Source organism: Streptomyces swartbergensis (assembly GCF_002148965.1).
Classification (GTDB): Bacteria; Actinomycetota; Actinomycetes; order Streptomycetales; family Streptomycetaceae; genus Streptomyces; species Streptomyces swartbergensis.
This window is the reverse complement of sequence record NZ_NGFN01000025.1, coordinates 1-44422: the sequence shown is the minus strand read 5'-3', so window position 1 is coordinate 44422 and position 44422 is coordinate 1. Positions and strand designations below refer to the sequence as shown.

The following is a 44422-nucleotide window of genomic DNA, read 5'->3' as shown; positions in this document are numbered from 1 at the left end:
GCTGAGCAGGCGGCTTCGCTCGGCGTGTGCGCTTGGGTTGCGCTCCGCGTTCGGCAGCGATGCGGGTGAGAAGCGTCGCGGCGGGCTCATCGGCCTCGCTCTGCGGAACAAGATCCCCTTGGAAAGCTTTGCGCAGTAGAGCGTTCCGCAGCTTCGCGCCTTGCCGCAGAACACGTTCGGTGACCGACCTGGCGTGCCCGAGCTGGATTAGGCGTTCCTCGATCTGCTGCGCAATGCGCCGTTGCTCAGCCTGCGGCGGCACAGGGACCGGCAAATTCTTGATCTTACTCAGGCTGATGGAGGCAAGGTTGGTGCTCTGCTTGCCATTTTCCTCGAACCATTTCGCCGCGCCATTCGCGTACCAGGACAGGAGCTCCGGGATCAGCATGTCGTCCCGGATGCGGGCCCTGAAGACGTGATTCTGGTGAATGGCATTCGGGATTTCCCCCCGCCAGACCCATCCCCTGCCGAGTTTGTCCCGGTCGCCGCCCTCATTCATCAGAACGTCGCCCTCTTGAAGTTGCAGCTGATCGGCTTTCTTCTGCGGGACTCGAATGTGCGCGACATTGTCAAGATTGAGGTGACCACGCTGAACGTTGGCCACCCGTAGGTACGGCACTTCAGGTAGGTCCGGGTCCGATTGCTTCTTCTTGTCCTTGGTCACACCGCCGACCACATCAGCCAGGTCACCGAGACGAATCCATCGCCAATCTGCCGGAACGCGTGGCAACTGTCCATCGATCGAACCAGCAGCCTCGGGAAGTGGTGCAACAAAATCGCCAGTCTCCATTGCGATGCCCGAGGTGAATTCGGTGACCCTTGCGAACAGGGCCTCGGCTCTCCGCATTACATTGCGGACGTTCGCCTCTGCCGCATCGAGCCGCGACAGCTGCTCTTCGAGCGTCTCGACGATCCGGTGCTGCTCAGCGATCGGCGGCACCGCGATCGGCCATGACTTCAGTACTGCCTGGCTGATATTTGGCTGCGCCCCTCCCTTACCCGCCCCGATCAAAGCGTCACGCTGGCCATACAGGTACCAGAAAAGATACTTCCTGGACATGACTTCACTGTAGGGAACGGCGTGAGCAATAGCTTGATTGGTAGTGACGGGCTTGGTCGTGACAGCCAGCTTACCGATTGATGCTCCATACATCGCCACGAGCACGGACCCTGCTGGGACCCACCGCGCTGAACTGTTTGCAAGCCCATCCTCAGTGATGGTCTGAACGGTTCGGTAAAGCGCTGAGTCCCTCAGGTCACCAATCACGGCCCAAGGAATTTCACCACCGTAGTAAGCAGGCTCTTTTGTATTAGGGGTTCCGCCGCTCCCCCAATGAGCAACCTCCTGCAACGTAGCCCAAGCCCACCCCGCCGGAAGCTTCCTCTCCCCGTCCACGCCGCCGCTCTCGCTCAAGCCAGTTCCTGATTCAGCTCATCCAACAGTTCCAACGCCCGGCCCTTGTCCCCGAACGCTCGCATAAAGCCCCGGCCGCCTCCACGCTCCGAGAAGGGCGCGTGGCCGAAGTCACCCGGCTCTATGCCGATGTCGACGGCAATGGCGTTCTTGATCCGCTCCAGCCACCACAGCTGTTCCTCGGTGAACTCCACACCCGCCTGCCGTTGCCGCAGCAGCCAGCCCTCGAAGCGCTCCTCGACCACCGTACGGTACGGCCTTAGCTCGTCGTCCGCGCCCAGCTCGTACCGGATCAGCCTGACCAGGTCGCCGAGGCCGGCCTCCTTGCCGGGACCGGCCGCCGCCTTGCCGACCTGCTCGTAGTAGTCCCACAGGACCGCCGTCGTCCACGAACGCTTCGTCGCCTTGATGCGGCCGGCGAGTTCCTTCAGCGCTGCCCGTGCCTCACCCGGAGCGAGCCGCGCCCCGCTGCCCAGCGCGACCCGTATCGCCGCGTTTTCGTCCCGCTGCTCCTTCTCCAGCAGCGCATTCCACTCGGTCAGCTCCTTCCGCGCGCGCTCCTCCATCGGAATCTCGCGGACCTCGGTGACCTTGACCTCGGTCGTCTCGTCGTAGGTAAGGTCCTGCTGGTGGCGAATCTCCAGAATCAGCTTGCGCAGCTCGGGGCGGGCGGTGAGCGGGGCCACCGCGTCCTGGACCAGCTTCTGTGCCAGCTCGGAGCCGCCCTCGTGCCGGGCACGGTCCTGCGTGTCGACGTCCACCGCGTCCGTGATGCGGCGGGCCAGGTCGGCCAGACTCACGCCGTCGGAGGTCTGGGTGATCAGGTCCCTCTCCTCCTTCCCGAGCTGGCGGTCGATGCGCGCCAGTCGGCGGGCCAGGGTTTCCGCCTCGTCGGCTGTCAGAGACCGCGTGCCCGCCTTGTCGAGCAGCTTGGCCAGCGGGATGCCGCGCTGCGCGCCCGCCGGGATCAGCGGCCGGGCGTCGACGAGCGGGGAATCGGTGACACCGACCGCGTCAACCAGGACGAAGCGGTCCTTTTTCAGGTCGGGCGCCGCCTCCGGGGTGACCGCCTTCAGTTCGTCCGCGTCGATGGAACGGGCGCCCCGCCCCTTCATCTGCTCGAACATCACCGGGCTCTTCACCGGCCGCAGGAAGATCACGCACTCCAGCGGCTTCACGTCGGTGCCCGTGGCGATCATGTCGACGGTGACGGCGACCCGCAGCCGGGGCGAGTTACGCAGATCGTTGATGAGGGCCTCGGGGTCGTCGCCGTTGTCACGCGACTTGTAGGTGATCTTCTTGGCGAAGTCGTCGCCGCGGCCGAAGACCTGCTTGACCTGCTTGAGCACCTCGTCGGCGTGATCGTCGTACGGACCCGCGAAGATCAGGGTCTTGGGAAGATCGGCCCGGCCGGGGAACCACCGCTGCCAGTTGTCCCGGTAGGTCGTCAGCACGGCACGGACCTCGTCCTCCGTGATGACGGTGCGGCCGATCTGAGGGGCCGAGTAGGTGAAGTCCTCGTCCAGTTCCTCGTAGCGCTGGCTGCGGGTCTGCCGGTCGCGGATCCGTACCGTCGTCCCCGCCTCGATCCTCGCGACGACGCCCTCCTCCCGCAGGTCGGTCACGATGCGCGCGATGTCGAAGTCGACGTTGACGCCGTCGGCGACCGCCTGTTCGTAGGTGTAGCGGGAGACCTCGTTGTGGTCGAAGAAGCCCTTGGTCTGACGCGTGGGCGTGGCGGTGAGACCCACGAGGTGGGCGTCGAAGTACTCCAGGACGCCGCGCCACAGACCGTAGATGGAGCGGTGGCACTCGTCGATGACGATCACGTCGAAGGACTCGATCGGAACGTCGGGGTTGTATTCGACGGTGATCGGCTCGTCCGTCACGTAGGAATCGTCCAGGGGCGACGCTGCCTCGTCCTCGCGGTCCTCAGTCTCCGCCCCCTCGGCCAACTGCTCTCCCTTGAGGAGCGAGTACATCCGCTGGATCGTCGAGATGACGACCGACGACGTCTCCTGGAGACCGCCGCGGCCCAGCATGTCGACGTTGTAGAGGTCGGTGAGCTTCCGGTTCTCGTCCGGGGTGCGGTACTTGTCGAACTCGGCGCGGGCCTGGCGGCCCAGGTTGTTGCGGTCGACGAGGAAGAGAATCCGGCGGGCGCCGGCGTACCGGAGCAGCCGGTAGACCTCGGTGACGGCCGTGAACGTCTTGCCGGCTCCGGTGGCCATCTGGATCAGCGCGCGCGGCTGGTCGGCGGCCAGGGAGGCCTCCAGGCGCGTGATCGCCTCGACCTGTGCCATGCGCAGGCCGTGGGTCTCCAGCAGCGGCATGCTTGTGCGCAGGGCCGCCCGGAAGGTGGGCGCGTCCGGGTGCTCGTCGGCGTACTGCATCCAGGCGGCGAGGGTCGCGGGGCGGTGGAAGGCGAAGACCTCGCGGGAGCGGGCGTCCGGGTCGACGCGGTTTAGGAAGTACGTCTCGGTGCCCGTGGTGGCGTAGCGGAAGGCAAAGGGTTCGTCGCGGCGCCACACCGCCATCGCGTGTTCCTTGAGCACGCCCGCCGCGTACCGCTCGTTCTGGGCGAGGGCGCCGGCCAGGGGGGTTCCCTCGCGCTTGGCCTCGATGACGCCGACGATCTTCCCGTCGACGTAGAGGACGTAGTCGGCTCGGCCGGTGGCGAGGCTGAACTCGCGGATCGCGACGCCCGTGTCCGCCAGCGGGTTGGCATCCGCCTTGTCCTGGATGATCCAGCCCGCCCGGGACAGCATGGCGTCGATCTTCTTCCGCGCCTGCACCTCGTTGAGCGGAGCGGGACGCTGGGCGCGCTCCACGATGGCGTCGCGGGCGGCGGAGGCCACCGGGCGCGGCTTGAGCCGCTCGACGTCGTACCGCTGCTGATGTGCCGTCCGCAGCTCGGCGATCTGTGCCTGCAACTCTTCGATCTGCGCGGTGTACGTGGCCTTCGCCTGTTCCGCGCTAACGATGATCTTCTCCGCCTCGGCGCGGGCCCGGCGCTCGGCTTCCAAGCGGTCCCCGACCTCCGACAGCTTCACGCGGGACTCGGCGAGCGTGCGCCGGTGCCCTTCCAGCGCCTCACGCAGCTCCGCGATCTCCTGGGTATCGGTCTCCGGCATCCCCTCGGGCAGAGTGGGCGGAACGAACGCGGTCACCGCGCGGGTGCCGCCCATGGCCCGGTCGAAGAGGTCGCCCAGCTGCCAGCACAGCTTCAGGGCTTCCAGGGCCTTGGTGGTGTCGAAGAGGTGGTTGTGCGCAGCGTCGTTGCGGCCCCGGCGCAGCTTGTGGAAGGCGTCCCGGCTCCAGCCGACGAGGACGCCGGCCCGGGTGAGGGCGTTGATGCGATCGACCTGGTTCGCCCCCTCGACACGCGTGCCCGTGCGCGTGACGAACTCCTCGGCCAGCACCTCACCGAACTGGCCGGCGCTGACGTAGGCGGCGTTCGGGTTGGTCAGGACGGTGAGTTCTGCCTGCGAGCCGTAGATGGCGAGGAGCGGTTGATACCCGTACAAGCGTCCGAAGTTGGGGGACGCCTTCGCCAGCTCCCGAAGTCGCCTGTCCACGCTCTCGTCGTCCACGCGCCGCCCCCTTGCCCATCGTTCGTGCCCGGCCCGCCAAGCTTACGGAACCGGACTCGGCGAAGCCGGACATCGGGACGGACCAGGCACGGACTCCGGCCAGGGCCGGGGCTTCCCTCAGTCCCCGGCCGGAAGACCGGCGGTCAGAACTTGATGCTGCCGATCATGCCCGCGATGTTGGTCGTCAGCTCGTTGATCGTGGGAGCCACGGTCGAGGAGGCGAGGTAGAAGCCCAGCAGCATGCAGACGATCGCATGCCCGGCCTTCAGCCCTGACTTCTTGATGAGCAGGAAGACGATGATCGCCAGCAGCACCACCGCCGAAATCGAGAGTGCCACGGCGGCTCACCTCCAAAGATCCACGAGGGCGCGGGGGGTCGGACTATGGGGGCATCAAATCAGTACAGCAGCCAGCAGGTTCATACCCACTATGCGACATTGATCATAACTATCCGTCCGTGCGCATCGATCGGCGCACGGCCGCACAAGGGGGCGCATGGCCAATATGGTCAGGGCATGACGACCGAGCCTGACTCCTTCCCCCGACGGCACGCCCGTACCCAGCGCTTCACGCTCGGCGCGCCGCGTTCGTTCACCGTGGCGCCCGACGGTTCGCGTGTCGTGTTCCTGCGCTCCGGTTCCGGTACGGACCGGGCGAACTCGCTGTGGGTCCTCGACACGGAGGGCGGGGAGCGCGTGGCCGCCGACCCGCGCGCCCTGCTGGGCGGCGCCTCGGAGGATCTCTCGCCCGAGGAGCGCGCCCGGCGTGAACGCAGCCGGGAGGGCGGCGCCGGCATCGTCGGGTACGCCACCGACACGGCCGTCGAGTTGGCCTCTTTCGCCTTGTCAGGGCGGCTCTTCACGGCCGAGCTGCGGGCCGGTACGGCGCGTGGACTGACCACGCCCGGGCCGGTGATCGACCCGCGTCCGTCGCCCGACGGGCGGCATGTCGCCTACGTCGCGCAGGGTGCGCTGCGGGTCGTGGGCGCCGAGGGGGAGGACGACCGGGCGCTCGCCGAGCCGGAGTCGGAGAATGTCTCATATGGACTGGCCGAGTTCATCGCGGCCGAGGAGATGGGGCGGTCGCGCGGCTTCTGGTGGGCTCCGGAATCGGACCGGCTGCTCGTGGCACGCGCGGACGACACGCCGGTGGAGCGGTGGTGGATCTCCGACCCGGCCCATCCGCAGCGCGAGCCGCAGCGGGTGGCGTATCCGGCGGCGGGCACGGGCAACGCGGACGTACGGCTGTTCGTGATCGGCCTGGACGGCGCGCGCACGGAGGTCGCCTGGGACCGGGCGCGGTACCCGTATCTGGCGCGTGTGCACTGGTCAGCGGCGGGCGCGCCGCTGCTGCTCGTACAGGCGCGCGACCAGCGCAGCCAGCTGATTCTCGCGGTGGATCCGGAGTCGGGCGCGACCCGGATGGTGCACGCCGATGAAGATCGAACATGGCTTGATCTTTTCCCTGGGGTGCCGTGCTGGAGTCCGGCCGGGCAGCTGGTGCGGATCGCGGACGAGGGCGGTGCGCGGGTGCTGGCGGTCGGGGACCGGCCGCTCACGGGAGCGCAGTTGCACGTGCGGGCCGTGCTGGACGTCTCCGACGATGACGTGCTGGTCTCCGCGTCGGCGGGCGAGGAGGCCGCCGAGGCGGAGACGGGCCAGGTGCATGTGTACCGGCTGAACGAGCTGGGCGTGGAGCGGATGTCGCAGGAGCCGGGCGTGCACTCGGCGGTGCGGGCCGGGGACGTGACGGTTCTGGTCTCGGCGACGCTGGACCGGCCGGGTGCGCGGGTGCAGGTCCTGCGCGCCGGGAAACCGACGGCTGTCGTCCCTTCGTACGCCGAAGATCCTGGTATGTCCCCCCGCGTGACGCTCACCGAGGGGGGCGCACGCCGCATCCCGTGCGCCGTGCTTATGCCTCGGGACTACGCCGGTGACACCCCTCTGCCGGTACTCATGGACCCGTACGGCGGGCCGCACGGGCAGCGGGTCTTCGCCGCCCACAACCCGCATCTCACCTCGCAGTGGTTCGCGGACCAGGGGTTCGCGGTGGTCGTCGCGGACGGCCGGGGCACCCCGGGCCGCTCGCCCGCCTGGGAGAAGGGCATCCACCACGACTTCACGCTGTCGCTGGACGACCAGGTGGAGGCTCTGGAGGACCTCGCGAAGAGGTTTCCGCTGGATCTGTCCCGGGTGGCGATCCGCGGCTGGTCCTTCGGCGGCTGGCTGGCCGGCCTCGCGGTGCTGCGCCGGCCGGACGTCTTCCACGCGGGGATCGCGGGCGCGCCGGTGACGGACTGGCGCCTGTACGACACGCACTACACGGAGCGCTACCTGGGGAACCCGGCCGAGTCCCCGGACGCGTACGCCAGGAGCTCCCTCGTCACGGCGGACGGCCTGTCCTCCCCCGCCGAGCCGCACCGCCCGCTGATGATCGTGCACGGCCTCGCCGACGACAACGTGGTCGTCGCCCACGCCCTGCGCCTGTCCTCGGCCCTCCTGGCCGCCGGCCGCCCGCACGAGGTGCTGCCGCTGTCCGGGGTCACCCACATCACCCCGCAGGAACAGGTCGCGGAGAACCTGCTGCTGCTCCAGGTCGACTTCCTGAAGCGGTCCCTGGGGATCACCGGCGCCTGAACATGCAACGGGCCAGGGCGACATGGCGCGCCCCGGCCCGTTTACGGCACCCGCACGGCCGTACGCTGTTCAGCCTGACGCGTCCGTATATCGGGATCGGGTCGGCGAAGTTGCCTGCGTGTTAACGCAGTTCGCGGGGGTTTGTGGGCACTTCGGCAGCCACCAGCTCGACCTCGAACCCGTCCGTGCAGGCGAGGTGGGCGGCGTAGTGCCCGGGGCCTCCGGCGTGGGGGATAGCGGTCGGGGAAGAGGGGCTCCCAGCCGTGTGCCGGGGCTTCGTGAGCCAGCTCGTCGACGTCGGCCGGTATCCCGGCATGGAACGCCAGGTGGCTGAGGCCGGCCCTCATGGGGTCGTGCTCGGCGGCACGCATCGCCGGTGACTGCTCGACGACGAGATACGTCGGACCGAGCCGCCGGCCAAGGCCGCGCTCCCACTCCTGATACGGGTCGTAGCCGAGGCGGCCCAGGAGCCGGCCTCATGCGCGGGTCGCCCGGGGAAGGTCGGGGACCCGGAGTTCGATGTGATGCGGCAATCCAGATCCTCGAACACCGGTTCCCGGCGCCTTCGACAAGAAGGGCCGGGAACCGGAAGGGATGCCGTACAGGGCCGTCAGGCCGCGTGGATGACGTCCTTCTCCTCGGCGAAGTGGCACGCCGACTCGTGGGCCGCCGGGGTGTCCTCGCCCTGGAAGCGCTCGGGGACCGCGAGCAGCGGGACCTCCTGGGCGCACTTGTCCTGGGCCTTCCAGCAGCGGGTGCGGAAGCGGCAGCCCGAGGGCGGGTTGGCCGGGGACGGGACGTCGCCGGTGAGGATGATCCGCTCGCGCCCCTCGCGGGCCTCCGGGTCGGGGACCGGGACCGCCGACAGCAGCGCCTGGGTGTACGGGTGTGTCGGGTGCTCGTAGATCTGCTCGTCGGTGCCGATCTCGGCCATCTTGCCGAGGTACATCACACCGACCCGGTCCGAGATGTGCCGGACGATCGACAGGTCGTGGGCGATGAAGAGGTAGGAGAGGTTGAACTCGTCCTGCAGGCGCTCCATCAGGTTGATGACCTGGGCCTGGACGGACACGTCCAGGGCCGACACCGGCTCGTCGCAGATGATGATCTCGGGGTTCAGGGCCAGGCCGCGGGCGATGCCGATGCGCTGGCGCTGACCGCCGGAGAACTGGTGCGGATAGCGGTTGATGTACTCCGGGTTCAGGCCGACGACGTCCAGGAGCTCCTGCACCTTGCGGCGCCGGTCGCCCTTCGGGGCCACCTCGGGGTGGATGTCGAAGGGCTCCCCGATGATGTCGCCCACCGTCATACGGGGGTTGAGCGAGGTGTACGGGTCCTGGAACACCATCTGGATGTTGCGGCGGACCGCCTTCAGCGCGCGCCCGGACAGCCTGGTGATGTCCTGGCCCTTGTAGAAGACCTCGCCGGCCGTCGCCCGCTCCAGGGTCATCAGGAGCTTGGCGACGGTGGACTTGCCGCAACCCGACTCGCCCACGATGCCCAGCGTCTCGCCCTGGTACAGGTCGAAGGAGACGCCGTCGACGGCCTTGACCGCGCCGACCTGCCGCTTGAAGAGGATGCCCTGGGTGAGCGGGAAGTGCTTGACCAGGTTGCGCACCTGCAGGATCGGCTCGCCCCGCTCGACCGGCGCCTCGATCGCGGCGACCGCCTCCGACTCGGAGTTCGCGTCGACGACCTCGACCTCGGAGACGTTCGGCGTGGCGTCCTGCGGCTCGTCGGTCTTGCTGAGCTCAGCCATGGATCGTCTCCTTCCAGAAGTGGCACGCGCTGCTGCGGCCGACCAGCTCGCCGCCGTCCCGCTCGGTGACGGGGTGCAGCGGCGGGATGTCCGTACGGCAGATGTCCTGTGCCTGCGGGCACCGCGGGTTGAAGGCGCAGCCGGACGGGATACGCGTCAGGTTGGGCGGCAGACCCTTGATCGCGTACAGCTCCTGGCCCTTCTGGTCCAGGCGCGGGATCGAGTCCAGCAGACCCTTCGTGTACGGGTGCGCGGGGCGCTTGTACAACTCGTGGACCGGGGCGTGCTCGACGATGCGGCCCGCGTACATCACGGCGATCTTGTCCGCGACGTCGGCGACCACGCCGAGGTCGTGGGTGATCAGGATCAGACCCATGTTGTACTCGCGCTGCAACTCCGCGAGCAGGTCCATGACCTGGGCCTGGACCGTCACGTCGAGGGCCGTGGTGGGCTCGTCGGCGATGATCAGGTCCGGCTCCAGGGCGAGCGCCATAGCGATCATGATGCGCTGGCGCATACCGCCCGAGAACTGGTGCGGGTAGTCGTTCACCCGGTCGCCGGCGGCCGGGATCTTCACCCGGTCCATCAGCTCGATCGCCTTGGCCTTGGCGTCCTTCTTGGACAGGCCCTGGTGCACGCGGAACATCTCGCCGAGCTGGTAGCCCACGGAGAGCACCGGGTTGAGCGAGGACAGCGCGTCCTGGAAGATCATCGCGATCTTGCGGCCGCGGATCTTGCGGCGCTCCTCACCGGACATCTTCAGCATGTCCTGGCCGCGGAAGAGGATCTCCCCCTTGGGGATGCGGCCGGGCGGCATGTCGAGGATGCCCATGATCGCCTGCGCGGTCACGGACTTGCCCGAGCCGGACTCGCCGAGCACGGCGAGCGTCTCGCCCGCGGCTACGGAGTAGTTGACGCCGTTGACGGCCTTGGCGACCCCGTCGCGGGTGCGGAACTCCACGTGCAGGTCGCGGACTTCGAGCAGCGGTCGGCCCGTGTCCTGCGAGCCGTCCGGTGCGGGACTCTCGGCCATTTCATCGATGATGGTCACGTACGCCTCCCTCAGCGCAGCTTGGGGTCGAGGGCGTTGCGTACCGCATCGCCGAACATCAGGAACGAGAGCACCGTAATCGAGACCATCACCGACGGAATGATCAGGGTGTGGGGGGCGATACGGAGCTGCTCACGGCCTCGCGCCACGTCGCCGCCCCAGGACACGGCCGTGTCACCGAGACCCACGCCCAGGAAGGACAGGGTGGCTTCGGCGGCGATGTAGCCGCCGAGCGCGATGGTCGCCACGACGATGATGGGCGCGAGTGCGTTGGGCAGGATGTGCCGGACCAGGATCCGGGACGTCGAGGCACCGAGTGCCTTGGCGGCCACCACGTAGTCCGCCTGCTTGATGGTGATCACGGCACCGCGGGCGACACGCGCGATCTGGGTCCAGCCCAGGAAGGCGAGGGCCATGATGACGACCCAGACGGTGCGGTTGTCGAACGAGTTGAGCACCACCAGGGCGCCGAGCAGGAACGGGATGCCGAGGAAGATGTCGGTCAGCCGCGAGAGCAGGGTGTCGGTCCAGCCACCGAAGTAGCCGGCGATCATGCCGATGAACGTGCCGATGATGGTGACGGCGATGGTGACACCCACACCGACCGTGATCGAGGCGCGGGCACCGTAGACGACACGCGCGTAGATCGAGCGGCCCTGGACGTCGTATCCGAGCCAGTCCGGAGCGAAGAAGTGACCCCAGTTCGGCTTCCCCAGATAGTGCTTGGCCAGATCGGCGTCGCGCGGCGAGGCGCTGGTGAACAGTCCCGGCCAGATCGACATCACCAGCAGGAACACGATCAGCACGGCCGATATCAGGAACAGCGGGTTGCGCCGCAGGTCGTGCCAGGCGTCGGACCACAGGCTGCGCGCCTTCTCGGGAGCCGGGCCTGCGTCGGTCACGACGACGCCCGCGGTGCTCGCGGTGTCACCGGGAAGGGCTTCGACCTTCTTCTCGACGGTCTTGTCAGGCATACCGGATCCTCGGGTCCAGGACCGCGTAAAGCAGGTCGACGATCAAGCTGGCAGCGAGGTAGATGAGCACCATCAGCGAGGCGATTCCCACGACCGTGGCGCCCTCACGCCGGCTGAGCGCATCGTAGATCTCGAGACCGATACCCCGCACGTTGAAGATGCCCTCGGTCACGATGGCGCCGGTCATCAGGTTGCCGACCTCGATACCGAGGAAGGTGACCACGGGAATCAGCGAGTTGCGCATCAGGTGGACACCGATGACTCGGCGGCGCGGCAGCCCCTTGGCCACGGCGGTGCGCATGTAGTCGGAACGCAGGTTCTCCGCGATCGACGTGCGGGTCAGCCGGGCGACGTAGGCGAGTGAGAGCGACGCCAGCACGATGGCCGGAAGCATGAGTTGGGAGAAGTCCGTCGAGTCGGTCACCGTGGGTGTGGTGACCTGCCACTTGAACGCGAACTGGTACTGCAGCAGGAAGCCCAGCACGAAGGACGGCATCGAGACGAGGAACAGTGTCAGCGTCAGCAGTCCGCGGTCCCGCAGCGTGTCGGGGCGCAGGCCGGCGACGATACCGAGGCCGATACCCACGAGCGAGACGAAAATGAAGGCGAAGAGCGTCAGCCTGATCGTCACCGGGAACGCATCGAGGATGACGTCCTTGATGGGCCGCTGACTGGCGATCTGGGTACCGAAGTCGCCCTGCAGCAGTCCGGTCATGTAGTTCACGTACTGCTGAAGGAGCGGCTGATCGAGGCCGAGTTCCTTCTTGATGCTCGCCACCACCGCCGGGTCGTACGCCTGATCCCCCATCATCGCCCGGACGGGATCGCCGGGCAGGGCGTACATCATGCAGAAGATGAGCAAGGTTGACCCGATGAACACCGGGATCATCTGGAGCAGTCGTCGTGCGACATAGCGCCCCATAGGTGCCTCCGTGAGGGATTAACGCAGGTGCGGGGGCCGCCTCCTGGTGAGGAGACGACCCCCATGCACCTCCCACCGCCACCTGAGCGGCGGCGGGTTTACGGCCGAGGGGGAAGAGGTCCGAAGGATCCTCTTACTTGGTGGTGGCGCCCCACACTTCGAGGTCACCGTGGAAGTCGACGTTGACATTGCCGACGTTCTTACCGTGGCCGCCGTTGATGCGGTAGTACCAGAGCGGGATGGCCGGCATGTAGTCGACCAGCTTCTTCTCGACCTCCTGGAAGGCCTTCACCGACGCGTCGAGGGACTTGGCGTTGTCGGCCTTGTTCATCAGCCCGTCGATCTCCTTGTTGGAGAAGCGACCGTTGTTGGCCTCGGCGGTGGTGTGGTACAGCTCCTTCATGAAGTTGGCGTTGACCGGGTAGTCGGCGACCCAGCCACCGCGGTACATGCCCTTCACCTGGTCGTTGTCACGGGCCTCGAGGTCCGTGGCGAAGTCCGGCTTGGGGTCGCCGACGCAGTCGACGCCGGTGGCCTTGCGGATGGACTCGCAGACCGCGGTCACCCACTCCTTGTGCCCACCGTCGGTGTTGTACTGGATGGTGAACTTGTTCCCCGGAACGCCGCCGCCCTCTTGGATGAGCTTCTTGGCCTTCGCCGGGTTGTACGTGAACACGTCGGTGTCCAGGTTCTGGTAGCCCTTGACGCCCGGCGGCGTGAAGCCCTTGGCCGGCGTGCGGGTGTTGTTCAGAACCGTCTTGGTGATCGTGTCACGGTCGATCGCCATCGACAGACCCTGCAGGACCTTCGGGTCGATGTCCTTGAAGGTCTTGGAGTAGAACGCCGGGGTCAGCGTCTGGAGGGCCGCGTACGGCTGGTCGATGGCGCCGTCGCCCAGGTCCTGCTTGTACTTCGGCAGGTCCGTCGGGCCGACCTGGCGGATCATGTCCAGGTTGCCGGAGACGAGATCCTTGTAGGCGGCCTCGACCGTCGTGTAGTTCTTGAACAGGACGCCCTTGTTCTTCGCCTTGTTCGGGCCCTGGTAGTCATCCCAGGCCTTGACCTGGATGAGCTTCTTGTGCTCCCACTTCTCGAAGGTGTAGGGACCGTTGCCGACCGGCTTCTGACCGAAGGCCTTCGGGTCGTCGTAGAAGACCTTGGGCAGCGGGGCCCACGTGGTGTAGCCCAGCTTGTAGTTGAAGTACGGCATCGTGTACTTCAACTCGATGGTGAAGGTGTGGTCGTCCACGGCCTTCAGACCGGACATCTTGTCGGCCTTCGGCTCGCCCTTCTCCGGGTGGACATCGTCGTAGCCCTTGATGTCCTGGAACCAGAAGGAGTTCTGCTGGTTGTTCTTGATGTTGGCGTACCAGTTCCAAGCGTCGATGTACGACTTGGAGGTGACTTCTTCGCCGTTGTGGAACTTCCAGCCCTTCTTGAGCTTGACCGTCCACGTCTTCGAGTCGTCGGACGTGACCGACTCGGCGTTCGTGTAGACGATGTTGCCCTTGGCGTCGAAGTCCAGCAACTGGGTGAAGAGGGACTGGATGACGTACGAGCCGAGAGTCTCGTTGGTGTCAGCCGGGATCAGCGGCTTCTGCGGCTCGCCGACGTCGATCGAGACGTATCCCGCAGGGCCGGAGCCCTTGCTCTTCCCCTCACCATCACCGTTACCGCCGCAGGCGGTGGCGGCCAGAGCGACAACTATCGCCCCCGCGACCCACTTGGCGCTCTTGGCACCGCGCATGGGTTCCTCCTATGAAGTCATTGGTTCACCGCAAAGGGAGCACAGACAGACCACCGCCACCGCCCGTCGCCGGTGCCGGAAATCGTCAGATGCCCCCGCGCTCGTGAGTCGGCGCCGCCTCCAGCGAGTGACCCGTTCATCCGAGCTCTACGCGCCTAACTATCTGCCAAACGTCAGGGCCGAACCACACTCTCGAGGTCTCGGTTCGATCACAGCTCGCGTATACATCTTCCAAAATCCGGACAAAGGGTTTGGTGAAAGATCCCTGCGAAACGGACTTGTTACACATCTATCGGTGGCGACTGTCCGCATTCCGGACGCCAGAGTGAGACAAACCGCTTGCGACTCCCGTGGCTGCCGTGCAAGGTGCCACCCGTGGCTGTCGCGCGCCCAAGAGGCCTCATCCGCAGGGCCGTTGGCGGGACCCGTGCGCGGGCAGGGCGCGGCACTTCCGCAGCAGGGTAGTGCGAACGGGGCGCTCCGGACGGCCGCCTCCGGCAAATCGAGGGTTTTCCCTACCCTTTCCCTTCGCGTTCCCCCGGCTTTACGACGACACCGGGCACCCCGCGAGGCGGGGTGCCCGGTGTCGTCGAACGGCAGGCGTCAGCGTCAGCCGTGCTTGGCGCGGCTCGCGGCGCGGGCGCGCTCGCGGGCGTCCAGGTTCACCTTGCGGATGCGCACGGCCTCCGGGGTGACCTCGACGCACTCGTCGTCGCGGCAGAACTCCAGGGACTGCTCCAGCGACAGCTTGCGCGGCGGGACGATCGACTCGGTCACATCGGCCGTGGACGACCGCATGTTGGTGAGCTTCTTCTCCTTGGTGATGTTGACGTCCATGTCGTCGGCGCGGGAGTTCTCGCCGACGATCATGCCCTCGTACACCTCGGTGCCCGGCTCCACGAACAGCACGCCGCGCTCCTGGAGGTTGGTCATCGCGAACGCGGTGACCGCACCGGCGCGGTCGGCGACCAGCGAGCCGTTGTTACGGGTCTGGAGGGTGCCGAACCAGGGCTCGAAGCCCTCGTGGATGGAGTGGCCGATGCCCGTGCCGCGGGTCTGCGTCAGGAACTCGGTCCGGAAGCCGATGAGGCCGCGCGAGGGCACGACGAACTCCATGCGGACCCAGCCGGAGCCGTGGTTCGACATGTTGTCCATACGGCCCTTGCGGACGCCCATGAGCTGCGTGACGGCGCCCATGTGCTCCTCGGGCACGTCGATCGTCATGCGCTCGACGGGCTCGTAGACCTTGCCGTCGACCTCCTTGGTGACGACCTGCGGCTTGCCGATGGTCAGCTCGAAGCCCTCGCGGCGCATGGTCTCGACGAGGATGGCCAGCGCCAGCTCGCCGCGGCCCTGCACCTCCCAGGCGTCCGGCCGCTCGGTGTCCAGCACACGGAGGCTGACGTTACCGATCAGCTCGCGGTCGAGGCGGTCCTTGACCTGGCGGGCGGTGACCTTGCGGTCCTTGACGGCCGCCTTGTTGTCGGCGCCCTTGCCGGTGGCGCCCCGGCCGACCAGCGGGGAGGTGTTGGTGCCGATGACCATGGAGATCGCCGGCTCGTCGACGGTGATCAGCGGCAGGGCGACCGGGTTCTCCGGGTCGGCCAGGGTCTCGCCGATCATGATGTCCGGGATACCGGCGACCGCGCAGATGTCACCCGGACCGGCCTTCTCCGCCGGCTTGCGGGTGAGCGCCTCGGTCATCATCAGCTCGGAGATCCGCACGCTCTGGACGGACCCGTCGCGCTTCATCCACGCGACCGTCTGGCCCTTCTTCAGCTCGCCCTGCTGGACGCGCAGCAGGGCGATACGGCCGAGGAAGTTGTCGGCGTCCAGGTTGGTGACGTGGGCCTGGAGCGGGGCGGTCTCGTCATAGGTCGGAGCCGGGATGCTCTCCAGGATCGTGGAGAAGAACGGCTCCAGGCTCGTGGAGTCGGACGGGACCGTGCCGTCTTCGGGCTTGGTCAGAGACGCGATGCCGTCGCGGCCGCAGGCGTAGACGATCGGGAACTCGATCTGGTCCTCGTCGGCATCCAGGTCGAGGAAGAGGTCATACGTCTCGTTCACGACCTCGTCGATACGGGCGTCGGGCCGGTCCGTCTTGTTGATGCAGAGGATGACGGGCAGCCGGGCCTGGAGCGCCTTGCGCAGCACGAAGCGGGTCTGCGGCAGCGGGCCCTCGGAGGCGTCCACGAGCAGGACGACGCCGTCGACCATCGACAGACCGCGCTCGACCTCGCCGCCGAAGTCGGCGTGGCCGGGGGTGTCGATGATGTTGATCGTGATGGGGTCCCCGCCGTCCTTCGGGTGGTACTTCACCGCGGTGTTCTTGGCGAGGATCGTGATGCCCTTCTCACGCTCCAGGTCGTTCGAGTCCATCATGCGGTCGTCGACGCCTTCGAGCTGGTGCGCGGCGAAGGCACCGGCCTGCTTCAGCATGCCGTCGACGATGGTGGTCTTGCCGTGGTCGACGTGGGCGACGATGGCGACGTTGCGGATGTCGTGGCGCGTGGCCATAAGAAGGCGTACTCCCGGAGTGGTGAGGAATGCCCTGCGCGTACGTCGGTGGTGCGCGGGCCCTGCCGGGCTCAACATGCCACGGCCTCACCCCATGGTACGGGTCTGCTGCCGCTGGGGTTAGCCAGGATGGGTCGGTGCAGGTCAGAGCCTGTTTCGAGGTACTTGACGTCAGTGCCCGGGCCTGTCGGGGGCCGCCGGTTCGCAGGAGTGCCAGGCGGCCTCGCGGGCCAGGGGCGAGTCGGCTTTCTCCTCGCAGTCCATCAGGCCGCCGATGTCGACCGTCCAGTTCCGGGCGTGGCCGGAGACGGCCTTGCCGTCCGGGCACGTGTAGCGGAAGTCCGCCGACACTTCCCTCACACCGGCGTACTGGACGAACTCGCCGGCCGCACGGGGCGTGACGCGGTCGTCGTCGAGCTTCGGGGCGGGGAGCCGGACGTCGGTGAACGACCAGGTGTCGCCGCCCGCCTCCGCCAGGGTGCGCGCGTCGGAGTCGATCTCGCCGGTCTTCTTGCCGAGGGAGAAGAGGATCTCGGCGGCGGGCGGGGCCGGTCCGTCGGCGCGTACCGAGGGGCTGGGGGTGTACACCCGCCGCATCGGGTTGTGCAGCCTGCCGCCCCCCGCACCCAGCCGCTCGAGGGCGGAGACGCCGGTCAGCCGGTCCCGCTCCGTGACCCGGGACCAGGTGAAGGTGCCGTCGGCGCAGGCCTTCATGACGGCCCTGTCGGTCTTGCGGGGCTCAGGTGCCCTGTCGTCGCCCGCGCATGCCGTCAGTCCCGTCACCAGCACCCCGATGACCAATCCTGCCGCGCAGACCCGTCGTGCCGTGCCGCGCATCCGCCGGCTCCTGTCCCCCGTGCGCGGACGCCCGGCGCCCGCACCATGATCACTGCTGATCTCATGGTGCGGACGCCGGGCGGGGACGGCAAGACGTTTGAGCGTTCCCAGAGCTACCGGGCGGCTGATCCCTTCGCCGACGGGCCCGCCGCCGGTTTCGCGCCCTTCTTCAGGAAGCCCATGTCCTCGTAGACCGGCGTGCCGAAGCCGAAGGCGCCGGTGTTCACGATGTTCTTGCGGGCCGCGATGAGCTGGGGGCGCTGGAAGAGGGGGATGGAGCCGGCCGCGGCCCAGATGCGGGAGTCGGCCTTGCGGATGAGGGAGCGGGACTCGCCCTCGTCGAGGGTGGACACGGCCTCGTCGAAGAGCTGGTCGACCTGGTCGGTGCCGACGCGGGTGTAGTTCTGCTCGACGTTCAGGGAGCCGTCGGCGGCCGGGACGGGCTTGGCGTAGACGGGGCGGGCGTCGGTGGCGGGGAAGGCGGTGGCGGGCCAGGAGTAGAGGGCGAGGTCGTACTGGCCGGACGCGATGTGGTCCTTGAAGTAGGACTCGTCGGAGACCTTGGAGATGTCCGTGCCGATGCCGACGCGCTCCAGCATGCGCGAGATGCGGTCGGCGACCGTGCGCAGCGTCTGGGAGCCGGGCCCGGAGGGGAGCACGAAGCGGAGCGTGAGGGCCTTGCCGTTCTTGGCGAGCGGGGCGGCCTCGCGGTTCGCCGGGGCGGCGGTGCCCTTGGGGGCGTACGCGCCGGGGGCACCGCCCTGGGCCGGCTGCTTGTACTGCTTGCCGTCGTGGGCGAGGTGGTCGGCGGGGTCCTGCCGGTGCGCCTTGTCGTCCTCGCCGACGACGTACGTGCCGTCGCCGTCCGACTCTTCCTCGGAGGAGTCGGACGCCTTCTCGCCCTCGGCTCCGGCCGCCTTCTCCCCCTCCTTCTTCTTCTTCTCCTGCTCCTTGACGGGGCCGCCGCGCACCCACCCGGCGTCCGCGAGCAGGGCCTGGGCCTCCTTGGTGTCCTGGCCGCCGAGGGCGCCGCTGTTGTCGGCGTAGGCGGCCTGGCCGGAGAGGGCCAGGTGGCTGCCGACCGGTACGGCGGGCAGGCCCAGGGGCTTCAGGACGGCCTCGGCCAGTTCCTTGCGGTCCAGGGCGCGGGCGACGGCCCTGCGGACGCGCTCGTCGGCGAGCGGGCCCTGGGCGCCGTTCAGGGCGAGCTGGGTGTAGGCGGGTTCCAGGGACTTGCGCACCTCGAAGCCGCGCAGGGCCTGCTGCTGCCGGGCGTACTTGACGGCCGCCTTGCGCAGCTTCTTGCGGGCGACGGTCTCCTCGTCGGCGGCGTCCTCGTCGGTGCCGTTGGCGACGGCCCAGGAGCGCAGGGCGTCCGCGGCGGGCCGGTCGGCGCCGGGGCCCATCAGCGGACTGCTGGAGCTGCGGGGCTTGGCGGCGACGGTGATGCGGCGGGCCGCGGAGGGGTCGATCTCGGCCACGTCGAGGGTGCCGGCGGCCAGCTCGGCGGCCCGCTTGTCGCGCGGCACGGTGCGCAGCACGATCTCGTAGAGCTTGGCCGGCTCGCCCCACCAGCGCGGGTTGCGGGCGAGGGTGATCTCGTCGTCCTCGCGGTCGACCTCCTTCACCGCGAAGGGACCGGCGGTGACCTTGAGCTTCTTGCGTGCCCCGTCGTTGAAGGAGTCCGGGGTGCCCATGACGTCCTTCGGGTACAGCGGCGAGAACAGCGACCGCCAGTCGGCGTAGGGGCGGCTGAAGGTGACCTTGACCTCCAGGGCGTTGTCCCCGCGCTCGATCTTCTGGATGCGGTCGTAGCCGGCGTTGCGGGCGGTCCAGTAGGCGGTGTCCTTGCCGGACAGGGCGCGCCACTGGGCGGCGAAGTCGGCGGCGCCGATCTCCCGGCCGTCGCTCCAGACGGCCTGCTGGTTCAGCTTGTACAGGACGACCTGCTTGGGCTCGGTCTCGACGACCTCGGCGGACTCCAGGTAGGCGGGGTTGCGCTCGGGACGGCCACTGGCGTCCATCCGGAACATCGACGGCAGGACGGCCTGGGCGACGCGGGTGGTGGTGGCGTCGGCGTCCGACTGGAAGGTGTTGAGGGTGTCGGGCACGGAGTCCACGGCCCAGCGCAGGGTGCCGCCGTCGGCGATCCGGTCGCGGCCCGCGGGCCGGATGTCCGGCGCGGCGAGCGGCTTGCCCGCGGGGTCCTCGGAGCCGCATCCGGCGAGCGCGGGCACCGCGAGCACACCCGCGGTGAGGAAGGCGACCGAGCGCGTGCCCGCACGCGGGCCGACACCGTGCTGGGACATCTGTGCTACCTCCGGGAAGCCGCGGGCGTTACGATCACTTTTGGCGGTATTTGGAGCTTGTCTGATGTATGCGGCCACTGAAGAGGAAAGGGTTCAGCAACACAGGGCGACACGGCGGTCACGGGCGGGAAGTCACCCGTGCGGCGCAACGCACCGCAGGGTGCRCCCACACGCCTCGGCCAATCGATGCACATCCCTTCACAGCACAAGGTGTGACGCGCAACACTCGCAGGCGCATGAACGTTGCCGCCTTGGGCCTCGAAGGACCCGTGGAAGTGAGGGCAAGTCATGTCCGTTCACGACGAACTGACGTCAGTCCAGCGCAGTCTCGACGAGCTGTTCCGCTCGCTGGGACGCCTGGAGAAGCAGCTCGGCACCGGCGGCCTGGAGATGCGCCGCGTCCGTGCCGACGCCAACCACCTGCGCGAGAGCGTCGCCCTGCTGCGCGACGCCGCCGCCACGCCGGCCGCCCCCAGGCGCCCCGACCTCGTCACCATCTCGGACGCGCCGTACGACCCCGCCCTGTGGGTCGACTCGGACGACGAGGGACTCGGCGCCCGGGACCGGCGCGCTCCCTGACCGGGAGGGCGTCGAACGACCGGCACCTCCCCCGAACCGACCGGAGTCGTCACAGTGGCCACTGGTACGGAACCTCCCGCCACCGAACCCCAACCCCGAAGCGGCGGCGTACGGGCGGGTACGCGCGCCGCGATCGACGCCCCGCACCTGCGCACCGACCGCTGGTGGCTGGCCCCGGCCGGCACGGTCGCCGGCCTGCTGGCCTTCATCGTCTACTCGACCTGGCGGGCCTTCGCGAACGCCGACTACTACGCGGCGCCGTACGTCTCGCCCTTCTACTCCCCGTGTCTCGCGGAGAACTGCGAGCCGATGAAGGCCGGCCCGAACTGGGAGATCTTCGGCGGCTGGTGGGGGATCTCCCCCGCGATCATCATCCTGATCTTCCCGCTCGGCTTCCGTCTGACCTGCTACTACTACCGCAAGGCCTACTACCGGGGCTTCTGGGCGTCCCCGCCGGCCTGCGCGGTGGCCGAGCCGCACCAGAAGTACACGGGTGAGACCCGCTTCCCGCTGGTGCTCCAGAACATCCACCGGTACTTCTTCTACGCCGCGCTCCTCGTCGCCGGGATCTTGACCTACGACACCGTGCTCGCCTTCCGCGACGAGAACTACGAGTGGGGCCACATGGGCCTCGGCACGCTCGTGTTCCTGGTCAACATCGTGCTGATCTGGGCGTACACGCTGTCCTGCCATTCGTGCCGGCACGTCGTCGGCGGCAAGCTCAAGCACTTCTCCAAGCATCCCGTGCGCTACCGGATGTGGCAGTGGGTCGGGAAGCTCAACGCCCGGCACATGCTGCTCGCCTGGGCGTCGCTGGTGAGCGTGGCGCTCGCCGACTTCTACGTCTACCTGGTCGCGTCCGGTGCCTTCGACGATCCGAGGTTGTTCTGATGTCCGTGGTCGACCGGCAGGAATGGGACGTCGTCGTGGTGGGCGCCGGCGGTGCCGGGCTGCGCGCCGCCATCGAGGCCCGCGAGCGGGGCGCCCGTACGGCCGTGATCTGCAAGTCGCTGTTCGGCAAGGCGCACACGGTGATGGCCGAGGGCGGCATCGCGGCGGCGATGGCCAACGCCAACGAGAACGACAACTGGCGGGTCCACTTCCGCGACACCATGCGCGGCGGCAAGTTCCTCAACCAGTGGCGGATGGCCGAGCTGCACGCGCAGGAGGCGCCGCAGCGGGTGTGGGAGCTGGAGACCTGGGGGGCGCTGTTCGACCGCACCAAGGACGGCCGGATCTCCCAGCGCAACTTCGGCGGCCACGAGTACCCGCGCCTCGCGCACGTCGGCGACCGCACGGGCCTGGAGCTGATCCGCACCCTCCAGCAGAAGATCGTCGCGCTCCAGCAGGAGGACTTCAAGGAGACCGGCGACTACGAGTCCCGGCTGAGGGTGTTCCAGGAGTGCACGGTCACCCGCGTGCTCAAAGAGGACGGGCGCGTCTCCGGCGTCTTCGGCTACGAGCGCGAGTCCGGCCGCTTCTTCGTCCTGGAGGCACCGGCCGTCGTGATCGCCACGGGCGGCATCGGCAAGTCCTTCAAGGTGACGTCGAACTCGTGGGAGTACACCGGCGACGGCCACGCGCTGGCCCTGCTCGCGGGCGCTCCCCTGCTGAACATGGAGTTCGTGCAGTTCCACCCGACGGGCATGGTCTGGCCGCCGTCGGTCAAGGGCATCCTCGTCACCGAGTCGGTGCGCGGCGACGGCGGGGTGCTGCGCAACTCCGACGGCAAGCGGTTCATGTTCGACTACATCCCCGACGTCTTCAAGGACAAGTACGCCGAGACCGAGGACGAGGCCGACCGCTGGTACGACGACCCGGACCACAACCGGCGCCCGCCCGAGCTGCTCCCCCGCGACGAGGTCGCGCGGGCGATCAACTCCGAGGTGAAGGAGGGGCGCGGCTCCCCGCACGGGGGCGTGTTCCTCGACGTGTCGACCCGGATGCCCGCCGAGGTCATCAAGCGCCGGCTGCCGTCGATGTACCACCAGTTCAAGGAGCTGGCCGACGTCGACATCACGGCCGAGGCGATGGAGGTCGGGCCCACCTGTCACTACGTGATGGGCGGCATCGCGGTCGAGTCCGACACGGCGGCGGCGCGCGGGGTGCCGGGGCTGTACGCGGCCGGTGAGGTGGCCGGCGGCATGCACGGCTCCAACCGGCTCGGCGGCAACTCGCTGTCGGACCTGCTGGTGTTCGGGCGCCGGGCGGGCTGGCACGCGGCCGAGTATGCGGCGGGGCAGGCCGGGGTGCGGCCCGTCGTGGACGACGGCCAGATCGACTCCGCCGCCGCCGAGGCGCTGCGTCCCTTCTCCGCCGAGTCGGAGATCGAGGAGCCGAAGGGCGGCCCGCCGGAGAACCCGTACACCCTGCACCAGGAACTCCAGCAGACGATGAACGACCTGGTCGGCATCATCCGCCGCGAGAGTGAGATGAAGCAGGCCCTGGAGAAGCTGGCCGAGCTGCGGGTCCGGGCGCGCCGGGCCGGTGTCGAGGGGCACCGGCAGTTCAACCCGGGCTGGCACCTCGCCCTGGACCTCAGGAACATGCTGCTGGTCAGCGAGTGCGTGGCCCGGGCCGCGCTGGAGCGCACCGAGTCGCGCGGCGGGCACACCCGCGAGGACCATCCGGGGATGGACCGCAAGTGGCGCCGGATCAACCTGCTGTGCGCGCTCACCGACCCGACGGGCGGTCTGGCGGCGACGGACCCGGTCCGCGGCCAGATCACCCTCACCCGTGAGACCACCGAACCCGTCCGTGCCGACCTGCTCGCCCTCTTCGACAAGGAGGAGCTGGTCAAGTACCTCGCCGAAGAGGAGCTGTACGAATGAGCGGCTACACGGCCCACTTCAAGGTGTGGCGCGGTGACGTGGGAGGCGGCGGCCTGGAGGACTTCAAGGTCGAGGTCAACGACGGCGAGGTGGTGCTCGACATCATCCACCGCCTCCAGGCCACCCAGGCCCCCGATCTCGCGGTGCGCTGGAACTGCAAGGCGGGCAAGTGCGGTTCGTGCTCCGCCGAGATCAACGGCCGGCCGCGGCTGTTGTGCATGACGCGCATGTCGGTGTTCGACCGGGAGGAGACGATCACGGTGACGCCGCTGCGGGCGTTCCCGGTGATCCGGGATCTCGTCACGGACGTCGGCTTCAACTACCAGAAGGCCAGGGAAGTGCCGGCCTTCGTGCCGCCCGCGGATCTCGGTCCCGGCGAGTACCGCATGATGCAGGAGGACGTGGACCGCCCGCAGGAGTTCCGCAAGTGCATCGAGTGCTTCCTGTGCCAGGACACCTGCCATGTGGTCCGCGACCACGAGGAGAACAAGCAGGCGTTCGCCGGGCCCCGCTTCCTGATGCGGGTGGCGGAGCTGGACATGCACCCGCTGGACGCGGCGGCGGAGTCCGGCCTGGACCGCAAGACCACCGCCCAGGACGAACACGGCCTGGGCTACTGCAACATCACCAAGTGCTGCACGGAGGTCTGCCCGGAGGGCATCAAGATCACGGACAACGCGCTGATCCCCCTGAAGGAACGGGCGATCGACCGCAAGTACGACCCGCTGGTGTGGCTGGGCTCGAAGATCAAACGGCGTTCTTCAGCAGGCTGAGCGCCTGCTGGAGGTTGTGCTCCGCGATCTCCCGCATCCGCTCCGGGTGCGGGAAGTCGCCCTCGATGAGGGTCAGGGGGCCCGAGACCAGGCCGAGGCGCATCGACAGGCGGTACAGGCGCATGCGTGCTTCGTCCAGGCCGGGGGCGCGCAGGGCGTCGTAGTGGGGGCCGAAGCGGAGCCTGAGGAAGACGTGCTCGTGCTCGACGTCGAAGTACATCAGGCCCTCGATGTCGATGAGCGCCGGGTGCCCGTCGGGCGTGAGCAGGACGTGGTCCGGGCCCAGTTCGGCGTGGATGAGGGTGTGCCGGTCGCGGGGGCGGACCTCGGCGGCCAGGGCGTGGATCGTGTCCTCCAGTTCCCGGCGTACGGCGGCGGCAAGGGGGTCGCGCCGGGCCGCCTCCGCGATGCAGCGCAGGGCGCCGTCGGTGACGCGCTGTTCGCAGGAGACGCCGTGGGAGGAACCGCCGTTGTCGACGACGGCGACCTTGCCGAAACGGGGGCCGGTGTGGGCGTGCAGGGTGGCGAGCAGGTCCGCCATCCGGTCCATGAGCCGGGGTGCCTCGCGCGGGTCCCGGGCTAGGGCGTCCTCCAGGCTGCCGCCGGTCATGTCCTCCACGACGGCCGCGTCGGCCGGGAGGTGCGTGTGCGTGGCGTCCGCGTACAGGAGGCGTGGGGTGCGGACGCCGGAGGCGGCCAGGCGGTCGTGGGCCGCCGTGAACAGGCCGAGGCCGGTGCCGTGGGAGAAGACGTCCCGGGGGTCGGGGTCCGGCTGGTCCCAGTAGTCCTCGTCGGCCGACCACACGTAGGCGACGGCCGTGGAGTCGTCGTCGAGGGTCAGGCGGTAGACGCCCTTCTTGCTGCCGCCGCGCAGGCGTTCCACACCGGTGAGAGTGCGGCCGGGGCCGAGGGCGGCCCGGGTGAGGGGGGCGAGGTCCGTGCGGGTGAGTTGCCTTCGGATCTTGGTCACCGCACCCAGTCTTCCTTGTACGCACGCCAGTCCGCCTCGGTCGCGGCGAAGTCGATGTACAGCGCGACGCCGAAGCGGGCGCGGTCGGCGTCCGTGCGGGACAGGCCCAGGCGGACGCCCCGGACGGCGGCGGGGACGGTCTCGGCGTGGCCCCAGTGGTCGAAGTTGCTCTCCCAGTAGAAGGGCAGACCCATCAGCAGGTCGGTGGAGGGCGGGGTGACCTCCAGGGCGAGGGAGGTCTGCTGGGCGACGTAGCCGCCGTAGGTGCTCTCCAGTGGCTGCGCGGTGTCGTAGGACATCACCGCGATTTGGTCGACGCGGCGGGCGACCTGGCCGAAGAACTCCTGCGACCACCACTTGGGGTGGTCGGTGAACGTCCCGAAGACGGAGTGGAGGGCGGGGAGCGGGTCGATCTGGTGGGCGGCGACGGAGAGCAGGGCGTCCCGGGAGCGGGTCTCGCGGCGCAGGGCGTCGAGGAGGCCGAGGTAGTCGCGGTCGCCGGAGTGGAGGGGCTCCAGATCGAGGTGGATGCCTTCGTAGCCGGTGTCCAGGACCTGGCGGGCGGAACGGACGACGGCGGCTCGGGTGACCGGGTTCTCCAGGCGCATGCCGTCGGGGCCCTCGGTGGCGAGGACGTCGCCGAGGAAGGCCTGGACGCGGATGCCGGGGAGTTTCTCGTGCACGGCGTCGATGAACCAACGGGCTCTGGGATAAACGGACTTGGGGAGCGTGCCGTTGTGCTCCAGCGGGCCGGAGTGGACGTACAGGTCGCGGATGCCGGTGCCTTGCAGGCGGCGGGCCAGGGCGGTGACGTCGGCGTCCTTCTTGCGGCCGTCGACCCAGGCGTGACCGAGCCAGAGGGCGTCGCGGTCGCGGGTGTAGGTGCCGGCCGCCGGGTCGCCCGTGTAGTTGATGCCGAGGGCCGTCAGAACGGACAGGAGCGGAACCAGGAGGACCAGAGCCACGACGAGGGCCGTACGTCTGACCCAGCGCCGACGCCCCTTGCCTTTTTCACTGCCGGGTGCCGGAGCCTCGTGCGGGGCACCTTCGCCGTCGACGGCTTCGGCTTCGGCTTCGTTGCGGATCGTGCCGTCCGTGCGGTCCATGCCGTTTCCCCCCGGTGGTGCGGTCGGTGTTGCCGGGGATGACGATCAGCACGGGTGTTCGGTTGCGATCAGCGGGAGGTCTCGGTGAGGTGCCGTACGTGCAGGTGGCCCTCCCCGGGATACGCGGGCGGCTGCGCCGGCAGGACGGCGGTGAGTCCGTAGCGGCTCGTCTCCGCCACCCGGCACGAGGCCGTGTTGTCCGTCCGGTGGATGAGTTCGAGACGGGTCAGGCCGTCGCGGGCGAAGCTGGTGAAGATCCAGTCGGTCAGAGCGCGCAGGGCGCGCGGCGCGATGCCCCGGCCGCGTGCGCGTGCCGCCGTCCAGTAGCCGACCTCGGCGGACGCGGCGCCGGGGACGACGTTCTTGACGACCACGTGAGCGGCCGGCGGTCCGCCCGTACCGGAGGGGTCGACCTCCTCGACGGCGAACGCGAAGCGGCGGCCCTGCTCCCATCCCTGTCGCTGCTCCCGCAGCCACCGCGCCGCGCTCGTCTCGTCGTCGACGGCGAAGGACGTCCAGCGCCGCAGGGCGTCGTCCCGGCCCAGCGCGACCAGCCCGGCCGCGTCCGCAGCGCTCCAAGGGCGCAGGACCAGGGCAGGGGCCGTCGGTGTCGCGTCCACCCGTAACCGGGTCGTGGTGTCAGGCATGGGGCGATCGTACGGTGGCCGCCGGCCGGTCTCAGAACAGGCTCAGCAGGGCCTCCGCCGGGTCCGGCAGCCCGTTTCCGCCGTCCGGCAAGGGCAGTTCGAACCACACCGTCTTGCCCCGGGGCGTGCGCCGGGAGCCCCACGCGGCGCTGAGGAGGCCGACCAGCTGGAGGCCTCGGCCGCCCTCGTCGGTGTCGCGGGCGCGGCGGCGGCGGGGCTGGACCAGGCCGGAGTCCCAGACCTCGCAGACCAGGGTGCGGTCCAGCAGCAGACGGAGCCGGATCTCGCCCTCGCCGTAGCGCAGGGCGTTGGTGACGAGTTCGCTGACCAGCAGCTCCGTGGTGTCGACCAGGGGTTCCATGTCCCAGCTGAGCAGCTGGGCACGCGCGTACTCGCGGGCTCGTCCCACGCTGCGCGGCTCGCGCGGCAGGGTCCAGTCGCCGACGGACTCGGTGGGCAGGCCCTGTACACGTGCCATCAGCAGCGCGATGTCGTCCTCGCCGTGATGGGTGTCGAGGGTGTTGAGGACGTGGTCGCAGACGTCCTCCAGCGGCTGGGTGGGGTCGGACAGGGCGCTGACGAAGGCCTGGAGTCCCTCGTCGAGGGGGTGGTCGCGGCTTTCGACCAGTCCATCCGTGTAGAGCGCGAGCAGGGCGCCTTCGGGGAGTTCGACCTCGACCTCCTCGAAGGGCTCGCCGCCGACGCCCAGCGGCAAGCCCGGCGGCACGTCGAGCATCAGGGCAGGCTCGCCCGGTTCGACCAGGACGGGCGGCAGATGGCCCGCGTTGGCGAAGGTGCAGCGCCGGGTGACGGAGTCGTAGACGGCGTAGACGCAGGTGGCGAGGTACACCTCGGAGAGGTCCGCCTCCCGGGGGCGGCGAGCCGCCCTGGTCGCCTGCTGGACGCCGCCGGGGGCGCCGAGGCCGCGCGCGATCTCGTCCAACTGGGAGAGCACCTCGGCCGGTTCTATGTCGAGCTGCGCCAGGGTGCGTACCGCCGTGCGCAGTTCGCCCATGGCGACGGCGGCGCGCAGGCCGCGGCCCATGACGTCGCCGACGACCAGCGCGGTGCGGTGCCCGGGGAGTTCTATGACGTCGAACCAGTCGCCGCCGACCTCGCTGGGCCGGCCGGTGTTGGCGTTGCCGGGCAGATAGCGGCAGGCGATGTCGAGACCGGAGGCCTCCGGGTCACCGGGCGGGAGCAGGGACCGTTGCAGTATCAACGCGCGTTGGTGCTCGCGCCGGTAGAGCCGGGCGTTGTCGATGCAGACGGCCGCGCGCGCCGCCAGCTCCACGGCGAGGTCGCGGTCCCGGTCGCCGAACGGCTCGCTGCCCTTCGTCCGAGCGAACTGGACCAGGCCTACGACCGTGTCGTGGGCGACCATCGGCACGGCGAGCGTGGACTGCACGAGTCCGCCGTCCTCGCCGGGGACGGTCTGCGGACGGGCCGTGCGCAGGGCGTCCGCGCAGGGCGAGTTGAACGGGTAGTGGTGGACGGCGCCGACCGCGACGGGCACGCCGGTGCCGGTGAAGGGCGCGTCGGAGACGGCGCTGGCGAAGGCCACCCGGCGCAGTTCGGCGCTGCCGTCGGCGAGCCCGGGCGGGGTCTCGTCGCCGACCAGCAGGCCCTGGTAGAGGTCGACGGTGGCCAGGTCGCAGAAGCCGGGCACGACGACGTCAAGGAGCTGCCGGGCCGTGGTCTCCAGGTCGAGGGAGTTGCCGATGCGGGCGCCGGCCTCGTTCAGCAGGGCGAGGTTGCGCCGGGCGGCGGCGGCCTCGCGGGCGGCGGCGCGGCGCGAGGTGATGTCCGTGCCGAGCCAGGCGATGCCGATCGGCCGGCCCGAACCACTGTGGACGCGGTAGAGGTTGACGGACCAGTGGCGGCGCTCGTCGGAGCCCGGCACGAAGCCCGTGACGTGCATGTCCGTGATGGAGTTGCCGGTCTCCAGCACGCGGCGCAGCGTGGCGGCGACCCGCTCGGCCTCGCCGCGCTGGAGGTAGTCGTGGACGCCCTTGCCGCGGTGGTCGTCGGGCGTGCCGCCGAAGATGGACGCGAACCGCTGGTTGGCGCGGCGGACCCGCAGGTCGGGGTCGATCAGCAGGAAACCGAACGGCGATTGGCTGAAAATGGCCTGCGAGGCGGCCAGATCGGTCTCGATGCTGCGCAGTGTGCGCACGTCGACGACGATGCAGACGGCGGCCTTCTCGCCGTCCTCGGTGCGCGTCGGCATGACGTACACCTCGGCGAGCCCCTCGCGCCCGCACTCCCCCTCGGTGTCCTTCGGCATCCGGAAGGGCACCACACCGGTCCACTCGCGGCCGTCGAGGATCTCCGCCATCTTGCGCAAACCCCGCTCGCGCAGGCGCGGGTCGATGAACGTCTCGATGGGATCCATGCCCACGGCGCGTTCGGCGGGGATGCCGAACAGGTGCTCCGCGCGCAGGCTCCACTGGTCGACGAGCCCGTCGGGGCCGATGGAGAAGGACGCGACCTTGATGTAGTCGTAGATGGATCCCGGGGGACTGCTCTGCCACATGGCGTCCCCGGGCGGCACCCCGTCAGCCGCGAGCGCACCTCCCACCGCGGAGGCCAGGCCGTCCGCGGCCATCGCCCTAGCGCCCTCCGACGGGTCCTCGGACTCCGTGGCCTTCGCTGGTATCTCGCTCACGCGAACCGTCCCCTCCAGCTCACCGCGTCCGGCACCGGTCACCGGGGGCGGCTGCCCGCAGTATCCAGCACTACGGTGCCGCACAACACGGTGTTCACGATCACAGCACGGTCCCGATGGTTTTTGGACCGAACCGTGAGAACACTTCCAGTCTTCTAACCAGGGGACACGTCGTCGAATCCCGTCCGTCGGCAACCGCCACTGGCCTGAACCATTCGCTCGACAGCGGCAGGGCGGACGTACACCGATTTTTCACTCCGGAACCGCGAGTTCGAACCAGACGGTCTTGCCCACACCACCGGGCCGGGTGCCCCAGCGGCGACAGGAGGAGGCGACCAGTTGGAGCCCGCGACCGCTCTCGTCCTCGGGTCTGGCGGCGCGCTCGCGGGGCGGGTCCGGGAGCGGGTCGGACACCTCCACCAGGAGGACGCCGTTCAGTTCGGAGGGGCGGACCAGGCGAACGCCGATGGGGCCCGTGGCGTGCCGCAGGGCGTTGGTGACCAACTCGCTGACCAACAACGCCGTGAGGTCGGCGAGGCTGTCCAGGCCCCAGCCGCGCAGCCGACCGCGGACGGCCTGACGGGCCGTGCGCACGGCGCCCGGCTCGGCGGGAAAGGTCCACTCGGCGCGGTCACCTTCGGTGTCGATCACGCCGATCACTTCCCCGGCAGCGGGCCCACCCATGTCCTGTTTCATAGGGTTAATGGGCACATACCCGATATCCGGGGCGGAGTACCGCACGGGGCAGCGCACTGTGGCACGAAAGGCGTAAGGGGCGCCCGTATGGCCGCCTTCGGGCCTCGCACGCCCCCGGCCGGCCTCAGGCGCCGGGCACTTCTCCGGTGCCGGGGCCGCCGAGAGGCGCCAGATGCGCGAGAGTCTGCCGTACCGCGGGCACGTCCTGGTCGAGCCAGTCCACGTCCCAGATCTCGCCGGGGCCGAGCCAGCGCAGTTCGTCGTGGTCCTGAAGGGGCTTGGGGGCGGCGGAGCCGGGCCGCAGGCGCGCGGTCCACACGTGCAGGACGTACGGCGACTTCAGGGGCCACTCCCCCGGGACGCGCCCGCCGGCCTCGGCGTCGACGCCGAGTTCCTCGCGCAGCTCCCGCACCAGCGCCGCGTCGGCCGTCTCCCCCGGCTCGACCTTGCCGCCGGGCAGCTCCCAGCGCCCGGCCAACTCGACGGGCGCGCTGCGCCGGGCGGCCAGCAGCCGTCCGTCGTCGACCAGCGCGGCACCCACGACGACGATCCGCTCACTCATGCCGGGAGCCTACGGCAGCGCGGCCGGGCACCGACTCTTCAGCGCAGGCATGCCCGAGGTCAGTCGTGCGCCCCGCCCTGCCCGTTCTGACCGRGCCGCTCGACCCAGTACAGCTGCTTGTGGCCGCGGCCGTCGAGGCTGTCCGCGATCTTCTGGGCCTCGGCCCGGGTCGCGTACCGGCCCACGCGGTAGCGGTTGCCGTTGTCGTCCTCGCGTATCACGAGCCAGGGAAGAGTGATCGTGCTGTCGTTCATCGCGCCCCTCCACTTCCCACCCGCGGCCTGTGCCGTGCCCCACCCGATAAGGAAACCGCAATGCGCATATGCCCGAGCCTACGCCTAACCTTCACGCAGCGAATACGGCTTTTCACAAAGAGGTACGCAACCAGCCAGAACGCAGGGGGCGCACGCCAACGAACGCGCCGTCCACGCACCTCGACGCACCCGGTCGGAGGCATACCGCAAGCACCGCCGACGACCTGCGAGAACGACGGCCGGCCAAGGGACGCGAACCACCCCGGCCGAGGACGGCTCCCGCGGTGATCGTGTGAGCGGGGCGCGCGGGGAGCGCGCCACGGGACGGATGTGAGCGTGCGCTACTTGACCGGAAGGTGGTAGGCGACCCGGTACCGATCGGCCGGGATGACCACGTCGGCCGTCTCGACCGCGCGGCCGGAGGCGTAGAACGTGCGCTGGATGACCAGGACCACATGGCCGGGGACGCCACCGAGGACGAGCAGTTCCTCCGCGAGCCCGGGGCGGGCGCCGACCTCCTCGGTGACGTTGTCCACGATCACGTCGATCGCGCGCATGCGCTCGACGACGCCCATGCCGCCGAGCGGCCCCTCCTCCGGCAGCATCACCGGCGTACGGCCCGTGACGGCGAGCGGCTCCCAGGACGTGGAGAGCATCATCGCCTCGCCGCCCTCGCGGTAGAGGTACCGCGTGCACATCACACGCTCGCCCGGCTCGATGCCCAGCCGCTCGGCGACCGCGACACTGGCCTCGGACTGCTCGCTGCTGGACTCCCAGGTGCCGCGCCCTTCGCCGTCGGCCTGCTCCTGGCGGAACGGCGTGGCCCCGCCGGTCGGGCGGTATCCGGAGCGGGCGATGCGCCGGGGCACGGGCCGCTCGCGCACATACGTCCCCGAGCCGGAGCGGCCCTCGACCAGGCCCTCCGCCATGAGCACCTTGCGGGCCTCCAGGGCGACGGTGTCCGAGACGCCGTACTCCTGGCGGATTCTGGCCTGGGAAGGGAGACGGGTGTGCGGTGGCAGCTGACCGTCGACGATCTTCTTGCGGAGATCACCCGCGACGCGCAGGTACGCCGGCTGCTCACCGAATGTCACTGGCCGCTCCCATCAGGTTGTACAGACAGCAACAGCGTGGCAACCGTAGGTTGTGCGGTGCAAGCAAAGGCCAGAGAATCACTCGATGTGATGACATGGTGGCCCCGAGGGCTTTACGCAGGCACTTTCTCCCCGCTATAGCCGCCGTCACACCTCGGCTTCTGAGTCCCCGCCCTCGCTCTCTCCCGGGGTCGGCGGGGCCGTCGCCAGACCGAGGGCCTTGCGCGCCGTGACGGTCGCCGGGCCGTCGACGTACTCGTACGCCTTGTCGTAGTGCGTGTAGTACGTGTCCGGGTCACCGGCCGTGCTCGCCTTCGACCACTGCTCGCGGGCGTCCTCCATGTCCTTCACCAGGTCGGCGACGGGCTTCCGGGCCGCGGCCGGCCAGGAGTGCCCCCGCAGTGCGTCGATCTGCTCGCCGAGCACGTCGTCCATCTGCCTGGCCCAAGCCCGGTGGCCGGTGAGGTCGTCCTCGGGGGTCTGCTCGGGTTCCTCGTACAGCGTCGCGTCGACGGTGTTGGCCGAGGACAGGAAGACGACCTGGTCGCCGTCGAGCGTGGTGGGGTCGCCGCGCAGGGAGCCGGTCAGCTCGGCCTTCGCGTCGGTGTTGCCGAAGACGCAGGTGATCGCGCGGTCGCCGTAACGCCAGCTGTCCCTCGACGGCATGAGGTAGTACACGTCGACGTCGGCCGGCATCGCCCAGGAGTCCATGGCGTACCGGTCCTGGAGCTCGTAGCACCGCTCGTCGGCGATGTCGGTGACCTCGGCGTCACCCGGGAACGCGCCGCCCGGCAGCGTGACGACCGCGAACACCTCGCCGTCGTGCCTGCCGTCGCAGGACACCGGGTCGACGTCGTAGGTGTCACCCTCCAGGCCGCCGGGCGCGTCGAAGCAGTCGCCCTTCTTCAGCGACAGACTCTCGTTGCCCCGCGCCCCGTCCTTGAACGCCTCCCAGGCGTCGGACACGACGCCCGTGGACAGCGTCACCGTCCACAGCACGATCCCGACGGACGACAGCACGGCGCCGGCGATCGCCAGCCCCCGGCCGCTCTGTCCGTTCCGCCTGATCTGCCACAGCGCGATCAGCCCCACCAGGAGCCCCGCGGCGGGCAGGAAGCAGAGCACGCCGAGCACGAGCGAGGTGACGGCGAGCGCGTTGACGGAGACCGGCGCGCCGTACGGTCGGCCGACGGGGCCGTGCTGGCCCCAGGGGCCGTAACCCTGGGGCCCCTGGGCCCAGTTCGCAGGCGGCGGGCCGTACGGGTCCTGGGGCTGCTGGTTTCCGGGGGGCGGGGGTATCGACACGGGTACGGTGCTCCTGGCTGAGGCGGTGGGAGAGAGCGGCCGTGCGGAAACCGACGTACGGCTGGCCGCATGGTAAGCGGCAGGGTGACGGGGGCGGAATGCGGACGATCGACTCGTCGGTAGGAGCGGTGAACCGCCTGACGGCGCGCTGGGCGTCGGGGATCCGCGCGGGCACGGTGTTCTCGGCGGCCGGGGTCTGGCCGCTGCTGGCCTTCCTCGCGGCCGGGGCGACGGGCCGGACACGCGAGGAGCTGACGGAGGCACTCGGCCTGCCGGCGGACCGGGCGGCCACGGCCGGGCGGGAGTTGCTCGGGGTGCTGGGGGAGGTGGACGGCCTGGAATCCGCGCTGGGGCTGTGGACCGAGCGGACGGTGGAACTGCGGAAGGAGTGGGCGGCGCAGCTTCCGGTGGGAGCGCACGGGGTGCTCACGGGCGAACCGGAGGCGGACCGCCGGGCCCTGGACGCGTGGGCCGCGCGGCGGACGGGCGGCGCGATCGAGCGTATGCCGGCGGCGCTACGGCCGGACATGGCCCTGGTGCTGGCGAGTGCGCTGGTCCTGCGGACGGACTGGGAGGTGCCGTTCGAGGGGCATTTCGGCGGCTGGCTGGGCCGTTACGGCTCGGCCGGGCTCGTGCGGGAGGTGCCGGACATCGACGGCGTCTCGGTGGCAAGGGCCGGGCCGGGAGCCGTGACGCGGGTGGTCGTGCGCGGGGACACGGGCGTCGACGTCCATCTACTGCTCGGCACGGAGCGGATGGCGCCGGGAGAGGTGCTGGCGGCCGGGACGGACATGCTGGCGGGCACGCTCGACACAGTCCCGGGAAGCCGCCTGCCGGAGGGTGCCGCCGGCCCGGGCCTCTCCGTCCACAAACGGCGCACGCACACCGCCGAGCCGCCGTCCCTGACCCTGTTCACCGTGGAGTTCATCCTGCGGGCGGAGCACGATCTGCTGGCGTCGCGAGGGCTCTTCGGCCTGACCACGGCCGCCCGTGACACGCCGGGCCCCCTCCCCTTCCCCGGAGTGAGCCCCGCGCCGCTCGTCCTGCGCTCGGCGCGGCAGGCCATGACGGCCACGTTCGGCGCGGAGGGCTTCAAGGCCGCGGTGGTGACCACGTTGAGCGCGATCTACCGGGGCCGGTCGGCGGAGGAGCCGCCGTACGAGACGGTCAGGGCGGTGGCGGTCTTCGAGCGGCCCTTCGGCCTGCTCGCCGTCCACCGCGAGACGAGCCTCGTCCTCGCGGCGGGCTGGGTCACCGACCCGAAGCCCTTTCCGGAGGACGAGGACGCCTACGTACCGGACACGTCAGGAGACTGACGGCCGGTCATGAGCGAGGTCAGAACTGCAGCGCCCAGGCGTCGATCCGCCCGGTGTCGAAGCGGGCGTTGTCGCTCACGCGCAGCTTCCACGTGCCGTTCGCGGCCTCCGAGGAGGCGTTCACGGAGTACGTGGTGTCGATGTTGTCCGCGCTGCCGCCGGTGCCGTACGCCTTGAGCGTGTACGCCGTGCCGTCGGGGGCGATCAGCTGGACCTGGAGGTCACCGATGTAGGTGTGGACGATGTGGACCTCGACGGCCAGGGCCGAGGGCGCGTTTCCGGACACGCCGGAGACGGTCACCGGGGACTCGGCGGTGGCGTTGTCGGCGATGGCCTGGTCGGCGGTGTTCTCGAAGCGCGGGCCGGGCGGGGTGGTCGTACCGCCGCCGACGTTGAGGAGCCGGTTGGGCGAGCCGGTGCCGGGACTGGTGACGACGCCGGTGGTGGCGGCGGCCGTCAGCGCGGCGGAGACCTGCGCGGGGGTGGCCGTGGGGTTGTCGGCCAGGTGGAGGGCGGCGGCTCCGGCGACGTGCGGGCTCGCCATCGACGTACCGGAGATGGTGTTGGTCGCCGAGTCGCCCGTGCTCCACGCCGAGGTGATGGACGAGCCGGGCGCGAACAGGTCCAGGACCGAACCGTAGTTGGAGTAGCTCGCCTTGGCGTCACTGGACGTCGTGGCGCCGACCGTGACGGCCTCGGTGACGCGGGCCGGAGACCGGGTGGAGGCGTTGGTGGACTCGTTGCCGGCCGCGACCACGAAGGTGACGCCGGAGGTGATGGCGTTGCGTACGGCCGTGTCGATGGCCGTGTCGCCGGGACCGCCGAGGGACATGTTGGCGACGGCCGGCTTGACGGCGTTGCGGGCGACCCAGTCGATGCCCGCGACGACCTGGGCGGTGGTGCCCTGGCCTGAGTTGTTGAGCACCCGGACGCCGACGACCTTGGCCTTCTTGGCGACGCCGTAGGCACCGCCGGCGACCGTGCCGGCGACGTGCGTGCCGTGGCCGTGGCCGTCCTGGGCGGTGTTGTCGTTGTCGACGGCGTCGTAGCCATAGGAGGCCCGGCCGCCGAAGTCGCTGTGCGTGATGCGGACGCCGGTGTCGATGACGTACGCGGTGACGCCCTCACCCGCCTTGTCCGGGTAGGTGTACGAGCTGTTCAGCGGCAGGTTCTTCTGGTCGATGCGGTCCAGTCCCCAGGACGGCGGGCTGGGCTGCGTCCCGGTGATGCGGAACGTCCTGTTCTGGACGACGGAGGCGACGGCCGGGTCGGCGGCGAGACGTTTCGCCTCGGTCTCGGACGCCTCGACCTCGTAGCCGTTCAGGGCCTTGGTGTAGGTCCGCTCGATGTCGGCGCCGTACTTGTGCGCCAGGGCCCGGCCCTCGGCGGAACCGGCCTTCTCGGTCTTCAGGGTCACGATGTAGCTGTCGGCGACGGCGTTCGCCGCGCCCTCGTACTGGATGCGCCCTTCGGACGCGGCCGGGGCCGCGCCGGCGGGGAGGGCGGAGACGAGGCTCGCGGCGAGCGCCGCGGTGGCCGTCGCGCCGAGCGCGGCCAGTCTTCGCCGGGTGGATCTGTGGGGAGTACGCATCACTGCCATCTGAGGGGTCCTCCTCAATCGGTGGTGCGCTGTGGGGTGTGGTGCACGCCCGTCGGCCGCCCGAAGGGCATGGTCATGTCAATCAACGGGCGACATCTGTGCGTCAGCGAAAGATTGAGCCCTCCACAGGAATTGCACAAGGGCCCTGCGGGAGGGAGTCCTGCCCGGGGGCTGTGGGGGCGGTCAGTCGGTGACGCCTCAGCCGAGCAGGACACCAAGGCACCGTGACCGTCCCGCCGTTGTGCCTGCCGCGGCCGACGTTCTCCCGCGATCGTCCGTCGGCCGCGGCTTTCGCGCGGTGCACGCCGTCCGTGCACCGGCCGGTCGGCACAGACGTCCGGCAGTGTCTACTCCTCGGGACAGGACAGGCCCTGGCGTCGCCGAGCCGGCTGAAGCCTGCCTTGTCCTCCTCGCTCAGGCCCGGGATGCCCATTGGTGGGGGTGTCGATAAAGCCCGGGCTCACGGCGTTCACCCGGATCTTGCGCGGCAGCAGCTCCGAGGCTGCGTCAAGCGCGGACGTTCGCCAGGACTGCCTCTTCGATGGGTGTCGACCCCGTGTTGAGTTCGAGGATCCGCCGGCCGATCCGGGGCTCGTGCAGCAGTTCAGCGAGGGTGGCGGCGACGTCGTCGCGGGTGATCTCGCCGTGGAACTCTGCCGGCCCGAGGGACACGGTGCCGATTCCCGGGCCGTCGAGAAGGAGTGATGGACGGAGGATCAGCCAGTTCAGATCGCTGCGGCTGAGTGCGACGTCTGCGCCCTTCTTCACGGCGAAGTAGTACTCGACCTCGTCTCCGAGGTCGCGTTCCCGCCATGATTCCGGAAGCACCGACACCAGCACAAAGCGCTCCACCCCGGCGAGGCGTGCCGCCTTGATCGCTTTGACGACCCCGTCGCCGTCGATGGCTGTCGTGACCTCCCTGCTGCCGCCATTCGATCCGGCGCTGAAGACGATCACGTCGACGTCACCGAAGGCTGTTGCGAGTTGCTCCACCGTCATACTGGCGAGATCGCCGACTTGTGCGGTCACGCCTCGTCGCGCGAGTTCAGCCTGCTGGTCGTCTCGGCGAACCAGCCCGTGGACGGCGTCTCCTCGAGAGCGCAGTTTCTGTGCAAGCAGACCTCCGATGCCGCCGGTGATGCCGATGATGAAGACATCCACCTGTGATGCTCCGTTCTCTCGATGCGACTCTTCGGCTCCGTCGTAAGACCGACGCCTGAGCGATCAACGCCCCGAGTCCGTCCGGGTGTTCCGAACCCGCGGAGGCCTTGGACCGCGTCGTGCGGGCGTACCGTGTTTGTCGTCAAGTGCGCAGGTGTCGCGCGGCGGGCCGACGTGGAGGTCCGTGAAGGCGGCCGTCTCGGGGTGAGTGCCGCCGACTCGGTCGGCGTACGGTTCTCCCGGGCGCCGTACTCGTACCGTGAGCCAGCCCGCCGTGCGGGCGGCGTCCAGCTCGGAGGGGCGGTCGGAGAGAAAGAGCGTGCGCTCCGGGGCGCTGCCCAGGGCGGCGCTGATGACGTGGTAGGAGGCGGCAGACTGCTTCGGGCCCGCGTTCTCGATGTCGTAGCAGCCGTCGAGGAGAGGAAGCAGGTCGCCCGCCGGGCTGTGGGCGAACCAGGCGCGCTGGGCCGCCACCGAGCCGGAGGAGTACACGGACAGCCGGGTTCCGGCCCTGTGCCAGCGGCGCAACGCCGGCGGGACGTCGGCATAGAAGTGGGACACCAGGTCGCCCGCGGCGAAGCCCTCGGACCAGAGGATGCCCTGCAGAGTCTTCAGCGGGGCGGCCTTGCGGTCCTCGTCCAGCCAGGCGAGCAGGACCGCCGCCACCCGGGCCGGTCCCGCGTCGGGTTCGCCGATGAGCCGCCGGACCTGCTCCGTGGCGCGCCGGACCGCGGGATCGGCGGCACGTTCGGTGAGCAGCGCGCCGAGCCGTGCCCGGGAGTAGGGATAGAGAACGTCCAGGACGTAGCCGGTCGCGCTGGTGGTGCCCTCGATGTCGAGCACCACGTGGTCCGCCGCGATGGTCAGGGGCATACCGCGGGCTCCGTGCCGATCGTGCTGATCGTGTCGAAGTCGGGGAAGCGGGCCGCGATCGGACTGCCCGTGAAGGTGCCGATCCAGCCCTCCTCCTCGTGGAAGAAGCGGATCGCCGTGAACGACGGCCTGATGCCCATGTCGAACCAGTGAGCCGTGCCCCTGGGGACGCCCAGCAGGTCGCCCTTCTCGCACAGCACCGCGTGCACCTCCCCGTTGACGTGCAGGTAGAAGACACCGGAGCCACTGACGAAGAAGCGGACCTCGTCATCGTCGTCGTGGGTGTGCTCGCGCAGGAACTTCTCGCGGGCGGCGGCGGCCCTGACAGGCCAGTCGGGGTCGTCGGCCGGGTGCAGGGACACCACGTCGACGGTGGTGAACGACTCCTGTGCGGTCAGCCTCTCGACGTTGTCCCGGTAGGCGGCGAGCACTTCACCGGCCTCCGCGTCCGCCGGCACATCGTCACGTACGGGCCACCGCTCGAAGCGCACGCCGACGGGCGCGAGGGCCGCCTGGATCTCGGTGGGGTCCGAGGTGCGCCGCAGTTCGGTCTCCGGGCCGGTGTCGGGCCAGGTGATCAACAGGGTCATGACGGAGTCCTTCCACTGAGCGGCCGTGCGCCGAGGCGGCGAACGGCCTCTTCGAGTACGGCGATCCGCTTGCAGAAGGCGAAGCGGACGTACGGAGCGCCTTCCGCCCGGTGGTCGTAGAAGACGCTGCTGGGAATGGCGACCACCCCGGCGCGCTCGGCCAGCGCGCGGCAGAAGGCCGCACCGTCGCCGCCCGCGGACTGCTCGGCGCCGAGCGGGCGGATGTCCGCGGTCACGAAGTACGTGCCCGCGGGGCGGTAGGTCAGGAAGCCTGCCTTCTCGAGACCGTCCACGAGCAGGTCGCGCCGGACGCGCAGGTTCTCGCGCAAACCGTCGAAGTAGGCCGACGGCAGCCGCAGCGCCTCGGCGACCGCGTACTGCAGCGGGCCGGCGGAGACGTAGGTCAGGTACTGCTTGGCGGACCGGATCGCGGCGACCAGGCGCGCGGGCGCTGTCACCCAGCCGACCTTCCAGCCGGTGAAGGAGAAGGTCTTGCCCGCGGAGCCGATGGTGACCGTGCGCTCGCGCATCCCGGGGAGGGCGGCGAGCGGCACGTGCCGCCCGTCGAAGACCACGTGCTCGTAGACCTCGTCGCTGACCACGAGCAGGTCCCTTTCCACGGCGAGTTCGGTCAGCGCGGCCAGCTCCGCGGCGGACAGGACCGTGCCCGTGGGGTTGTGCGGGGTGTTCACCAGCAGCATCCGGGTGCGGTCGGTGATCGCGGCCCGCAGTTCGTCCGGGTCCAGCCGGAAGGATCCGTCGCGGGGGCGCAGCGTCACCGGGACGCGGACGCCGCCGGCCATGGCGACGGCGGCGGCGTACGAGTCGTAGTACGGCTCCAGCACGACCACCTCGTCGCCGGGCTCCACGAGGGCGAGCAGCGCAGCCGCGATCGCCTCGGTGGCCCCCGCTGTGACCAGCACCTCCCGGTCCGGGTCGACATCGAGCCCGTACCACAGGAGCTGATGGGCGGCGACCGCCCTGCGCAGCTCGGGCACGCCCGTGGCTGGCGGGTACTGGTTGCCCCTGCCGTCGCGCAGGGCGCGGACGGCGGCCTCCCGGATCCGGTCCGGGCCGTCGGTGTCCGGGAAGCCCTGTCCGAGGTTGATCGCGCCCGTCCGCGCCGCCAGTTCCGACATCTCGGCGAAGACGGTGGTGCCGAACCCGCGCAGGCGCCGGGCGGGCAGCAGGCCGGTGGTCACGGCAGGCCCCACGGCAGATCGAGGCCCTCCAGCGCCTGCCCGCAGGGGCAGGTGCGGTCCTCGGGGAGCAGGCCGACCGTCTCGAGCACGAGCGCCTTCAGCTTGCCGATGTTCTCGGCGAAGACCTGGAAGACCTCGTCCTGGGCGACACCCTCCCCGGCGCCGAGGCCGGCGTCGAGGTCGGTCACCAGCGCCACCGAGGTGTAACACAGGGCCAGTTCGCGGGCGAGGACGGCCTCCGGGTGGCCGGTCATGTTCACCAGCGACCAGCCCTGCGCGGCGTACCACCGGGACTCGGCCCGAGTGGAGAAGCGGGGCCCCTCGATCACGACCGTCGTGCCGCCGTCCTGCGCCTCGGTGCCCGTCGCCGCGGCGGCCTTGAGGACGGCGGTGCGCCCGTGCGCGCAGTAGGGATCGGCGAACGAGACGTGCACCGCTCCCTGGTCGTAGTAGCTCTGAGTCCGGGCGGTGGTGCGGTCCACCAGCTGGTCGGGGACGACGACGGTCCCCGGTCCCAGCTCAGGGCGCAGAGAACCGACGGCGCAGGGGGCCAGGACCTGGCGGACGCCGAGGGAGCGCAGGGCCCAGAGGTTCGCCCGGTAGTTGATCTTGTGGGCGGGGATGGCGTGACCGCGTCCGTGCCGGGGCAGGAAGGCCACGCCGCGCTTCCCGACGGCGCCGACGGTGATCGTGTCGGAGGGCTTGCCGTACGGGGTGTCCACCTCGACGGGGTGGGCATCGCCGAGCAGTTCGTAGAAGCCGCTGCCACCGATGACGGCGACGTCCGCGACGGGGGTCGAAGGGGTCATGGGAGGTGGTCCTCTCGGGATCGGGCGCCGAGCACGAGGAGTTGGCAGATGGCCTCGAAGCACTCCAGGCGGGCCAGTGCCCGGGCGAGATCACGGCCCCATACGGTGATGCCGTGGTCCGCGATGAGCAGTCCGGGCGGTGCGTCCGGTGTGGCGCGCAGCCAGTCGGCCACGTCGTCGGCGATACGGGGGACGTCGGACCAGTTCGGGAAGACCGGTACGCGGGTGGCGGCCGGGTCGGCGAGCCCGAGTCCCTTGAGCAGTTCGAACCGGGTGAGGGGGACCGTCGTGCGCCGCGCGGGGTCACCGGCGCGGCAGGCGACGACGGTCGCGTAGGGGGAGTGGACGTGGATGACGGCCTCGGCCCCCGTGGTCCGGTAGACGGCGGCGTGGATGCAGGTCTCCGCCGAGGCGCGCAGCGGCCCGTGGAGGCGGGGCTCACCGGTCTCGGCGTGGACGGTGACCATGTCGTCGCGGGTCAGCTCGCCCTTGTCCCGGCCGCTCGGCGTGATCAGGGCCGTGTCCCTGAGGCCGCCGGCCTGCCGTACCGAGAGATTGCCGGAGGTGCCGGGCATCCAGCCGCGCTCGTACAGGACGCGGGAGTAGCGGGCGAGTTCGGCGGCCGCATCGGTCACCGGCGGTGTGCCGCGGAGGTCCTGGACAGGTGTGGTCATGCCGGCACCTCGCAGAGGGCGGCCAGCCGGTGCGACGACAGGCGGTCGCGCCCGCCCAGCCCGGCCAGTTCCAGTACGACGGCCATGCCCGCGACCTCGGCCCCGCTGTCCCGCACCAGCTGCGCGGCGGCGGCGAGGGTGCCGCCGGTGGCCAGCACGTCGTCGACGCAGAGCACCCGTTCGCCGGGTGCGATGGCGCTCTTGCGCAACTCCAGTCGGTCCATGCCGTATTCGAGGGAGTAGTCCGCCGAGTGCACCGGGCCCGGCAGCTTTCCGGGCTTGCGCGCCAGCGTCAGCGGTGTGCCGGTACGGGCCGCCAGAGCGGCGCCGAGCACAAAGCCGCGGGACTCCACGGCCAGCACCCGGTCGTACGCGCCGCCGAACTCCTCGTCCACGCGGGCCGCGAGGCCGGCCAGCAGGCCCGGTTGCGCGTAGAGGGCCGACAGGTCGCGGAAGACCACGCCGGGCTCCGGGTGGTCGGGGAACTCCTCCAGGAGTCCTTCGATACGGTCGTCCGCCACACCGGCGGTGAGCTGCTGCGGAACGCCGCGCCGCGGCCGGAACACCCGCCGCTCGGTGACGATCGCGGTGATCAGCTCGGCGGGGGTGACGTCGAAGGCCGGGTTGTACGCGCGGGCGTCCTGGGGAGCGCACACCCGGTCGGCGAGGTGGGTCACCTCGGCCGCCGCACGCTCCTCGATCACGATCCCGGAACCGTCCGCGAGCGAGCTGTCCCAGGTGGACTCGGGTGCGACGACCACGAAGGGGATGCCGTGCCGGGCCGCCGCGACGGCGAGCCCATAGGTGCCGATCTTGTTCGCGGTGTCGCCGTTGGCGGCGATCCGGTCCGCACCCACCAGGACGCAGTCGACCAGACCGTGTGCCATCGCGCCGGCCGCCGCCGAGTCGACGCACAGCCGGTACGGCACACCGGCCTCGCCCAGCTCCCACGCGGTCAGGCGGGCGCCCTGGAGCAGCGGGCGGGTCTCGTCGACCAGGACCTCCCGCACCCGGCCCCGCCCGGCAAGGTGCAGGATCGTGCCGAGCGCCGTGCCCACGGCGCCGGTCGCGAGCCTGCCGGTGTTGCAGTGGGTGAGCAGGCGCAGCGGGCGGTCGGGCGTGAGGGAGTCCACCAGGTCGGCAGCGCGTTCGACGGCGGCGGCGTTCAGCGTGGCGTCCTCGGCGAGCATGGCGGTCGCCTCCGCCAGCACGGCCTGGGCTCCCTCGTCGAGGCGGGTCAGCGTGCGCCGCACGGCCCACTCGAGGTTGACGGCCGTGGGACGGGCCGCGATCAGTCGCTCCGCGTCGGCGTGCACGGCGGCACGGTCGACACCGTCCGGGCCGCTGTGCAGCCGGGCGCTCAGCGCCACGCCCAGTGCGCCGGCCAGACCGATGGCGGGGGCGCCGCGCACGGCCAGGGACTCGATTGCCGCGATCACCGCGTCGACGTCCGTGAGCCGCAGCTCGCGGATCTCGTGCGGCAGTGCACGCTGGTCGATGGTGACGACGGCGCCCTCGTCCCAGCTCAGTGAGGTGGCTGTGGCTGTGACTGTGGTCATGGCGTGGCCACCGCCTTGCGCAGCGCCTCGACGCGGTCAGTGCGCTCCCAGGTGAAACCGGGGAGTTCGCGGCCGAAGTGGCCGTAGGCGGCCGTCTGCGCGTAGATGGGCCGGAGCAGGTCGAGGTCTCGGACGATGGCGGCCGGGCGGAGGTCGAACACGTCCGTGATGGCCTGCCCGATCCTCCCCTCGTCCACGGTCGCGGTGCCGAAGGTCTCGACGAAGAGGCCGACCGGCTCCGCCTTGCCGATGGCGTAGGCGACCTGGACCTCGCAGCGCCTCGCGAGCCCGGCGGCGACCACGTTCTTGGCGACCCAGCGCATTGCGTACGCCGCCGAACGGTCCACCTTGGAGGGGTCCTTGCCGGAGAAGGCGCCGCCGCCGTGGCGGGCCATGCCGCCGTACGTGTCGACGATGATCTTCCGGCCGGTCAGGCCCGCGTCGCTCATCGGACCGCCGATCTCGAACCGGCCGGTGGGGTTGACCAGCAGCCGGTAGGAGTCGCTCTCCAGGCTCACCCCCTGCTCGGCCAGTGCCTTCAGCTCCGGCTCGACCACGAACTCCCGTATGTCGGGGGCCAGCCGTGCCACCAGGTCGATGCCGGGCGCGTGCTGCGCGGAGACCACGACGGTGTCGAGGCGGACCGCCCGGTCGCCGTCGTACTCGACGGTGGCCTGCGTCTTGCCGTCCGGGCGCAGGTAGCCGAGGGTGCCGTCCTTGCGGACGTCGGTCAGGCGCCGGGCAAGCCGATGGGCGAGCTGCACGGGCAGCGGCATCAGCTCCGGTGTCTCGTCGGTCGCGTATCCGAACATCAGCCCCTGGTCGCCGGCACCGCCGGTGTCGACGCCCTGTGCGATGTCCGGAGACTGGGCGCCGAGGGACACCGACACCCCGCAGGAGGCTCCGTCGAAGCCCTTCGCGGAGGCGTCGTAGCCGATCTCGACGATCTGTTCGCGCACCAGGGCTGCGATGTCGGCGTACGCGGTGGTCGTCACCTCTCCGGCGATGTGCACCTGGCCGGTGGTGATCAGTGTCTCGACGGCCACACGGGCGGCGGGGTCCGCCGCCAGCAGCGCGTCCAGAACGGTGTCGCTGAGCCGGTCAGCGATCTTGTCGGGGTGGCCCTCGGTCACGGACTCCGAGGTGAACAGGCGTCGAGGCATGGCTCTCCTGCGAGACGTGTGCATACGGGGCAGTGGGCAAGGGGAGGTACGGAAGGTCAGCCGGTGGGATCCGGAACGATCTCGGCCCGCACGGTGCGCCGCACGGAGGCGATCAGGGACTCCAGGGCCGGGCCCGTGGGCGCGGACAGGCGGACCTTGGCGAGTTCGGTGCCGAGGTCGCGGGTCCGGGGCACGGAGTCGCCGGGGCGGAACGGGGTGAGGATCTCCTCC

35 protein-coding genes and 1 pseudogene are annotated in these 44422 nt (G+C 70.1%); 6 read left to right on the top strand and 30 right to left on the bottom strand.

All coding sequences use genetic code 11. From position 1 onward, the window contains the following. The 3 genes from CA983_RS45765 to CA983_RS06870 form a co-directional block, all read right to left on the bottom strand. The coding region (locus CA983_RS45765) for a restriction endonuclease subunit S (protein ID WP_244206694.1) at window positions 1-1396 on the bottom strand (1396 nt) is incomplete at its 3' end. 14 nt (window positions 1397-1410) lie between these two features. Then, window positions 1411-5007 carry a type I restriction endonuclease subunit R gene (locus tag CA983_RS06875; RefSeq protein ID WP_244206692.1) on the bottom strand — a complete coding sequence of 1199 codons (3597 nt, stop codon included), beginning with the start codon at window positions 5005-5007 and terminating at the stop codon, window positions 1411-1413. A 143-nt stretch (window positions 5008-5150) separates the two neighbouring features. Further along, a complete protein-coding gene (locus tag CA983_RS06870; protein WP_030842840.1) occupies window positions 5151-5345 on the bottom strand; it encodes a hypothetical protein in 195 nt (64 codons plus the stop codon). 177 nt (window positions 5346-5522) lie between these two features. Here CA983_RS06870 and CA983_RS06865 point away from each other — a divergent pair, with 177 nt between their 5' ends. Next, window positions 5523-7643 (top strand): S9 family peptidase, encoded by a 2121-nt coding sequence (locus tag CA983_RS06865; protein ID WP_086599984.1) that lies wholly within the window; start codon window positions 5523-5525, stop codon window positions 7641-7643. Between the two features lie 121 nt (window positions 7644-7764). Here the strand turns inward: CA983_RS06865 and CA983_RS47670 are convergent. The 9 genes and pseudogenes from CA983_RS47670 to CA983_RS06820 form a co-directional block, all read right to left on the bottom strand. Beyond that, a pseudogene (locus CA983_RS47670) lies at window positions 7765-8176 on the bottom strand (VOC family protein). 77 nt (window positions 8177-8253) lie between these two features. After that, a complete protein-coding gene (locus CA983_RS06855; protein WP_086599983.1) occupies window positions 8254-9402 on the bottom strand; it encodes an ABC transporter ATP-binding protein in 1149 nt (382 codons plus the stop codon). Beyond that, the gene (locus CA983_RS06850; protein ID WP_086599986.1) at window positions 9395-10435 is read right to left on the bottom strand and encodes an ABC transporter ATP-binding protein; all 1041 of its coding nucleotides are present in this window, start codon (window positions 10433-10435) and stop codon (window positions 9395-9397) included. The genes CA983_RS06855 and CA983_RS06850 overlap by 8 nt, the downstream gene beginning before the upstream one ends. 29 nt (window positions 10436-10464) lie before the next feature. After that, complete coding sequence (locus CA983_RS06845; protein ID WP_086599982.1) at window positions 10465-11427, bottom strand: ABC transporter permease; 963 nt, start codon at window positions 11425-11427, stop codon at window positions 10465-10467. Next, window positions 11420-12349 (bottom strand): ABC transporter permease, encoded by a 930-nt coding sequence (locus CA983_RS06840; protein WP_086599981.1) that lies wholly within the window; start codon window positions 12347-12349, stop codon window positions 11420-11422. The genes CA983_RS06845 and CA983_RS06840 overlap by 8 nt, the downstream gene beginning before the upstream one ends. Window positions 12350-12482: 133 nt before the next feature. Beyond that, window positions 12483-14096 (bottom strand): peptide ABC transporter substrate-binding protein, encoded by a 1614-nt coding sequence (locus tag CA983_RS06835; protein WP_086599980.1) that lies wholly within the window; start codon window positions 14094-14096, stop codon window positions 12483-12485. Window positions 14097-14705: 609 nt separating this feature from the next. Continuing rightward, window positions 14706-16613 carry a translational GTPase TypA gene (gene typA, locus CA983_RS06830; protein WP_086599979.1) on the bottom strand — a complete coding sequence of 636 codons (1908 nt, stop codon included), beginning with the start codon at window positions 16611-16613 and terminating at the stop codon, window positions 14706-14708. A gap of 171 nt (window positions 16614-16784) precedes the next feature. Next, window positions 16785-17450 (bottom strand): hypothetical protein, encoded by a 666-nt coding sequence (locus CA983_RS06825; RefSeq protein ID WP_143645459.1) that lies wholly within the window; start codon window positions 17448-17450, stop codon window positions 16785-16787. Between the two features lie 113 nt (window positions 17451-17563). Continuing rightward, window positions 17564-19759 carry an ABC transporter family substrate-binding protein gene (locus CA983_RS06820; protein WP_086599977.1) on the bottom strand — a complete coding sequence of 732 codons (2196 nt, stop codon included), beginning with the start codon at window positions 19757-19759 and terminating at the stop codon, window positions 17564-17566. A 288-nt stretch (window positions 19760-20047) separates the two neighbouring features. On the opposite strand from CA983_RS06820, the gene CA983_RS06815 reads away from it, so the two are divergent. From CA983_RS06815 to CA983_RS06800, 4 genes are read left to right on the top strand one after another with little or no spacing between them, the layout of a single operon-like run. Beyond that, window positions 20048-20338 (top strand): hypothetical protein, encoded by a 291-nt coding sequence (locus CA983_RS06815; protein WP_086599976.1) that lies wholly within the window; start codon window positions 20048-20050, stop codon window positions 20336-20338. Window positions 20339-20392: 54 nt separating this feature from the next. Continuing rightward, window positions 20393-21229, top strand: a complete 837-nt coding sequence (locus tag CA983_RS06810) for a hypothetical protein (protein WP_086599975.1) — start codon at window positions 20393-20395, stop codon at window positions 21227-21229. Beyond that, on the top strand, window positions 21229-23169 hold the full coding sequence (locus CA983_RS06805) for a fumarate reductase/succinate dehydrogenase flavoprotein subunit (protein WP_086599974.1): 1941 nt from the start codon (window positions 21229-21231) through the stop codon (window positions 23167-23169). Before CA983_RS06810 ends, CA983_RS06805 begins: the two co-directional genes overlap by 1 nt. Beyond that, window positions 23166-23942: a succinate dehydrogenase/fumarate reductase iron-sulfur subunit gene (locus CA983_RS06800; protein WP_086599973.1), complete on the top strand. Its 777-nt coding sequence runs from the start codon at window positions 23166-23168 to the stop codon at window positions 23940-23942. Before CA983_RS06805 ends, CA983_RS06800 begins: the two co-directional genes overlap by 4 nt. Here CA983_RS06800 and CA983_RS06795 read toward each other — a convergent pair. The 9 genes from CA983_RS06795 to CA983_RS06755 form a co-directional block, all read right to left on the bottom strand. After that, window positions 23917-24912 (bottom strand): phosphotransferase family protein, encoded by a 996-nt coding sequence (locus CA983_RS06795; protein ID WP_086599972.1) that lies wholly within the window; start codon window positions 24910-24912, stop codon window positions 23917-23919. The genes CA983_RS06800 and CA983_RS06795 overlap by 26 nt on opposite strands. Next, window positions 24909-26018: a glycoside hydrolase family 18 protein gene (locus CA983_RS06790; RefSeq protein ID WP_086599971.1), complete on the bottom strand. Its 1110-nt coding sequence runs from the start codon at window positions 26016-26018 to the stop codon at window positions 24909-24911. The genes CA983_RS06795 and CA983_RS06790 overlap by 4 nt, the downstream gene beginning before the upstream one ends. Before the next feature lie 68 nt (window positions 26019-26086). Then, window positions 26087-26665 carry a GNAT family N-acetyltransferase gene (locus CA983_RS06785; protein WP_086599970.1) on the bottom strand — a complete coding sequence of 193 codons (579 nt, stop codon included), beginning with the start codon at window positions 26663-26665 and terminating at the stop codon, window positions 26087-26089. Window positions 26666-26696: 31 nt separating this feature from the next. Beyond that, window positions 26697-29333, bottom strand: coding sequence for a SpoIIE family protein phosphatase (locus CA983_RS06780; RefSeq protein WP_086599969.1), 2637 nt, complete (start codon window positions 29331-29333; stop codon window positions 26697-26699). Window positions 29334-29585: 252 nt separating this feature from the next. Further along, window positions 29586-30017: an ATP-binding protein gene (locus CA983_RS06775; protein ID WP_086599968.1), complete on the bottom strand. Its 432-nt coding sequence runs from the start codon at window positions 30015-30017 to the stop codon at window positions 29586-29588. Between the two features lie 136 nt (window positions 30018-30153). Beyond that, window positions 30154-30591, bottom strand: coding sequence for a (deoxy)nucleoside triphosphate pyrophosphohydrolase (locus tag CA983_RS06770; RefSeq protein WP_086599967.1), 438 nt, complete (start codon window positions 30589-30591; stop codon window positions 30154-30156). A 59-nt stretch (window positions 30592-30650) separates the two neighbouring features. Beyond that, on the bottom strand, window positions 30651-30845 hold the full coding sequence (locus CA983_RS06765) for an SPOR domain-containing protein (RefSeq protein ID WP_086599966.1): 195 nt from the start codon (window positions 30843-30845) through the stop codon (window positions 30651-30653). A gap of 341 nt (window positions 30846-31186) precedes the next feature. Beyond that, on the bottom strand, window positions 31187-31939 hold the full coding sequence (locus CA983_RS06760; protein WP_086599965.1) for a GntR family transcriptional regulator: 753 nt from the start codon (window positions 31937-31939) through the stop codon (window positions 31187-31189). Window positions 31940-32086: 147 nt separating this feature from the next. Then, entirely contained in the window at window positions 32087-33244 is a 1158-nt protein-coding gene (locus CA983_RS06755; protein ID WP_086599964.1) for a DUF4190 domain-containing protein, read from the bottom strand. A gap of 128 nt (window positions 33245-33372) precedes the next feature. Between CA983_RS06755 and CA983_RS06750 the strand changes: the two genes are divergently transcribed. After that, window positions 33373-34560 carry a serpin family protein gene (locus CA983_RS06750; RefSeq protein ID WP_425276425.1) on the top strand — a complete coding sequence of 396 codons (1188 nt, stop codon included), beginning with the start codon at window positions 33373-33375 and terminating at the stop codon, window positions 34558-34560. 19 nt (window positions 34561-34579) lie between these two features. On the opposite strand, the gene CA983_RS06745 is transcribed toward CA983_RS06750, so the two are convergent. From CA983_RS06745 to metK, 9 genes are all read right to left on the bottom strand, one after another. After that, window positions 34580-36160 (bottom strand): S8 family peptidase, encoded by a 1581-nt coding sequence (locus CA983_RS06745; RefSeq protein WP_086599962.1) that lies wholly within the window; start codon window positions 36158-36160, stop codon window positions 34580-34582. 507 nt (window positions 36161-36667) lie between these two features. Next, on the bottom strand, window positions 36668-37321 hold the full coding sequence (locus tag CA983_RS06740; RefSeq protein WP_086599961.1) for an SDR family oxidoreductase: 654 nt from the start codon (window positions 37319-37321) through the stop codon (window positions 36668-36670). Between the two features lie 63 nt (window positions 37322-37384). Further along, a complete protein-coding gene (gene mtnC / locus CA983_RS06735) occupies window positions 37385-38194 on the bottom strand; it encodes an acireductone synthase (protein WP_086599960.1) in 810 nt (269 codons plus the stop codon). Then, window positions 38185-38784 (bottom strand): 1,2-dihydroxy-3-keto-5-methylthiopentene dioxygenase, encoded by a 600-nt coding sequence (locus CA983_RS06730; RefSeq protein WP_086599959.1) that lies wholly within the window; start codon window positions 38782-38784, stop codon window positions 38185-38187. Before CA983_RS06730 ends, mtnC begins: the two co-directional genes overlap by 10 nt. Further along, the gene (locus CA983_RS06725; protein ID WP_279628424.1) at window positions 38781-39986 is read right to left on the bottom strand and encodes a pyridoxal phosphate-dependent aminotransferase; all 1206 of its coding nucleotides are present in this window, start codon (window positions 39984-39986) and stop codon (window positions 38781-38783) included. The genes CA983_RS06730 and CA983_RS06725 overlap by 4 nt, the downstream gene beginning before the upstream one ends. Then, window positions 39983-40795, bottom strand: a complete 813-nt coding sequence (locus tag CA983_RS06720; RefSeq protein ID WP_086599958.1) for an S-methyl-5'-thioadenosine phosphorylase — start codon at window positions 40793-40795, stop codon at window positions 39983-39985. Before CA983_RS06720 ends, CA983_RS06725 begins: the two co-directional genes overlap by 4 nt. Continuing rightward, window positions 40792-41469, bottom strand: a complete 678-nt coding sequence (gene mtnB, locus CA983_RS06715) for a methylthioribulose 1-phosphate dehydratase (RefSeq protein ID WP_086599957.1) — start codon at window positions 41467-41469, stop codon at window positions 40792-40794. Before mtnB ends, CA983_RS06720 begins: the two co-directional genes overlap by 4 nt. Continuing rightward, complete coding sequence (mtnA, locus tag CA983_RS47105; RefSeq protein ID WP_158101842.1) at window positions 41466-43028, bottom strand: S-methyl-5-thioribose-1-phosphate isomerase; 1563 nt, start codon at window positions 43026-43028, stop codon at window positions 41466-41468. Before mtnA ends, mtnB begins: the two co-directional genes overlap by 4 nt. Further along, window positions 43025-44191: a methionine adenosyltransferase gene (metK, locus tag CA983_RS06705; RefSeq protein WP_086599956.1), complete on the bottom strand. Its 1167-nt coding sequence runs from the start codon at window positions 44189-44191 to the stop codon at window positions 43025-43027. Before metK ends, mtnA begins: the two co-directional genes overlap by 4 nt. Window positions 44192-44422: the final 231 nt, after the last annotated feature.

Bases quoted from the DNA above. Each gene is read 5' to 3' on its own strand.
- CA983_RS06865 (WP_086599984.1), top strand. From the start codon at position 5,523: ATGACGACCGAGCCTGACTCCTTCCCCCGACGGCACGCCCGTACCCAG.
- CA983_RS06855 (WP_086599983.1), bottom strand. From the start codon at position 9,402: ATGGCTGAGCTCAGCAAGACCGACGAGCCGCAGGACGCCACGCCGAAC.
- CA983_RS06850 (WP_086599986.1), bottom strand. From the start codon at position 10,435: ATGGCCGAGAGTCCCGCACCGGACGGCTCGCAGGACACGGGCCGACCG.
- CA983_RS06845 (WP_086599982.1), bottom strand. From the start codon at position 11,427: ATGCCTGACAAGACCGTCGAGAAGAAGGTCGAAGCCCTTCCCGGTGAC.
- CA983_RS06840 (WP_086599981.1), bottom strand. From the start codon at position 12,349: ATGGGGCGCTATGTCGCACGACGACTGCTCCAGATGATCCCGGTGTTC.
- CA983_RS06835 (WP_086599980.1), bottom strand. From the start codon at position 14,096: ATGCGCGGTGCCAAGAGCGCCAAGTGGGTCGCGGGGGCGATAGTTGTC.
- typA (WP_086599979.1), bottom strand. From the start codon at position 16,613: ATGGCCACGCGCCACGACATCCGCAACGTCGCCATCGTCGCCCACGTC.
- CA983_RS06825 (WP_143645459.1), bottom strand. From the start codon at position 17,450: ATGCGCGGCACGGCACGACGGGTCTGCGCGGCAGGATTGGTCATCGGG.
- CA983_RS06820 (WP_086599977.1), bottom strand. From the start codon at position 19,759: ATGTCCCAGCACGGTGTCGGCCCGCGTGCGGGCACGCGCTCGGTCGCC.
- CA983_RS06815 (WP_086599976.1), top strand. From the start codon at position 20,048: ATGTCCGTTCACGACGAACTGACGTCAGTCCAGCGCAGTCTCGACGAG.
- CA983_RS06805 (WP_086599974.1), top strand. From the start codon at position 21,229: ATGTCCGTGGTCGACCGGCAGGAATGGGACGTCGTCGTGGTGGGCGCC.
- CA983_RS06800 (WP_086599973.1), top strand. From the start codon at position 23,166: ATGAGCGGCTACACGGCCCACTTCAAGGTGTGGCGCGGTGACGTGGGA.
- CA983_RS06790 (WP_086599971.1), bottom strand. From the start codon at position 26,018: ATGGACCGCACGGACGGCACGATCCGCAACGAAGCCGAAGCCGAAGCC.
- CA983_RS06785 (WP_086599970.1), bottom strand. From the start codon at position 26,665: ATGCCTGACACCACGACCCGGTTACGGGTGGACGCGACACCGACGGCC.
- CA983_RS06775 (WP_086599968.1), bottom strand. From the start codon at position 30,017: ATGGGTGGGCCCGCTGCCGGGGAAGTGATCGGCGTGATCGACACCGAA.
- CA983_RS06770 (WP_086599967.1), bottom strand. From the start codon at position 30,591: ATGAGTGAGCGGATCGTCGTCGTGGGTGCCGCGCTGGTCGACGACGGA.
- CA983_RS06745 (WP_086599962.1), bottom strand. From the start codon at position 36,160: ATGGCAGTGATGCGTACTCCCCACAGATCCACCCGGCGAAGACTGGCC.
- mtnC (WP_086599960.1), bottom strand. From the start codon at position 38,194: ATGCCCCTGACCATCGCGGCGGACCACGTGGTGCTCGACATCGAGGGC.
- CA983_RS06730 (WP_086599959.1), bottom strand. From the start codon at position 38,784: ATGACCCTGTTGATCACCTGGCCCGACACCGGCCCGGAGACCGAACTG.
- CA983_RS06720 (WP_086599958.1), bottom strand. From the start codon at position 40,795: ATGACCCCTTCGACCCCCGTCGCGGACGTCGCCGTCATCGGTGGCAGC.
- mtnB (WP_086599957.1), bottom strand. From the start codon at position 41,469: ATGACCACACCTGTCCAGGACCTCCGCGGCACACCGCCGGTGACCGAT.
- mtnA (WP_158101842.1), bottom strand. From the start codon at position 43,028: ATGACCACAGTCACAGCCACAGCCACCTCACTGAGCTGGGACGAGGGC.
- metK (WP_086599956.1), bottom strand. From the start codon at position 44,191: ATGCCTCGACGCCTGTTCACCTCGGAGTCCGTGACCGAGGGCCACCCC.